The 57,671-nt window shown below is 75.4% G+C and carries 43 protein-coding genes (2 of these 43 cut by a window edge); 25 read left to right on the top strand and 18 right to left on the bottom strand.

The features are described 5' to 3' along the window. On the bottom strand, window positions 1–42 hold the start of the coding sequence (locus VKK44_RS15565) for a class I SAM-dependent methyltransferase (RefSeq protein ID WP_343441807.1). Its footprint begins 567 nt before the window's first position; only the first 42 of its 609 coding nucleotides appear in the window; the start codon lies at window positions 40–42; its stop codon lies beyond the left edge, outside the window. Next, window positions 1–880, bottom strand: the 5' portion of a protein-coding gene (locus VKK44_RS15560; protein ID WP_343441806.1) for a sulfite exporter TauE/SafE family protein. Its footprint begins 20 nt before the window's first position; 880 of the gene's 900 nt are visible here — the first part of the coding sequence; its start codon is at window positions 878–880; its stop codon lies off the left edge, out of view. The genes VKK44_RS15565 and VKK44_RS15560 overlap by 62 nt, the downstream gene beginning before the upstream one ends. Next, window positions 877–1,464, bottom strand: coding sequence for a rhodanese-like domain-containing protein (locus VKK44_RS15555; RefSeq protein WP_343441805.1), 588 nt, complete (start codon window positions 1,462–1,464; stop codon window positions 877–879). The genes VKK44_RS15560 and VKK44_RS15555 overlap by 4 nt, the downstream gene beginning before the upstream one ends. A gap of 106 nt (window positions 1,465–1,570) precedes the next feature. Then, window positions 1,571–2,971 (bottom strand): MBL fold metallo-hydrolase, encoded by a 1,401-nt coding sequence (locus VKK44_RS15550; RefSeq protein ID WP_343441804.1) that lies wholly within the window; start codon window positions 2,969–2,971, stop codon window positions 1,571–1,573. A gap of 127 nt (window positions 2,972–3,098) precedes the next feature. Beyond that, complete coding sequence (locus tag VKK44_RS15545; RefSeq protein ID WP_091064957.1) at window positions 3,099–3,368, bottom strand: metal-sensitive transcriptional regulator; 270 nt, start codon at window positions 3,366–3,368, stop codon at window positions 3,099–3,101. Between the two features lie 232 nt (window positions 3,369–3,600). On the opposite strand from VKK44_RS15545, the gene eccB reads away from it, so the two are divergent. Further along, window positions 3,601–4,983 (top strand): type VII secretion protein EccB, encoded by a 1,383-nt coding sequence (eccB, locus tag VKK44_RS15540; protein WP_343441803.1) that lies wholly within the window; start codon window positions 3,601–3,603, stop codon window positions 4,981–4,983. Window positions 4,984–5,063: 80 nt separating this feature from the next. Here the strand turns inward: eccB and VKK44_RS15535 are convergent, their stop codons facing one another. Genes VKK44_RS15535 through VKK44_RS15515 form a run of 5 tightly spaced genes read right to left on the bottom strand, consistent with a single transcriptional unit; the run spans window position 5,064 to window position 9,536 of the window. Further along, window positions 5,064–5,666, bottom strand: coding sequence for a class I SAM-dependent methyltransferase (locus VKK44_RS15535; RefSeq protein WP_343441802.1), 603 nt, complete (start codon window positions 5,664–5,666; stop codon window positions 5,064–5,066). 23 nt (window positions 5,667–5,689) lie between these two features. Then, the gene (locus VKK44_RS15530) at window positions 5,690–6,292 is read right to left on the bottom strand and encodes a phosphoesterase PA-phosphatase (RefSeq protein WP_343441801.1); all 603 of its coding nucleotides are present in this window, start codon (window positions 6,290–6,292) and stop codon (window positions 5,690–5,692) included. 30 nt (window positions 6,293–6,322) lie between these two features. Further along, on the bottom strand, window positions 6,323–7,189 hold the full coding sequence (locus VKK44_RS15525) for a carbohydrate ABC transporter permease (protein ID WP_107162409.1): 867 nt from the start codon (window positions 7,187–7,189) through the stop codon (window positions 6,323–6,325). Next, window positions 7,189–8,148: a carbohydrate ABC transporter permease gene (locus tag VKK44_RS15520; protein ID WP_343441800.1), complete on the bottom strand. Its 960-nt coding sequence runs from the start codon at window positions 8,146–8,148 to the stop codon at window positions 7,189–7,191. Before VKK44_RS15520 ends, VKK44_RS15525 begins: the two co-directional genes overlap by 1 nt. Next, window positions 8,145–9,536: an ABC transporter substrate-binding protein gene (locus tag VKK44_RS15515; RefSeq protein WP_343441799.1), complete on the bottom strand. Its 1,392-nt coding sequence runs from the start codon at window positions 9,534–9,536 to the stop codon at window positions 8,145–8,147. Before VKK44_RS15515 ends, VKK44_RS15520 begins: the two co-directional genes overlap by 4 nt. Window positions 9,537–9,659: 123 nt before the next feature. Here VKK44_RS15515 and VKK44_RS15510 point away from each other — a divergent pair, with 123 nt between their 5' ends. From VKK44_RS15510 to VKK44_RS15500, 3 genes are read left to right on the top strand one after another with little or no spacing between them, the layout of a single operon-like run. Continuing rightward, the gene (locus VKK44_RS15510) at window positions 9,660–10,697 is read left to right on the top strand and encodes a zinc-dependent alcohol dehydrogenase (RefSeq protein ID WP_343441798.1); all 1,038 of its coding nucleotides are present in this window, start codon (window positions 9,660–9,662) and stop codon (window positions 10,695–10,697) included. Between the two features lies 1 nt (window position 10,698). Then, window positions 10,699–11,517, top strand: a complete 819-nt coding sequence (locus tag VKK44_RS15505; protein ID WP_343441797.1) for a sugar phosphate isomerase/epimerase family protein — start codon at window positions 10,699–10,701, stop codon at window positions 11,515–11,517. Next, window positions 11,514–12,857, top strand: a complete 1,344-nt coding sequence (locus tag VKK44_RS15500; protein WP_343441796.1) for an MGH1-like glycoside hydrolase domain-containing protein — start codon at window positions 11,514–11,516, stop codon at window positions 12,855–12,857. Before VKK44_RS15505 ends, VKK44_RS15500 begins: the two co-directional genes overlap by 4 nt. Before the next feature lie 150 nt (window positions 12,858–13,007). Here VKK44_RS15500 and VKK44_RS15495 read toward each other — a convergent pair whose 3' ends face one another. After that, window positions 13,008–15,152: a molybdopterin-containing oxidoreductase family protein gene (locus tag VKK44_RS15495; protein WP_343441795.1), complete on the bottom strand. Its 2,145-nt coding sequence runs from the start codon at window positions 15,150–15,152 to the stop codon at window positions 13,008–13,010. Between the two features lie 341 nt (window positions 15,153–15,493). Here VKK44_RS15495 and VKK44_RS15490 point away from each other — a divergent pair, with 341 nt between their 5' ends. From VKK44_RS15490 to VKK44_RS15440, 11 genes are all read left to right on the top strand, one after another. Further along, window positions 15,494–15,889, top strand: a complete 396-nt coding sequence (locus VKK44_RS15490) for a DUF2267 domain-containing protein (protein ID WP_343441794.1) — start codon at window positions 15,494–15,496, stop codon at window positions 15,887–15,889. Window positions 15,890–16,216: 327 nt separating this feature from the next. Next, complete coding sequence (locus tag VKK44_RS15485; RefSeq protein WP_343441793.1) at window positions 16,217–19,684, top strand: AMP-binding protein; 3,468 nt, start codon at window positions 16,217–16,219, stop codon at window positions 19,682–19,684. Further along, the gene (locus VKK44_RS15480) at window positions 19,681–22,944 is read left to right on the top strand and encodes a thioesterase domain-containing protein (protein ID WP_343441792.1); all 3,264 of its coding nucleotides are present in this window, start codon (window positions 19,681–19,683) and stop codon (window positions 22,942–22,944) included. Before VKK44_RS15485 ends, VKK44_RS15480 begins: the two co-directional genes overlap by 4 nt. Continuing rightward, window positions 22,941–25,247: a lantibiotic dehydratase gene (locus VKK44_RS15475; RefSeq protein ID WP_343441791.1), complete on the top strand. Its 2,307-nt coding sequence runs from the start codon at window positions 22,941–22,943 to the stop codon at window positions 25,245–25,247. Before VKK44_RS15480 ends, VKK44_RS15475 begins: the two co-directional genes overlap by 4 nt. Continuing rightward, entirely contained in the window at window positions 25,244–28,744 is a 3,501-nt protein-coding gene (locus VKK44_RS15470) for an amino acid adenylation domain-containing protein (protein ID WP_343441790.1), read from the top strand. The genes VKK44_RS15475 and VKK44_RS15470 overlap by 4 nt, the downstream gene beginning before the upstream one ends. A 32-nt stretch (window positions 28,745–28,776) precedes the next feature. Continuing rightward, the gene (locus tag VKK44_RS15465) at window positions 28,777–34,239 is read left to right on the top strand and encodes a type I polyketide synthase (RefSeq protein WP_343441789.1); all 5,463 of its coding nucleotides are present in this window, start codon (window positions 28,777–28,779) and stop codon (window positions 34,237–34,239) included. Window positions 34,240–34,274: 35 nt separating this feature from the next. Beyond that, window positions 34,275–35,228 (top strand): TauD/TfdA family dioxygenase, encoded by a 954-nt coding sequence (locus VKK44_RS15460; protein WP_343441788.1) that lies wholly within the window; start codon window positions 34,275–34,277, stop codon window positions 35,226–35,228. 1 nt (window position 35,229) lies between these two features. Beyond that, window positions 35,230–35,418: an MbtH family protein gene (locus tag VKK44_RS15455; protein WP_343441787.1), complete on the top strand. Its 189-nt coding sequence runs from the start codon at window positions 35,230–35,232 to the stop codon at window positions 35,416–35,418. Then, window positions 35,415–38,537: a non-ribosomal peptide synthetase gene (locus VKK44_RS15450; RefSeq protein WP_343441786.1), complete on the top strand. Its 3,123-nt coding sequence runs from the start codon at window positions 35,415–35,417 to the stop codon at window positions 38,535–38,537. The genes VKK44_RS15455 and VKK44_RS15450 overlap by 4 nt, the downstream gene beginning before the upstream one ends. Then, entirely contained in the window at window positions 38,537–44,023 is a 5,487-nt protein-coding gene (locus VKK44_RS15445; protein ID WP_343441785.1) for a non-ribosomal peptide synthetase/MFS transporter, read from the top strand. The genes VKK44_RS15450 and VKK44_RS15445 overlap by 1 nt, the downstream gene beginning before the upstream one ends. 187 nt (window positions 44,024–44,210) lie before the next feature. Beyond that, a complete protein-coding gene (locus VKK44_RS15440; protein ID WP_343441784.1) occupies window positions 44,211–44,498 on the top strand; it encodes a DUF2277 domain-containing protein in 288 nt (95 codons plus the stop codon). Between the two features lie 41 nt (window positions 44,499–44,539). Here the strand turns inward: VKK44_RS15440 and VKK44_RS15435 are convergent, their stop codons facing one another. From VKK44_RS15435 to VKK44_RS15420, 4 genes are read right to left on the bottom strand one after another with little or no spacing between them, the layout of a single operon-like run. Further along, the gene (locus VKK44_RS15435; protein ID WP_343441783.1) at window positions 44,540–45,757 is read right to left on the bottom strand and encodes a hypothetical protein; all 1,218 of its coding nucleotides are present in this window, start codon (window positions 45,755–45,757) and stop codon (window positions 44,540–44,542) included. Between the two features lie 42 nt (window positions 45,758–45,799). Beyond that, window positions 45,800–46,312 (bottom strand): NUDIX hydrolase, encoded by a 513-nt coding sequence (locus VKK44_RS15430; RefSeq protein WP_343441782.1) that lies wholly within the window; start codon window positions 46,310–46,312, stop codon window positions 45,800–45,802. Window positions 46,313–46,338: 26 nt separating this feature from the next. Continuing rightward, entirely contained in the window at window positions 46,339–46,584 is a 246-nt protein-coding gene (locus VKK44_RS15425; protein WP_343441781.1) for a hypothetical protein, read from the bottom strand. Between the two features lie 15 nt (window positions 46,585–46,599). Then, window positions 46,600–46,806, bottom strand: a complete 207-nt coding sequence (locus tag VKK44_RS15420) for a hypothetical protein (RefSeq protein WP_343441780.1) — start codon at window positions 46,804–46,806, stop codon at window positions 46,600–46,602. A gap of 96 nt (window positions 46,807–46,902) precedes the next feature. Here VKK44_RS15420 and VKK44_RS15415 point away from each other — a divergent pair, with 96 nt between their 5' ends. Continuing rightward, window positions 46,903–47,640: a class I SAM-dependent methyltransferase gene (locus VKK44_RS15415; protein WP_343441779.1), complete on the top strand. Its 738-nt coding sequence runs from the start codon at window positions 46,903–46,905 to the stop codon at window positions 47,638–47,640. 85 nt (window positions 47,641–47,725) lie between these two features. Here the strand turns inward: VKK44_RS15415 and VKK44_RS15410 are convergent, their stop codons facing one another. Further along, window positions 47,726–48,322 carry a DUF4291 domain-containing protein gene (locus VKK44_RS15410; protein WP_343441778.1) on the bottom strand — a complete coding sequence of 199 codons (597 nt, stop codon included), beginning with the start codon at window positions 48,320–48,322 and terminating at the stop codon, window positions 47,726–47,728. Window positions 48,323–48,396: 74 nt separating this feature from the next. On the opposite strand from VKK44_RS15410, the gene VKK44_RS15405 reads away from it, so the two are divergent. Then, the gene (locus VKK44_RS15405) at window positions 48,397–48,891 is read left to right on the top strand and encodes a type II toxin-antitoxin system PemK/MazF family toxin (protein WP_343441777.1); all 495 of its coding nucleotides are present in this window, start codon (window positions 48,397–48,399) and stop codon (window positions 48,889–48,891) included. 58 nt (window positions 48,892–48,949) lie between these two features. Here the strand turns inward: VKK44_RS15405 and VKK44_RS15400 are convergent, their stop codons facing one another. Beyond that, complete coding sequence (locus VKK44_RS15400; protein WP_343441776.1) at window positions 48,950–49,585, bottom strand: GGDEF domain-containing protein; 636 nt, start codon at window positions 49,583–49,585, stop codon at window positions 48,950–48,952. Between the two features lie 221 nt (window positions 49,586–49,806). On the opposite strand from VKK44_RS15400, the gene VKK44_RS15395 reads away from it, so the two are divergent. The 7 genes from VKK44_RS15395 to VKK44_RS15365 all read left to right on the top strand — a co-directional run bounded on the left by VKK44_RS15395 (window position 49,807) and on the right by VKK44_RS15365 (window position 56,299). Further along, entirely contained in the window at window positions 49,807–50,064 is a 258-nt protein-coding gene (locus VKK44_RS15395) for a DUF397 domain-containing protein (RefSeq protein ID WP_343441775.1), read from the top strand. Window positions 50,065–50,222: 158 nt separating this feature from the next. Next, window positions 50,223–51,056, top strand: coding sequence for a helix-turn-helix domain-containing protein (locus VKK44_RS15390; RefSeq protein WP_458351539.1), 834 nt, complete (start codon window positions 50,223–50,225; stop codon window positions 51,054–51,056). A gap of 94 nt (window positions 51,057–51,150) precedes the next feature. Then, window positions 51,151–51,996, top strand: coding sequence for an SAM-dependent methyltransferase (locus tag VKK44_RS15385; protein ID WP_343441773.1), 846 nt, complete (start codon window positions 51,151–51,153; stop codon window positions 51,994–51,996). A gap of 72 nt (window positions 51,997–52,068) precedes the next feature. Then, a complete protein-coding gene (locus tag VKK44_RS15380; RefSeq protein ID WP_343441772.1) occupies window positions 52,069–53,493 on the top strand; it encodes a serine/threonine-protein kinase in 1,425 nt (474 codons plus the stop codon). 105 nt (window positions 53,494–53,598) lie between these two features. Continuing rightward, a complete protein-coding gene (locus tag VKK44_RS15375) occupies window positions 53,599–54,351 on the top strand; it encodes a DedA family protein (RefSeq protein WP_343441771.1) in 753 nt (250 codons plus the stop codon). A gap of 126 nt (window positions 54,352–54,477) precedes the next feature. Beyond that, window positions 54,478–55,311 (top strand): hypothetical protein, encoded by an 834-nt coding sequence (locus VKK44_RS15370; RefSeq protein WP_343441770.1) that lies wholly within the window; start codon window positions 54,478–54,480, stop codon window positions 55,309–55,311. A 16-nt stretch (window positions 55,312–55,327) separates the two neighbouring features. After that, a complete protein-coding gene (locus tag VKK44_RS15365) occupies window positions 55,328–56,299 on the top strand; it encodes a pirin family protein (RefSeq protein WP_343441769.1) in 972 nt (323 codons plus the stop codon). Between the two features lie 281 nt (window positions 56,300–56,580). On the opposite strand, the gene VKK44_RS15360 is transcribed toward VKK44_RS15365, so the two are convergent. After that, a complete protein-coding gene (locus tag VKK44_RS15360) occupies window positions 56,581–56,850 on the bottom strand; it encodes a DUF2795 domain-containing protein (RefSeq protein ID WP_343441767.1) in 270 nt (89 codons plus the stop codon). 143 nt (window positions 56,851–56,993) lie between these two features. On the opposite strand from VKK44_RS15360, the gene VKK44_RS15355 reads away from it, so the two are divergent. Next, window positions 56,994–57,401 carry a DUF2267 domain-containing protein gene (locus VKK44_RS15355; RefSeq protein WP_343441766.1) on the top strand — a complete coding sequence of 136 codons (408 nt, stop codon included), beginning with the start codon at window positions 56,994–56,996 and terminating at the stop codon, window positions 57,399–57,401. The last annotated feature ends 270 nt before the right edge of the window (window positions 57,402–57,671 follow it).

Here is a 57,671-nt window from a genome sequence, read left to right as displayed (position 1 = left end):
CGACGCGTTGGCGTACCGCTCGTCCCAGGCGCTGCTGTCCACTGTGTCCCCTCCTCCGGCGGCCCCACACCGCCACCGTGACCGTACCGGCTGCGGCAAGGACGACCAGCCCGAGTGCCGCGACCGGCGGCAACTGCCGGGCCAGCACGAACCCGCCCATCACCACGACGAACCAGCCGAACGACCGACGGAGCACGTGCTCCGGGATCCGGCCGGCGAGCCGGCCACCGAGCAGGCTGCCGACGACGGCGGCGACGGTGACGGCCGCGGCCAGCCCCCAGTCGATCCGCACGCTCGACAGGTAGCCCGCCAGGCCGGCGAACGACTTCATCGCGATCACCACCAGCGACGTGCCCACCGCCACCGGCATCGGCAACCCGCCGAGCAGCGCCAGCGCGGGCACGACCAGGAAGCCGCCGCCGGCGCCGACCAGGCCGGTGACCAGCCCGACAACCACGCCGTCGAGGACCACCCGGGGCGTCGGCAGCTCGCGCGGCGCGGGCCGCCCCTCGACGGGACGCCGGCCCCGGATCATCGCCGCCGCGGTGGCGAGCATCATCAGCGCGAACGCGGTGAGCAGGACGCCCGGCGGGACGAACGCGGCCAGCCGGCCACCGGCGTACGCGCCGGTCATGCCGGCCACGCCGAAGACCAGCCCGGTGCGCCAGCGCACCCGGTGGGCGCGGGCGTGCGGCAGCACGCCGACCGCGCTGGTGGCACCGACGACGAGCAGCGAGGTGGCGATGGCCTCCTTGGCCGGCAGGTCGGCGACGTAGACCAGCAGCGGCACGGCGAGGATCGACCCGCCGCCGCCGAGCAGGCCCAGGCTCACGCCGATCAGCACCGCGCCGGCCAGGGTGAGCACCAGGGCGGCGCTCACGACCGCGGCCCGGCGTCGCGCAACTGGCCGACGACGGTGTCCAGGTCGCAACCGGCGCCCCGGTTGTAGGGCAGCCGGCTCAGCAGCATGCCCATCGCGCAGGTGTTCGAGAGGGCCGCGACGGTGAGGCCGGCGCCGACGGCGCCCGCGACCCACCTCAGGCCCGGCACGAACACCGAGCCGACGACGGCGGCCAGCACGATCGAACCGGCGACCAGGCGGACCTGGCGCTCCAGCTCCCAGCGGCCCCGGCCCCGGTTGACCGGGGCGTTCGTGGCCTGCCAGGCCAGCATGCCGCCGTCGAGGACCCTGAGGTTGGGCAGGCCGACGCCGGCGAGCGCCTGTTCCGCCTGGCTCGCCCGGGCACCGGAGCGACAGATCAGCACCACGTCCTCGTCGAGGTGGGCGCGCAGCTCCGCGCGGTGCTCCCGGAGCAGGTCCAGCGGCACGTTGTAGGCGCCGGCGATGTGCGCGGCCTCGAACTCGCCGGGTGTGCGCACGTCCAGCAGCCGGGGGGCGCGGCCGGCGGCGATCAGCTCGCGCAGCGTGGCCGCGTCGACGGTCGACGGGTCGGTCATGGTCATGTCTCTTCTCCTTCGGTGGTTCCGGGCAGGGGGCATCGCCGGCCGGCGCGTCGCGCGCCGGCCGGCGCGTCGCGCGCCGGCCGGGCGTCGGGCTGGGCAGGTCAGGTCAGGCGGCGGGGGCCATCCGGACGCCGGACGCCTCGGCGCGGGCGAACGCGTCGTCGATCAGCACCACGTCGCGGCCGGCGTTGGCGAGCAGGGACGCGGCGGCGGTGGCCCGGTAGCCGGAGCCGCAGTGCACCCAGACCGTCCCGGTGGGCACGTCGGCGAGCCGTCCGGGCAGGTCGGGCAGCGGGACGTGCACCGCCCCGTCGACGTGCCCGGCCCGCCACTCGTTGGTCATCCGGACGTCGAGCACGACCTGCGGGGCCGGCAGTCCGGCCGGGGTGTCGCCGGCCTGCGCGGCGGCCAGCGCCGGGAAGTCGGCCACGGTCAGCTCGCGCAGCTCCGACCGGTCGCCGGCCCACTGCCCGGGGTCGCCGGTGGCCTGCGCGGCCGGCCGGTCGATGCCGATCCGGACCAGCTCCCGCTGGGCGTCGGCGACCTGGTCCGGCGTCTGCGCCAGGAGCGTGATCGGCACGCCCCACTCGATCAGCCAGCCGAGCCACGTCGACATCGGCCCGTCCAGGCCCAGGCTGACGGTGCCGGCCAGGTGCGAGGCCGCGTACGCCCTGCGGTGTCGCAGGTCGACCACCCACTCGCCGGCGGCGATCCGGCGGCGCAGCTCACCGGCGTCGGCGCGGGCCGCCGGCGTGAGGTCGACCGGGGCGGGGCCGGCGGCGTTCGCCACGCCCATGTGCGCGTAGTAGGCCGGGTAGGCGTCCAGGCCGGCGAGCGTCTCGGTGACGAACCGGTCGGCGGCCAGCCGCAGCACCGGGTTGGCTGCCTTCTCCCGGCCGATGGTGGATTCCGGGGCGTCGGCCTGGCTGGCCGAGCAGAAGCTGCCGAAGCCGTGCGTCGGCCACACCTGCGCGCCGTCGGGCAGCAGGTCGACCAGCTTGCGGGCGGAGGCGTGCTGGTGATGGGCCAGTTCGTGGGCGTGCCGCTGGCCGAGCAGGTCGGTACGCCCGGTGGTGCCGAACAGCAGCGAGCCACCGGTGAACACGCCGACCGGACTCCAGCCGCCGTCGCCCGCCTCGTCCAGCACGTACGACAGGTGGTGGAAGGTGTGGCCGGGCGTGCCGACCACCCGCAGCCGCAGGCCGTCCGACACCGGCACCACGTCGCCGTCGGTCACCGGCATCCGGTCGAAGCCGACCTCGTCGGCGGCGGCCACCAGGTAGTGGGCGCCGGTGATCCGGGCCAGCTCCCGCCCGCCGGAGACGTAGTCGTTGTGCAGGTGCGTCTCCACCACGTGGGTGATCCGCACCCCCTGCGCGCCGGCCAGGTGCAGGACGCGGTCGATGTCGCGCTGCGGGTCGACCACGAGCGCCACCCGGCCGTCGGACGCCAGATAGCTGCGGTCGCCGAGCGAGGACGTCGCGATGGCGGTCACTTCGGTGGTCACGTGCCGTTCTCCTCTCCTTGTCCCCACATACCCCCGGGGGTATGTGGGGCGCAGACTCCGGCCCGGGTCCGGGCGCGGATTACCCGCCCCCGTCGCGATCAGGCGACGAGGGCGGAACTCGGTGGGGTCAGGCCAGGGAGAGGAAGAGCTTCTCCAGCTCCTCCTCGGTCATCTCCGGCTCCTCGCCCGCCTGGCGGGCGGTGCCGCAGTGGCGCATCCCGGAAGCGATGATCTTGAAACCGGCCCGGTCGATGGCCTTGGAGACCGCGGCGAGCTGGGTCAGCGCGGCCCGGCAGTCCTCGCCGTTCTCCATCATCTCGATCACGGCGTTGAGCTGCCCCCGGGCCCGCTTGAGTCGGGTCAGCGCGTCGCCGGTCATCTCGGGTCGAAGCTTCACGTCCCACCTCCTGCCCGAACCATACCCCCGGGGGTACCCCACCCGCCACGGCCCCACCCGCCCGGGCTCCGACCACCCCCTTCCCGGTGATCAAGGGATCTGCGTCACCGCGGGCGGCCGTCCCGGACGCGAACTCCTTGGTCAACTTCGTGGGGCGGGGGCAACGCAGGGTCGCCGGAGGGTCGACGCAGCGCTTATCCTGTGCGGCGACTAGCCCGGTGGAGGGGACCTGATGGCGTCGCGGCAGGACCAGCTGCACTCGTACCAGTTCACCGTGCAGCGGGCGGTCGCCGCGCTGGTCATGCGGGAGACCGATCCGGCGCAGTCGCCGTTCCGCCGGTTGGCCGGCGCCGGCCTGGCCAGCGTGCTGGTCGCGGTGATCGCGCTCGGCGGGGTGGCGCTGTACGGCCTGTTCACCGGTGGCGGCAGCTCCTGGCGCGACACCGGCGCGGTGATCGTGGAGAAGGAGTCCGGCGCCCGGTTCGTCTACCGCGACGAGAAGCTGCACCCGGTGCTCAACTACGCCTCGGCTCTGCTGATCATCGGGGCGGAACGGCCGAAGACGGTGCTGGTCACCCGCCGGGCCATCGACGGGGTGCCCCGTGGGCTGCCGCTCGGCATCGCCGACGCCCCGGACTCGCTGCCCGCGCCGAACCGGCTGGTCGGCGACGGCTGGACGCTCTGCTCGTCGGTGACCGTGGAGGCGGGCCGGGCCGAGGCCCGCTCGGCGCTGCTGATCGGGCGGGCCGCGGCCGGCGGGCGGGCGCTCGGCGACCAGGGCCTGCTGGTCCGCCACCCGGACGGCGGCCTGCACCTGCTCTGGCGCGACCGGCGCTACCTGCTGCGCGACACCGACCGGGTGCTCGCCGCGCTGGCCGCCACCCGGGAACGGGCCGTCCCGGTGGCGGCGGCGCTGCTCAACACCGTGCCGGCCGGCGCCGACCTGGTCCCGCCGCCGGTCGGCGAGGTCGGCGCTCCCTCGGCACGGGTCCCCGACGCCACCGTCGGCGACGTCTATCTGGTGCGCAACTCCGGCGGCGGCCGGCAGTACGCGGTGGCCGAGCGCGACGGCCTGGCCGGCATCACCGAGTTGCAGGCCGCGCTGCTGCTGGCCCGCACCGGCCAGGGCGAGCCGCAGCCGATCACGCTCGGCCAATTCGCGGCCCTGCCGAAGCTGCCCGACCTGGTGCCGGCCGGGCCGGGCGCGCCGCCCGCCGTGCCGCCCCGGCTCGCCACCGCCGATCCGGGCGCGCTCTGCGCGCGGGCCGGTGACGACACCGGCGTACGCGAGATCCGGCTCGGCGTCACCGCACCGGACCCGGCCGCCGCCGCGCGTAGCCCGGGGGGTCGGGGTGGGCTCGCCGACCAGGTCGTGGTGGAGCCGGGGCGCGGGGCGCTGGTGGAAGCGGTGGCTGCCCCGGGCGCGACCGGCGGCACGCTGTGCGTGGTCACCGACCTGGGCCGGCGGTACGCGCTGGCCGGCGCGGACGTGCCCGGCATGCTCGGCTACGCCGGAGTGCGGCCGGTGCGGTTGCCGGCGAGCCTGGTGGACCTGCTGCCGGCCGGCAGTCCGCTCGACCCGGCAGCCGCCCGCGCGGTGGCCGCCCCGGCCTGACCGGACGCGACCCGGGCCGGCCGCCGCGCAAGCCGGGCCGGCTGCCGCTCAGGCCGGCTGCCGCTCAGGCCGGCTGCCGCTCAGGCCGGGCGGCGCAGCACGGTCACCGCGAACCCGGCGTCGTCGTGCCAGGGGCGCAGGTCCCAGGTGGCGAAGCGGTGCTCCAGGCGCAGGCCGGCGGCGACCGCGTCGGCGTCCAGTTCGGCGACCGGGTAGCCCCGGTCGGTGCCGAAGCCGACCACCACCGCGCCGTCCGGGCGCACGTGCGCGGCGATCCGGGCCAGCACGGCGGGCTCGGTGCCGGGGGCGACGAACGTCATCACGTTGCCGGCCACCACCGCCGCGTCGAACGGCTCGGGCTCGCCCTGCCCCGACAGGTCCAGCTCGGCCAGGTCGGCGACCAGGAACCGGGGGCCGGGGTGGTCGGCGCGGGCGGCCTCCACCAGCGTCGGGGCGGCGTCGACGCCGACGACGGTGTGGCCGCGGTCGGCCAGCGCGGCGGCGACCCGGCCGGTGCCGCAGCCGGCGTCGAGGATCCGTGACCCCGGCGGCACGAGCGCGTCCAGCAGGCGGGCCTCGCCGGCCAGGTCCGCCCCCTCGGCGGCGAGGCGGCGGAACCGGTCGACGTACCACTGCGAGTGGCCGGGTTCGGTGTCGGTCACCCAGCGGGTCGGCTTGCCCATGGCACCACCGTAACTGATCTTGTTCAGGTCAGCGCGAGGAACGTGGCGGCGGCCAGCGGCGCGCCGAGCGCAGCGCCGGCCAGCACCTGCGGCCCGGTGTGGTCGCGCAGCCGCACCCGCGACCAGCCGACCGCCGCCACCAGCGGCCAGCCCAGGTGCGCCACCGGCCCGAACAGCAGCACCAGCACGCTCACCGTGGCGGCGGCCACCGCCACGTGGATGCTCAGCTTCCACCAGTGGTTGACCAGCGTGCAGGCGGCCCCGACCACGAAGATGACCACGATCACCGCGAACAGTTCGGCCGGCGCGCGCAGCGCCGCCAGCAGCAGCAACCCGACCGCCACCGAGGCCAAGCCGACCGACAGCGGGCGGGCCCGCTGCCGGTGGTCGCCGACGTGCCGGTCGGTGAGCCGGCCCCGGCGTACGCCGTGGACGATCACCCCGACCGGGATCACGGCGCAGAACAGCAGCGCGGTGCCGCCCCAGAGCAGCAGGTGGGCCGGGGAGCGGCTGACCCGGGCGGCGGCGACCAGCGGCAGCGCGGTCACCAGGACGCCCGGGGCGAACACCTCGGTGAGCAGGCGGGCCAGCCGCGCGCCGGCCGGGCGCTCCCGTAGTGATCGCACCGGGTCATCCTGGCATGCCGCCGCGCCTGCTCAACCCTTCTCGGCCCCGCTGGTGAGTCCCTCGGTCAGCAGCCGTTCGCCGGCGAAGAACAACACCACGATCGGCAGGGTGAGGATGACCGAGCCGGCCATCAGCACCGTCTTGGGCACCTCGACGCCGTCGGCGAGCAGCGACAGCCCCAACGAGACGGTCCACCGGTCCGGCCGGTCGACCAGGAACAGCAGCGCGAACAGGAACTCGTTCCAGGCGATCATGAAGTCGTACAGCGCGACCGCCATCACCGACGGCGCGGCCAGCGGCAGGCTCACCCGGCGGATGATCCCGAGCCGGCCGGCACCGTCGATCGCCGCGGACTCCTCCAGACTGACCGGGATGGTCTCGAAGTAGTTCTTGAGCATGTAGACCGAGACCGGCAGCGTCTGCGAGATGTAGACCAGCACCAGCCCGAACAGCGACCCGCGCAGCCCGGCGCGGCTGAAGACCACGAACAGCGGGATCGCGATGACGATCGACGGGAACAGGTAGACCGCCAGGAACAGCGCGCTGACCTGCCGGCGGCCGAAGAACCGCAGCCGGGAGACCGCGTACGCGCCGGGGATGGCGACCACCAGCGTGAGCACGGTCGCGGCCAGCGCCACCAGGCCGCTGTTGCGGATGAACGTGAGGAAGCCCTGACCGCCGCTCTCGACGGACTTCAACACCTCGGCGTACGTGGCGACGGTCAGCTCGCCGAACGGCACCCAGAGCGAGCCGGGGTCGAGCAGCAGGCGTTCGATCGGGCGTACCGACAGCACCAGCATGTACCAGAACGGCAGCAGCGTGACCAGCAGGAAGCCGGCGATCACCAGCCGGCGCAGCCAGCGCAGGCTGACCGTCTCGATCCGGTCGCGGTCCATCACGCCTCCCGTTTGGCGCCGAAGAAGCGCAGGTAGATGGCCACGAACACGAGCAGCACCACGGCCAGCACGACCGCCTGGGCGGCGGCGGCGCCGATGTCGGTGCGGGCGGTGAGGAACTGGTAGACCCGGACGCTGACCACCTCGGTGCCGGCCGAGCCGCCGGTGAGCAGGTAGACGTCGTCGAACTTGTTGAACGTCATGATGAACCGGAGCACGCCGAGCAGCGCGATCACGGGCATGAGCTGCGGCAGCAGGATGTGCCGGAAGCGTTGGGTCGGTGTCGCGCCGTCGACCCGGGCGGCCTCCTCCAGCTCCGCCGGCACGGCCTGGAGCCGGGCCAGCAGGAACAGGAACGCGAACGGGAAGTAGCGCCACGCTTCGAACGCGATCACGGTCCACAGCGCGGTGGACTCCTGGGACAGGAACGCCACCGGAGCGTCCCAGCCGAGGAAGCGCCGTCCCCAGTCGTTGACGATGCCGAGCTGCGGGTCGAGCATCACCTGCCAGACGAACGTCATGGCGACCACCGGCGCCACGTACGGCAGCAGCATCGACGCGCGCACCAGCGTACGGCCCCGGAACGGCCCCCGGACGGCGAGCGCCGCCACCAGGCCGACCACTATCGAGCCGGCGGTGCCGCCGACGCTGTAGACCACGGTGGTCCAGAGCGTGTCGGCGAACCCTGGGGTGTGCAGCACCCGGTCGACGTTGTCCAGCGTCAGTTCGCCGAACAGGCCGGTCTTGCGCAGCGTCGCGAGGCGTACCCGCTGGAAGGCCAGCACCACGGTCCACACGATGGGTATGCCGATCACCGCGAGCACGACGAGCAGGGTCGGCGCGACCAGCGCGAGCCCGGCGCGGGACTCGCGGCGGCGCAGCGTCAGCGGGCGGCGGCCGGGCCGGCGGGGCCGCTCCGGGGTGGGGGAGCGGCCGGCCTCCGGCGCGACGGTGGTCAATTGACGCCCTTGGCGATGGCCTCGACGTCCTTCTTGGCGCGCTCGGCGGCGGCCCGGGCGTCGGACTTGCCGCCGACCACGTCCGCGAGCGCCTTCGGCACCGGCAGCTCGCCGAGGATGGCGCCGACCAGCTTGCCCTGGCCCTGGGTCAGCCCCCAGCGCTGGAACGTGTCGGGGCTCTTGCGCAGCGTGGCGAGCACGTCGTCGCCGTAGACGGCGGAGAGCGGCTTCTTGGTGTCCACGCCGGCCGGGCTGGTGTTCCACAGCGTGCGGAACTTCTGCTTGTCCTCGGGCGTGCCGGTGCGCACCGGGAAGCGCCCCTCGGGGGACATGCCGAACCAGCGCGGGTAGCCGTCGGAGAGCATGTACTCCACGAAGGACGTCGCCGGGTCGGCCGCGCCGTCGAGCACCGCCCAGGAGCTGACCTCGCCGTACTGCGCCGGCTCGGTGCCGTTCGGGCCCTTGATCGCGGTGACGAAGCCGCTGTTCTTCGCCAGCCACGTCGGGTCGGCCTGGCACTGCGGGCAGGTGGGCCGCGCGTCGTTGCGCAGGCCGGCCAGCTCGTCGAGGACGAACGGCGACCAGATCAGCATGGCCGCCTTGCCGGCGAAGTAGGTGGCCCGGGTGGTGTCGACGTCCTGCGCGCCCTTGACCGAGTTGTTCCGCATCAGGTCGCCGTAGAAGCGGAATGCCTCCACGCACTGCGGTGAGTCGAGCGTGACCTTGCCGGCGTCGTCGGTGAGCTGGCAGTTGTTGGCCAGCGCGAGGTGCTCGAAGGTCTGCTGGGTGAACACGTCGCCGGGGGCGGTCGCCGCGGTGATGCCGGCGACGCCGCCGGTGTTCAGCTTCGCCGCCGCGGCGGCGATCTTCTCGTACGTGTCGGGGGCGGGCAGGCCGGCGGCGTCGAACAGGTCCTTGCGGTAGACCAGCAGTTGGCCCCAGCCGTCGCTGGGCACGGCGAGCTGGGTGCCGCCGTCGCTGGTCAGCTCCAGCGCGCGGGGGGAGAACGTGTCCCGCCCGAGCTTGTCCACGACCGCCTTGTTCGCGTCCGGCTCCAGCAGCTCGTTGCCGGCGAGCGTGCGGATGCCGGCGAGCGACACCGAGCCGACCACGTCGGGCAGGTCGCCGGCGGCGGCGCTGGACGCGATCAGCGACGGGAACTGGTCCTCGTTGACGGTGACGAGGTTGACCTTCACGCCGGTCTTCGCGGTGTAGTCGGCGATGATCGCCTTGGTGGCGTTGACCCGGTCGGCCACGTCCTCCAGGCTCCAGACGGTGATCTGGGAACTGTCGGATTTCTGCCCGTCGTCGCTGCAGGCGGTCGCGCCGGCCCCGGCCAGTGCCAGGATCAGGCTCGACGCGAGCAGCCGTGTGGAGGGTGATGGCATCGGCGGCACTCCGTTCTCGAAAGTACACGGCACACCATCAATACCCACCGATTCATCAATCTAATCACATATGCCCATTTTTTGGGTTAGAATCGAGGCCGGTACTTTCTTCGGAGCGACGCCATGGCCAACTGGGTTGTCTCGCTCGCCGGGCCCCGCAGCGTCCGCCTGGAGCCCTGTCCCCCGGACCGGCTCGGCCCGGGTCAGGTCCGCGTCCGCACCTGCTACTCCGGCATCTCCGCCGGCACCGAGCTGACCCTCTACCGGGGCAGCAACCCCCGCCTCCGCAAGGACTGGGACGCCACCTCCCGGATGTTCGTCCCCCGGCAGGCCGCGCCCGCGTACCCCGTGGTGGGCTTCGGCTACGAGGAGGTCGGCGAGATCCTCGAGGTCGCCCCGGACGTCGCCGACCGCCGCGCCGGCCAGCTCGTCTGGGGGATCTGGGGGCACCGCGCGGAGGCCGTGCTCGCCGCCGCCGCGACGCATCCGCTCGCCCCCGGCCTCGACCCGCTCGCCGCCGTCTTCGCCCGTCCCGGCGCCATCGCGCTGACCGCGGTGCTCGCCGGTGACCTGCACCTCGGCGACTGGGTCGGCGTCTTCGGCCAGGGCGTGATCGGGCTGCTCGGCACCCGGCTCGCGGTGCTGTCCGGCAGCCGGGTGGTGGCCGTCGACCGGATGCCCGGACGGCTCGCGCACGCCACCCGCCTCGGCGCCCGCCGGGTGGTCGACGCCGCCGGCGACTCGGCCGCCAGCGCGCTGCGGGCAGCCACCGACGGTCGCGGCGCCGACGTCTGCCTGGAGCTGTCCGGCGCGTACCCGGCGCTGCACGAGGCGATCCGGGCCACCGCGCCCGCCGGCCGCGTCGTCGCCGCCGGCTTCTACCAGGGGTACGCCCACGGGCTGGAACTCGGCGAGGAGTTCCACCACAACCGGATCCAGCTGGTGGCCGCCCAGGTCTCCGGCCCCGACCCGGCCCCCGGCACGGCCGGCCGGTGGTCCGGGACACGGATCGCACACACCTTCATGGACCTGGTGGCGGAGGGCAGCGTCGACCCGCTGCCGCTGGTGAGCCACGTCGTCGACGCGGGCGCGGTGGCCGACGCGCTGGCGTTGCTCGACCGCGGTGACGGTGACGTCCTCCAAGTGGTACTGAGGTTCTGACATGGACATCCCCCTGGCCTGCCAGGAGCAGTTGCTCCCCGGCGCCGACCTGACCGACAAGTACGCCCTCGCCGTCTCCCTCGGCTACCGGGGCATCGAGCTGCGCGGGCGGGGGGACCTGGCGTTCGCCCGGCGGCTGCCGGAGCTGCGCCGGGCCCACGCCGCCGGGGTGGTGACGCCGACCGTCTGCGTCGAGATGGACCACTTCGTCGGCGACTTCGACCCGGCCCGCTCCCGGGACGCGGTGCGCAACCTGCGGTCCCAGCTCTCCGTGATCGCCGAGCTGGGCGGCATCGGCGCCATGACGCCGGCCGCCTGGGGCATGTTCTCCCGCCGGCTGCCGCCGTTCGAACCGCCCCGGTCGCCCGAGGCCGACCGGCGGGTGCTCGTCGACGCCCTGGGCGAGCTGGGCGAGCACGCCCGGTCCGAGGGGGTCACCCTGTTCCTGGAACCGCTCAACCGGTACGAGGACCACATGGTCAACCGGCTCGACCAGGCGGTCGAGCTGTGCCGTGCGGTCGGGTCGCCCGCGGTCCGGGTGGTCGCCGACACCTACCACATGAACATCGAGGAGGACGACCCGTGCGCCGCGCTGCGCGCCGCCGCGCCGTACCTCGGGCACGTGCAGGTCAGCGACTCCAACCGGTACCAGCCCGGTGCCGGGCACCTGGACTGGACGGCGCTGCTGGACACGCTCGCCGGACTCGGCTACCCCGGCTGGCTGGCGCTGGAGTGCCGGCTGCGCGGCGAGCCGGTCGCCGCGCTGCGCCAGGCCGCCACCGTGCTGACCCCGGCCCGGCCGTGGCGGGCCGCCGCGTGACCGGCAGCCTGGCGGCCGGGGTGCGGGCCGGCGCCGAACGCGACGCCCGGCTGCGCCGGCTCGCGCTGGCCACCCTGGACGCCAACTGGGAACACGACCACACCGTGCCGTCGCGCACGCTCTACCCGCACCAGTGGAGCTGGGACTCGGCGTTCATCGCGGTCGGGCTGGCGCACGTGCGACCGGACCGGGCCTGGCGCGAGCTGCGCACGCTGTTCGCCGCCCAGTGGGTCGACGGGCGGGTGCCGCACATCGTGTTCAACCCGGCGCCGCACCTCGGCCCGTACTTCCCCGGGCCGGCGTTCTGGGACTCGGCGTGCGCCGAGGGCGCGCCGCCGGTGGCCACCTCCGGCATCGTCCAGCCGCCGGTGCACGCGCCGGCCGCCTGGCTGGTGCACCGCCGGGCCCCCTCCGAGGCGTCGGTGGCCGCGCTGCGCCGGCTCTACCCCCGGCTGGTCGCCCAGCAGCGCTACCTGACCGGGCGGCGGGACGTCGGCGGCGGCGGGCTGGCCGCCATCGTGCACCCGTGGGAGTCCGGCCTGGACAACAGCCCCGCCTGGGACGCCCCGCTGGCCGCGGTGCCGGCCGACGAGGCGGTGATGCGCGCGTACCGCCGGCACGACACCACCCACGCCGACGCCACGCACCGGCCCACCGACCTGGACTACGCGCGGTACCTCGCGCTGGTGGACAGCTACCGGGCCGGCCGCTACCGGGACGAGGGACTGCTCGGACGGCACCCGTTCCTGGTGGAGTGCCCGCTGGTCAACGCCGCGCTCGGGGTCGCCGAGTACGCGCTGGCCCGGATCGCCACGGTCATCGGCGCCGACCCGTGCCCGCACCGGGACCGGGCCGCCCGCCTCACCGAGGCGCTCGTCACCCGCCTGTGGGATCCGGTCACCGGCACGTTCCAGCCGCGTGACGTCCGCACCGGGCGGCTCGTCCGGGCGCGTACCGTGCTCGGGTTGCTGCCGCTGGCCCTGCCCGACCTGCCGGAGCCGCAGGTGCGGGCCGTACTGGCCGAGGCGTGCTCGCCCCGCTTCGGCCTGGCCGCCCGGATGGACCGGCCGCTGCCCACGTACGACCGCACCGCGCCGGATTTCGAACCGCTGCGCTACTGGCGCGGGCCGAGCTGGGTGAACACCGGGTGGCTGCTCTGGCAGGGCCTGCGGACCCACCGCCGGGCCGACCTGGCGGCCGGGCTGCGGGACTCCCTGCTCGACCTGGTCGACGGCGCCGGCTGCCACGAGTACTTCCACCCGGACACCGGCGCCGGTCTCGGCTCACCGGCGTTCAGCTGGACCGCCGCGCTGGTGCTGGACGCGCTCGCCGAGGGCTGACCGCCGCGGTCCGGCCGCCGGCCCGGCGGCGTCACCTCCGGGCCGCTGCCGTCGGCCGGCGGGTCAGGCGATGCCGGCCGGCACGCCGCCGCCGAGCCGCAGCGCCGACCCGGGGCGCACGGACCCGCCGACCGGGCCGAAGGTCCCGGCTCAGCCGAGGGGCGCGGCGGCGCCGGCGTCGACGGCCGGCCCGGTGACCCGGTCGACGCCCGGCTCGGTGGGCGGGTCGACGGTCAGCAGCTCGGCCGGCACCGGCTCCACCTCGACCCGGCAGTCGTGGAACGTGGGCGCCCCACCCAGGTCGGCGTCGCGGACCGCGGTCACCGCGTTCACCGTGGACCGGCCGGGGCTCAGCCGCGCCCAGTACGCCTTGTAGGTGAACGCCACCCCGGGCCGGGTCCCCTCGTCCACCGCGACCGCGGCCAGGAACGCGCCCCGGTCGTTGTGGACCCGCACCGCGTCGCCGTCGGCCAGGCCGCGCGCCGCCGCGTCGGCTGGGTGCAGGTGCACCCGGGGCGGCCCGGCCCGGCGGGCGTGCCAGGGCAGCGAGGCGAACGTGGAGTTCATCAGGTAGCGGCCGGCCGGGGCGAGCAGCACCAGCGGGAAGCGCCGGGCCAGCGCCGGGTCGGCGGCCTCGACCGGTGGGGTGTAGCCGGGCAGCGGATCCACCCCGAGCCGGGCCAGCGCCGGGTCGTGCAGCCGGGCCCGCCCGTCCGGGGTGGGGAAGCCACCGTCGGCGAACGGCGCGGAGCCGACCGGCACGCCGGTGAGCCGGGCGTACGTGCGCTCGCGCAGCTCCTCGAACGTGACCGACGTGCCGGCCAGCAACTGCCGGGCCAGGTCCTCGTCGCTGTCCCGGAACGCGGGGTGGTCGACGCCGAGCGCCACCGCGATGCGCCGGAAGATCTCGGTGTTCGGCAGCGCCTCGCCGGGCGCCCGGGTGGCCGGCAGGTTCAGCGTCGTGTAGTGGTGCCCGTAGGAGGTCTGGAGGTCGAGGTGCTCGGGCTGCATGGTGGCCGGGAGCACCACGTCGGCGTGGTCGCAGGTGTCGGTCCAGCGCTGCTCCAGCACCACGGTGAACAGGTCGGCGCGGCGCAGGCCGGTGAGCAGCCGGGTCTGGTCCGGCGCGGTGGCCGCCGGGTTGGCGTTGAACACCACCAACGAGGTCACCGGCGGGTCGGCCGCCCCGGTGAGCACGGCGGCGAGCCGGCTCATGTTCACCGACCGGGCCGGCGGTGCCGGCATGCCGGCCGGCCGGATCACCGGCCCGTTGTCGACCGGGTGGTGCCCGCTGGTGGTCACCAGCGCACCGCCGCCGGCGTACCGGAAATCGCCGGTGACCAGCGGCAGCGCGCAGATCGCCCGGATCGCCTGCCCGGCGCCGGCGTGCCGTTGCAGGCCGAGGCCGACGCGCACGGCGGTGGGCCGGGTGGTGGCGATCCGCTCGCCGAGCCGGCGCACGGTCTCCGCGGGCAGCCCGCACTCGGCGGCGGCGCGTTCCACCGGCCACTCGTCGAGCCGGGCGGACAGTTCGGGCCAGCCGACGGTGTGCCCGGCCAGCCACCGCTCGTCGGCCGCCCCGGCGTCGCGGACGTGCCGCATCAGCCCGAGCGCGAGCGCCGCGTCGGTGCCGGGCAGCGGTGCGACGTGCTCGTCGCTGCGGGCGGCGGTCTCGGTGCGCAGCGGGTCGATCGTCACCAGGTACGCGCCGCGCTCGCGCGCCTGCTGCACGAACGGCCACAGGTGCAGGTTGGTGGCGAGCGGGTTGGCGCCCCAGAGCACGACCAGCCGGGCGTCGACGATCGACTCCGGCTCGAAGCCCACCGGGCGGCCGAAGACGGACCGGGTGGCGGCGTTCGCCGCCGCCGTGCAGATGGTGGTGTCCAACCGGGACGCCCCCAGGTACGCGAACAGCCGCGGCCCCATCGTCCAGCCCTGGACCAGCCCCATCGTGCCGGCGAAGTAGTAGGGCAGCACCGACTCCGGCCCGTCGCGTTCGATGCTGGCCCGCAGCCCGGCCGCCACCCGGCCCAGCGCCTCCGCCCAGCTCGCCGGCCGGTAGGACACCGGACCGACGCCCTTGGGGCCGGTGCGGATCCAGGGGGTGGTGAGCCGGTCCGGGCCGTTGACCGCGTCGAGGTAGCGGTTGACCTTGCCGCAGAGCGCGCCCCGGGTGAACGGGTGGTCGCGGTCGCCGCGCAGCGCGACGGCCCGGCCGTCCGCCACGGTGAGCTGCCAGACGCAGGTGTCGGGACAGTCCAGGGGGCAGGCGCCGGGATGGGTGACGGTGGCCATGCGCGGATGCTACCCACGCCGCCGAACCACCGAGTGCCACGGAACGGCCCACCCAGGAAGAACGACCCGCCCCCGCCTCCCCGCCGATCTTGCAGTTGCTGCCCGCGAGACGTCGGATCGGTCGCTTTTGTCGGGGCGGCAAGTGCAAGATCGCGGGCGCGGGCGCGGGCGCGGGCGCGGGCGCGGGCGCGGGCGCGGGCGCGGGCGCGGGGGCGGGGGCGGGCGGGGCGAGGGCGGTGGAGGGTGGGGTTGTTTGGTGGGGGTGGGGTGGGGTACTCGCCGGGGCCGGCGGGGCGGGGGTTCCCGGATCGTCGGCGACCGGCTGCCAGGGGAGGGGCGGGATGCGGTTTCCGCTGTTCGTCGACGCGGTGGCGCGTCGCGCCGAGCTGCCCACCGACGACGCGGCGACGATCTCCCGCGCGGTGTTGCAGACCCTCGCCGAGCGGATCACCGCCGACGAGTCGGCCGACCTGGCCGCCCAGCTCCCCGACGACGTCGGCGGCTACCTCGCGGCGGCGGACGGTCCGCCGGCGACCGGGGCCGCGGTGGACTTCCTCTACCGGGTGGCGGAGCGGGCCGCGGTGGATCCGGCGGTCGCCGAGGTGGGCACGCGGGCGGTGCTCGCCACGCTGCGCGAGACGGTCACGGTCGGCGAGTTCCAGGATCTGGTGGCGCAGCTCCCCCGGGGATTCGACGCGATGGTGGACCCTCTTCCCCGTCCGCCGTACGATGTCTGAGCACGCTCCCCGGGATTCGGGTCGAGCTGCCGCGCGGGGTCCACGAGGCGAAGATTTCCCCGCCCAGAAGTACTTTCACCGTAAAATAACTCGTCGGTAACTATCTACGCTGAAAATCGTCTACGCGCTAGAGGGATGATCGGACGAATTCCTCCGTCCGAGGTACCAGGGGTCGTCCCCCCTTCGGCTCGACCCGGATCGATCCTCTTCCGATCGAGAGATTGAGCTTTATTCTGCTTCCAATGTGAAGTCCTGGGGGGGATCAATGGTCACATTCGTCGATTGCTGCTGCGCGCCCGCCATCAGTGGAGCACATCCCGTTTCCTGATGGCAGAGACGATGATCATCAATCGTTTCGGCGCGGTCGCAGCGGTCCACGGTGGCCGTCCGGCACTTCTCGGCGAGACCCACGAGGTCGGTTACGCCGAGCTGGCCGAGACGGCCGGGGGGTACGCGGCCGTGCTCGTCGCCGCCGGTTTCCGGCCCGGCGACCGCATCGCGCTGCTCACCGCACACGGCGCGCCGACCGTCGCCGCCATGCTCGGCACGCTGGCCGCCGGCTGCGCGTACGTGCCGCTGGACCCGGGTTTCCCGGTCGCCCGGCTGCGACACATGGTCGCCGCCGCCGGCGTCACCGCCCTGGCCTGCGCCGCCGAGCACCGTGAGCTGGCCCTGACGTTGGCCGACGGACGCGTCGTGGTGCCCCTGGACGAGGTGCCGCCGGCCCCGCTGCGCCCGGTGCCGGTCGACCCCGACGCGCTGGCGTACGTGCTGTTCACCTCCGGCTCCACCGGCGTGCCCAAGGCGGTCGGGCAGACCCACCGCAACCTGGCCCACGTCGTCGACAACCAGATCGACGCGCTCGCCGTCGGCCCGGCCGACCGGCTCAGCCTGCTCGCCTCGTTCAGCTTCGACGCCGCCATCCCGGACCTCTACCCGGCGCTGCTCACCGGTGCCGCGGTCGTCCCGGTCGACCTGCGCCGGCACGGCCTGGCGTACGCGGTGGAGCAGCTCGACCGGCACGGCGTCACCGTGCTGCACTGCACGCCGACCGTCTACCGCTTCCTGCTCGACACGCTCGACGACCGGCGGCTGACCACCGTGCGCGCGGTGCTGCTCGGCGGCGAGCAGGCCACCTGGACCGACGCGGCACGCGGTCGGGACCGCTTCGCCCCCGACTGCGTGCTGGTCAACGGCTACGGGGCCACCGAGATGACGTTCGCGGCCCGGCACGTGCTGCCGCTGTCCGAGGTGGACCCGGCCGCGGTCGGGCCGCTGCCGGTCGGCACCGCGTTCCCCGGCTACCGGCTCGACCTCGCCCCGGACACCGGCGAGATCGTGGTCCGCAGCCGGCACCTCGCCCCCGGCTACCTCAACCAGGACAGCGACCGGTTCGCCCTGGTCGCCGACGGCACGCGGTCGTACCGCACCGGCGACCTCGGCGCGCGGCTGCCCGGCGGGGAACTGGTCTGCCTGGGCCGGCTCGACCGGCAGGTGAAGGTGCGCGGGCACCGGGTGGAGCTGACCGAGATCGAGACCGTGCTCGCCGCCCAGCCCGGCGTGGCCGGCGTCCGCGCCATCGCCCGCGACGGCGAACTGCTGGCGTACGCCCGGCCGGCCGGCGCCCGTCCCGACCCGGCGGCGCTGCGCGCGGCACTCGCCGCCGCGTTGCCCGACTACGCCGTGCCGCGCGCGGTGGTCGTGGTCGACGAGTTCCCGCTCACCGTCAGCGGAAAGATCGACGAGCGGGCGCTGCCCGACCCGGTCGCCGAGGTGCCCGCCGGGGCGGCGCCGGCCACCGACACCGAACGCGCCGTGCACGACATCTGGTGCGCGGTGCTGGGCCGCCCGGCGGTCGGCCGCACCGACAGCTTCTTCGACGTGGGCGGGCAGTCGCTGCTGCTGGGCCGGGTGCAGCAGCGGATCGCCGAACGGTTCGGCGTCCGGCTGCCGATGCTGCGCCTGTTCGACCACCCGACCGTGGCCGCCCAGGCGGCGCTGCTCGACGCGCCGCCGGAGGCGGTCCGCGCCCCGGTGCTGCCCGCGCCCGCCGCGCCGGTCAGCGCGTCCCGCGAGTACACCGGCGACGAGATCGCGGTGGTCGGGATCGCCGGCCGCTTCCCCGGCGCGCCGGACGTGGCGACGTTCTGGTGGAACCTGTGCACCGGGGTCGACTCCGTGCACGACCACACCGACGAGGAGTTGGCCGCGCTCGGCGTCGGGCCCCGGCTGCGCGCCGACCCCCGGCACGTCCGCGCCGCCGGCCGGCTCGACGGGGTGGCCGACTTCGACGCCGAGTTCTTCTCCTTCGGCGCCGACGAGGCCGCCCGCACCGATCCGCAGCACCGGCTCTTCCTGGAGACCGCGTGGGAGGCGCTGGAGGACGCCGGGCACGACCCGCAGCGCTTCCCGGGGCTGGTCGGCGTCTACTCGTCCACCTCGGCCAACCGCTACTTCCTGTTCCACCTCATGGACAACCCGGCCGTGGTCGGCGACGTCGACCCGGACGACTGGGAGGCGCGACTGGTCGGCCGGCAGTTCACCGACCACCTGCCCGGACAGGTCGCCTACCGGCTCGGCCTGACCGGGCCGGCGCTGGCCGTGCAGAGCGCCTGCTCCAGCTCCCTGGTCGCGGTCTGCCTGGCCGCGCAGAGCCTCGCCGACTACCAGTGCGACCTGGCGCTGGCCGGCGGGTCCACGGTCATGTGGCCCCGGCACCGGGCCACGCCGGGCGGGCTCGCCTCGCCCGACGGACGGTGCCGCGCCTTCGACGAGGCCGCCGACGGCTCCGGGTTCGGCTCCGGCGCGGGCGTGGTCGCGTTGCGCCGGCTCGCCGACGCGCAGGCCGACGGCGACCGGATCTACGCGATCCTGCCCGGCTGGGCGGTCACCAACGACGGCCCGGACCGGGCCGGCTTCGCGGTGCCCGGCCCGGCCGGGCAGGCCGCCGCCGTGGCCAACGCGCTCGCCACCGCCGAGGTCGCCCCCGGCGAGGTCCGCCTCGTCGAGGGGCACGGCAGCGGCACGCCGCTCGGCGACGCCATCGAGGTGGCCGCGCTGCACGAGGTGTACGCCGGCGCCGCGCCGGCCGAGACGTGCGCGCTCGGCTCGGTGAAGACCAACATCGGCCACCTCGACGCCGCCGCCGGCGTCGCCGGGCTGATCAAGACCGTGCTCGCCGTCCGGCACGGCGTGATCCCGCCGAACCTGCACTTCACCCGTCCGCACCCGGAGATCGACCTGACCGCCGGCCCGTTCTACGTGCCCACCAAGGCCCGGGACTGGCCGGACGGCGGACGCCGGGTGGCCGGGGTGAGCGCGTTCGGCCTGGGTGGCACGAACGCGCACGTGGTGGTGGAACAGCCGCCGCCGGTCGAGCCGGCCGACCCGCCGGGGGAGGGGCCGTGGCTGCTGCCGGTCTCCGCGCGTACCCCGGCGGCGTTGCGGGCCGCGCTGGTCCGGCTGCGGACCCACCTGGCCGGCACCGCGCCGGCGCTGCCCGACGTGGCCGCCACGCTGGCGCTCGGCCGCCGCCCGTTCGCGCACCGGGCGGCGGTGGTCGCCGCCGACCTGCCCGCCGCGCTGACCGCGCTGGACGTGCTGCTCGACACCGACGCCCGGATCGCCGGTGACACCGGCCCGCTGCGCGAGACGGCCGCCGACTGGGTGGCCGGGCACGACATCGACTGGGACGCCCTGCACCCCGCGGGCACGGTCCGGCGTACCGGGCTGCCCACCTACCCGTTCCAGCGCCGCCGGCACTGGATCGACCCCGTGCAGAGAGGTCCGCGGTGAACTGGTTCGCCTCCACCGGAAGCCGCCCCGAGGCGCCGGTGCAGTTGTTCTGCCTGCCCTACGCCGGTGCCGGCGCCAGCGCGTTCCGGCACTGGCCGGCCGCGTTCGGCCCCGACGTCGAGGTGCTGCCGGTGCAGTTGCCCGGCCGGGAGAAGCGGATCAGCGAGGACCCGCACTTCACCGTCGCCGAGGTCACCGACGCCATCGCCGCCCGGGCCGACCGCCCGTACGCCATCTACGGCCACTCGATGGGCGGCCGGGTCGGCTTCGACGTGGTTCGCGAGCTGCGCCGTACCGGCCGTCCGCTGCCGCTGCGGCTCTACGTCGGCGGCGCCCGCGCGCCGCACATCACCGAGCCCGGCGGCTTCATCGGGCTGTCCCGGGTCAGTGACGACGAGCTGCTGCGCCGCCTCAGCGACGGCGGCGGCCTCCCCGCCGAGGCGTTCAACCACCCGGAGCTGCTGGAGCTGATGCTGCCGCTGCTGCGCGCCGACTTCGGCCGGGTGGACGACTACCGCCACGTCCCGGAGGATCCGTTGCCGGTGCCGATCGTCGCGTTCGGCGGCGACGCGGACGCGGCGGTCACCCGCGAGCACACCGCCGCCTGGGGCGAGCACACGGCGGCCGGGTTCACCATGCACGAGCTGTCCGGCGGGCACTTCTTCCTGCACGACCGGCTCGCCGAGATGGCCGCGTTGATCCGGGCCGACCTGGCCGCAGCGCCCGGCGCCACGACCGCAGCGCCCGGCGCCACGACCGCAGCGCCCGGCGCCACGACGGCAGCGCCCGGCGCCACGACGACAGCGCCCGGCGGCCTGACCACCGCTACCGGCACCTCGACCACCGCGCCCGGCGTCGCTGCCGCCGGGCCCGGCACCTCGACCGCCCGCGCCGGAACCCCGGACGCGGGTCCGGGCCCGGTGCGCGCCGTCGGCCGCGGGACCGCCGGCGGTGCGCACCGGGTGCCGCTCGGGGACACCGGGTGGTCCGTGTGGCGCGACGCGATGCTGCGGACCACCGGCTTCCCCGCCGACGGGCTGACGGCGCTGAGCGCGCCCCGGGCCGCCGCCGCCGCCGACGAGCTGCTGGCCACCGGCGCCGGCGAGGACCGGTTCGACGCGGAGTTCGACGAGGCGCTGCGCGTCGGCGCCGCGCGGCTCAGCGCGTTGGCCGCCGACCCGCTGCTGCGCGAGGCGGTCACCTGGCAGAACCGGGGCGCCCTGATCGCCCTGGACGGGCTGGTGCGCGGCGGCCCCGACGCGCCCCGCAACGTGCGGCGGCGGGACCGGGAGCGGGCGCTGCTGAAGTACTGGCAGCGCTACTGCGGCAAGAACGAGACGGTCGGGTTCTTCGGGCCGGCCTGCTGGGTCACCGTCGACCCCGATCAGCCGGAAGTTGCCCGGGTCAACGCCGGTGACCGGCTCACCCGGCGACGCTGGGTGTGGTTCGAGTCCTGGGCGCTGGCCGCGTACGCCGACCGGGTCGGCGCGGACCTGGCGGTCCGCCGCTGGTGGCCGCCGATGCTCCGGCCGCACCTGACGATCCGGGACCGGGTGGTGCTCCGGCCCGGCCGCCCGCCGTTGACGCTGACCCCGGTCGAGGCGGCGCTGCTGCGTGCCGCCGACGGCCGCCGCCACGCCGCCGCCCTGGTCGCCGACCCGGCGATCGGCCTGCGCCGGCCGGAGGACGGCTACGCGCTGCTCGACCGGCTGGTGGAACGGGAGCTGATCACCTGGGACGCGGCGCTGCCGGTGAGCCCGGACGCGGAGCGGGTGCTGGCCGAGCGGATCGCGGCGATCGGCGACGAGCCGGCCCGCGCCGCCGCCCGCGCCGGCTTCGACCGGCTGCGTACCGCCCGCGACGCGGTGGCCACGGCGGCCGGCGACCCGGAGTCGCTGCGGGCCGCGCTGGACGCCCTCGACGCCACGTTCACCGAGCTGACCGGCGTGCCGGCGGTACGCCGCGCCGGCCAGATGTACGCCGGCCGCACCATCTGCTACGAGGACACCGCCCGCGACCTGGACGTGGTCTTCGGCGCCCCGCTGCTGGCCGAGCTGGCCGCCCCGCTGGACGTGCTGCTGCGCGCCGCCCGCTGGCTGGCCAACGCGCTCGCCGACGCCTACCTGGTGGTGCTGCGCGGCCTGCACGACGAGCTGCGCGCCGAGTCCGGCGGCCCGGTGGCGCTGGCCGACCTGTGGTTCCTGGCCCAGGGCCTGTTCTGGGGCGGCGGCGAACGGCCGGTCGACGCGGTCGCCGCCGACTTCGCCGCCCGGTGGGCCGGCCTGTTCGGCCTGGACACGCTGCCCGCCGGCACCACCGACGTGCGGCTAGGCGCGGCCGACCTGGCCGAGAGGATCGACGCGGTCTTCCCCGGCACCCGGCCGAGCTGGTCGAACGCCGCCATGCACAGCCCCGACCTGCAGATCTGCGCCACGGACGAGGCGGCGCTGAGGCGCGGCGACTACACCGTGGTGCTCGGCGAGCTGCACGCCGCCTGGTCCTCGTTCGACTGCGCGGTCTTCACCCCGTCGCACCCGGACGTCGAGCGGCTGCGCGAGGCGCTCGCGGCGGACCTGGGCGAGCGGCGGGTCCGGTTGCTGTTCCCGGCCGACTGGCCGCGCCGCACCAGCCGTACCGCCGAGTCGCTGACCGGCCCGACCGACCGGCAGCTCGCCTTCCTCGACGCGCCCGGCGCGGAGCCGGCCCGGGTGCTGCCCACCGTGGACCTCACCGTCGACGAGGTGGCCGGCGAGCTGGTCTGCACCGCCTCGGACGGGCAGCGGTGGCCGCTCGCCGAGATCTTCGCCGAGGCGTTCAGCGCGCACGCCGTGGACGGCTTCAAACTGGTCGCCGCCGCGCCGTACACGCCGCGGATCACGGTGGACCGGCTGGTGGTGGCGCGGCAGACCTGGCGGACCACGGTCGGGGAGAGCGGCCTGGCCACCGCCACCGGTGAACGGCAGCGGTTCCTGGCCGTCCGCGCCTGGCGTCGCCGGCTCGGGCTGCCCGAGCAGGTCTACGTCAAGCTCGGCACCGAGACCAAGCCGTGCTTCGTGGACCTGGCCGCACCCGGGTTCGCCGCCATGCTCTGCGCGTTGGTGCGCGCCGCCCGGGTCGACGGCGGCGACGACGTCTCGCTCACGGTCAGCGAGATGCTGCCCGACCCGACGCAGGCCTGGGTGCCGGACGCGGCCGGCCGCCGCTACTTCAGCGAGCTGCGCCTGCACCTCACCGACACCGCAGTGGAGGACGCGCGATGAGCCACCTGCTGCCCCTGGGTACGACCGGCTGGTCGGTGTGGCGGGACGTGGTGCTGCGGACCGCCGGGTTCCCGGCCGCCGGCCTGGACCGGTTCGGCGCGTCCGGATGCGCGGTCGCCGCGGACGCGCTGTTGGCGGGCGCGAGCAGCGCCGAGGTGTTCGACAAGACGCTGGGTGAGGCGTTCGCCGAGTCCTCCGCGGTGGCCGGCGAACTCGCCGCCGACCCGCTGCTGCGCGAGGCGGTCACCTGGCAGAACCCGGACATGCTCATCGCGTTGGACGGCCTGCTGCGCACCGACCCGCAGGTGCGCAACGTGCGCCGCCGCAAGCGGGAGCTGAGCCTGTTGCGCTACTGGCAGCGCTACTGCGGCAAGGCGGAGACGATCGGCTTCTTCGGCCCGGTCTGCTGGGGCACGTTCGACCCGGCGGTGCCCGGCGTACGGACCGAGCCGGGCGCCGCGCTGGTGCGCCGCCGCCGGGTGTTCTTCGAGGCGTGGGCGCTCATCGCGTACGCCGACCGGCTCGCCGACGACCTGGCGGTGCGCCGCTGGTGGGCGCCGGCGCGGCAACCGCACCTGACCGTGGTCGGGCGGGAGCTGCGCTGGCCGCTGCACCCGCCGATCGCGTTGACGCCGGTGGAGGCCCGGCTGCTCGCCGACGCCGACGGGCGTACCCCGGCGGTGGAGCTGGCCGAGCGGCTGTGCGCCGAGGGCGTGGTGCACGGCGTCGACGACGTCTACCTGCTGCTGGACCGGTGGGTGGAGCGCGGCCAGCTGAGCTGGGGCGCGAACCTGCCGGTCGCCCCGGACGCGGAGGACGTGCTCGCCGCGCGGATCGCCGCCATCGGCGACGAGCCGGTGCGTGCCGCCACGGCGGCCGAGTTCGACCGGCTCCGCGCCGCCCGCGACGAGGTGGCCGCCGCGGCCGGCGACCCGGACCGGCTCGGCGCCGCGCTCGCCGCGCTCAACGCCGGGTTCACCGCCGTCACCGGCCGCCCGGCCACCCGCAACAGCGGGCAGATGTACGCCGGCCGCACGGTCTGCTACGAGGAGACCGCCCGTGACCTGGAGTTCCAGGTCGGCGCCGCGGTCGTCGACGCGCTCGCCGAGCCGCTCGCGGTGGTGCTGCGCACGGCCCGCTGGTTCACCGTGGAGGTCGCCGAGCGCTGCGCCGAGCTCTTCACCGAGCTGCACGACGAGTTGGCGACCGGCGACGAGCCGGTGCGGCTGGCCGACCTGTGGCTGCTGGCCCAGGGGACGCTGATCGCGTCGGACGGCCCGATCGCCCGGGCCGGCGCGGAACTCACCCGCCGGTGGGCCGAGCTGTTCGACCTGCGTGACCTGCCCGCCGGCCAGGCCGAGCTGCGGGTCCGTGCGGCGGACCTGGCCGGGCGGGTGGCGGAGCTGTTCCCGGCGTCGGGCCCCGGCTGGCCGTCGGCCCGGCTGCACAACCCGGACGTCCAGCTCAGCGCCGCGTCCCCGGAGGCGGTCGAGCGGGGCGACTTCCTGCTCGTGCTCGGCGAGCTGCACCCGGCCACGGTCGCGTTCGACAGCGCGGTGCTCAGCCCGTTCCACAGCGACCCGGCGGCGCTGCGCGCCGACCTCGACGCCGACCTGGGCCCGGTGCGGCTGCGGGTGCTCTGGCCGGAGAGTTTCCCCCGGCGCACCACCCGCACCACGTACGCGCTGACCGGCCCGGCGGACCGCCAGCTCGGCATCGACACCGCGCACGGCGCGGACGCCGACCGGCTGTTCCCGGCCACCGCGGTGCTGGTGCGGCGCGACGGCGACCGGCTCACCGCGGTCTTCCCCGACGGTGCCCGCTGGCCGCTGATGGAGGTCTTCGCCACGCTGCTCGGCTCGCTGCTGCTGGACGCGTTCAAACTGTTCGGCGCCGCGTCGCACACGCCCCGGATCACCATCGACCGGCTGGTGGTGGCGCGGCGTACCTGGCGCACCACGGCCGGCGCGTGCGGGCTGGGCGGCCATGCCGACGAAACCGCCCGCTACCTGGCGGTACGCCGCTGGCGGGCGGCCACCGGCCTGCCCGAGCGGGTGTTCGTCAAGGTCGGCACCGAGATCAAACCCTGCTACGTGGACCTGACCGGCCCGCTGTACGCGCAGTCGCTCTGCGCCATGGTGGACGCCGCGTTGCGCACCGGCCCGGACGTGCCGGTGGTGGTCTCCGAGCTGCTGCCGGCGCCCGACGAGGCGTGGGTGCCCGACGCCCGGGGCCGCGGCTACGTCAGCGAACTCCGCCTCCAGATCACCGATCCGGCCGAGCACCTGGGAGCACACCGGTGACCCACACCCTGACCGTCAGCGCCGCCTCCGGGATGGACCTGCCCTGGCCGGACGCCACCCTCGCCGACCTGATCACCGACCGGGCCGCCCGCGTCCCGGACGCGGTGGCGGTGCGCCAGTGGGACACCCGGCTCACCTACCGGCAGCTCGTCGACCGGGCCGCCGGGGTGGCCGCCGCGCTGCGCGAGCGCGGCGTCGGCCGCGGTGACCGGGTCGGCGTCTGCGGCGCGCGTACCCCCGACCTGGTGGTCACCGTGGTCGGTGTGCTGCTGGCCGGCGCCGCGTACGTGCCGCTGGAGCCGGGCGGCCCGCGCGCCCGGCTGCGGGAGATCGTCCGCGACGCCGGCGTCCGGGTGGTGGTCGGCGACACGGCGTCGGCCGAGTTCGGCGACGAGCCCGGCGTCGAGGCGCTCGGCCTGCCCGGCCCGGCCCCGCTCGCGCCCTGCCCGGCCCGCCCCGGCGACCCGGCGTACGTGCTGTTCACCTCCGGCTCCACCGGCCGCCCCAAGGGCGTGCTCACCACGCACCGCAACGCGGTCCAGTTCGTCACCGGCGTGACGGCGCTGACCGGCGCGGACGCGTCCACGCGCAGCCTCGGCATCGCCTCGCTCGGCTTCGACGCCGCCACCATGGACCTGTTCGTGCCGCTGACCCTCGGCGGCGCGGTGCAACTGCTCGGCGCCGACGACCGGGCCGACCCGGTGCGGCTCGCCCGGTTCGTCGCCGCGCACGAGGTGAACTGGGGGTTCGTCACCCCCACCGTGCTCGCCCTGCTCGACCCGGCGGAGCTGCCGACCTGGCGGGTGCTGCTCTGCGGCGGCGAGGCGGTCCCGGCCGAGCTGGCCGCCCGCTGGGCGCCGGGCCGGCGGTTCCTCAACGGCTACGGCCCGACCGAGACCACCGTGCTGGCGGTCATCGGCGACCTCACGCCGGCCGACGCCGACCCGGTGCCGATCGGCCGGCCGCTGTCCAACCACCGCGCGTACGTGGTCGACGCCGACCTGCGGCCGGTGCCGCCGGGGGAGACCGGCGAGTTGCTGATCGGCGGGCCGGGCCTGGCCGACGGCTACCTCAACCGGCCCGGCCTGACCGCCGAGCGGTTCGTGCCCGACCCGTTCGGCGCGGTCCCCGGCCAGCGGCTCTACCGCACCGGCGACCTGGTCCGACAGGCGTCGGACGGCCGGATCGTCTACCTCGGCCGGGCCGACCGGCAGGTCAAGGTGCGCGGCCAGCGCATCGAGCTGGGCGAGATCGAGGCGGTGCTGGCCGCCCACCCCGGCGTCGAGCGGGCCGCCGTGGAGGCGCTGCCCGGCCCGGCCGGCACCGAGCTGGTCGCGTTCCTCACCCCGGCCGGCGCGCCGGACGACGACGTGCTGCGGGCGTACGCGGCACAGCGGCTGACCACCGCGATGCTGCCGGCCCGGACGGTGCGGCTGGCCGCGCTGCCGGTCAGCCCGATCACCGGCAAGCTGGACCGGTCCGCGCTGCGCGAGCTGGCCACGGTCGCCGCGCCCGCCGACGACGTGCCCGACGGCGGCGACCCGGTGGAGACCGCGGTCCGGCGGCTCTGGACGCGGCTGCTCGGCACCGCCCCCACCCCGGACGCCGACTTCCTCGCCGCCGGCGGCAACTCGATCGCCGCGATGCGGCTGGTCGCCGCGCTGCGTGCGGAGACGGGCCGGCAGGTCGACACCCGGGTGCTGTTCACCGACCGCACGTTCGCCGCGCTGGTGGACCGGGTCCGGGCCGCCGACCCGGCCGGCGCCGACGGGTTGACCACCGGCAACCCGCCCACGCTGTCGCCGCCGCAGCGGCGGCTGTGGTTCATGGACCAGCTCGCGCCGTCCAGCGCGCCCTACAACATCGCGGTCGCGCACCGGCTGCGCGGGCCGTTGGACACCGCCGCGCTCGGGGCCGCGCTGCGCGCCGTCGCCGAACGGCACGACGTGCTGCGCTGGCGCATCCCGCAGCAGGGCGGCGTGCCGTACGCGGTCCGCGAGGAACCGACCGACGTGGCCGTGCCGGTGGTCGACCTGACCACCGCCGCCGACCCGGACACCGAGCTGGCCACCATGCTCACGGCCGGCGCCGGGCACGCGTTCGACCTGGCCACCGGCCCGCCCTGGCAGGTGACCGCCTACCGGCTCGCCGCCGAGGAGCACGTGCTCGCGGTGACCGTGCACCACGCGGTCTTCGACGGCTGGTCCGAGGCGCTGCTCTACGAGGAGCTGGCCGCCGCGTACGCCCGCGCGCTCGGCCGGCCGGTGCCGGGCCGCCCGCCGCTGCCCGCCACGTACGCCGACTACGCGGTGTGGCGGGAGGAGCGGGACCGTCGCCGGGGCGAGGCCGACCTGGCCTGGTGGACCGGGCACCTGGCCGGCGCGCCGACGGTGCTGGAGCTGCCCCGCGACCGGCCCCGCCCGGCCGTGCAGACGTACGCCGGCGCGGAGGCCGCGGTCCGGCTGGACGCCGCCGCCGACCGGGCGGTACGCGACCTGGCCGCCCGGCGCGGCACCACTGTCGCGGCCGTGCTGCTGGCCGGCTTCGGCGAGCTGCTGCGCCGGCTCACCGGCGGCGACGACCACGTGCTCGGCGCGATCGTCGCGGACCGGCGGCTGGCCGCGTTCGACGAGGTGATCGGCTTCTTCATCGACACCGTGCCGGTGCGGGTGCGCGCCGGCGGCAGCTTCGCCGCCCAGGTCGACCGGTGCGCCGCCGAGCTGCACGAGGTCACCGCGCATCCGGGCGCCCCGCTGGAACGCATCGTCGAGGCGCTCGGCGTCGGCCGGGACACCTCTCGTGCCCCGCTGGTGCAGGTGCTGTTCAACGTGCTCAACTTCGTCCCGCCCCGGCTGGCGTTGGCCGACCTGACCGTCGAGCCGGTGCCGGTGCCGAAGCCCGGGTCGCCGTTCGACCTGACCGTCTACGTGGTGGAGCGGGACGGACGGGCCGGCGTCGAGGTGGTGCACAACCCGGACCTGTTCGACGGCGACCGGATCGCCGCGCTCCTGGCCGACCTGGCCGCGCTGGTCGGCGCGCTCGCCGCCGACCCGGACGCGCCCGCCGGCGAGGTGGCCCCCGAGCTGCCCCGCCCGGCGGTCCGGGTGGCCGCGCTGGGCGCGATGACGGTGGCCGCCGCCGAGTCGGCCCGGGCGCCGCTGCCGGTCGGGTCGGACGCGCTCACCGGGACCGAGGAGCTGATCGCCGGCATCTGGCGGGACGTGCTCGACCGGGAGACGGTCGGCGTCACGGACAACTTCTTCGACATCGGCGGCCACTCGATGGCGCTCGCCGCGGTGCACGCCCGGCTCACCGAGGCCACCGGCCGCTCGATCACCATGCTCGACCTGTTCCGTCACCCGACCGTGCGGGCGCTCGCCGCCAGCCTCGACGGCGCCGCCGACCGGCCGGAGCTGGCCCGCGCCGCGATGCGCGCCGCCGCCCGGCGGGGCCGCGCCCGCCGTACCCCGCCACCCCGCAGACCTCACCAGCAGTGATGCCGCAACCTCTTGTGAATGAAGGACCTCCCATGCAGAACGACATTTCCGCCGCTGACGACGACGGCATCGAGCCCATCGCGATCGTCGGGCTGGCCGCCCGCCTGCCCGGCGCGGCCGACGTCGACGAGTTCTGGCGCAACCTGGTCGACGGCGTGGAGTCGACGACCGAGCTGACCCGCGAGGAGCAGCTCGCCCGGGGCGTCAGCGCCGACGAGGTCGACGACCCGAGCTGGGTGAACCGGGCCCCGCTCGTCGACGGCTACGACGAGTTCGACGCCGGCCTGTTCGGCATGACCGCCCGCGAGGCCGAGACCACCGACCCGCAGCACCGGCTGTTCCTGGAGACCTGCTACACCGCGTTGCAGGACGCCGGCTACGACCCGGGCCGCTACGACGGCGCGGTCGGCGTCTACGCCGGCAGCGGCGGCACCACCTACCTGAACCGCTACGTGCTGCGTAACAAGCGCGTCGGCGGCAACCCGCACGGCGCGGTCTCCATCGCCACCGGCAACTCGCCGAACTACGTCGCCACCAACGTCTCGTACCGGCTGGACCTGCGCGGCCCGAGCATGACCGTGCACACCGCCTGCTCCACCTCGCTCGTCGCGTTCCACCTGGCCTGCGAGGCGCTGCGCAACGGCGAGTGCGACATGGCGCTGGCCGGCGGCGTCAACATCGAGCTGCCGCACGCGGGTTACCTGGGCATGGACGGCTTCACCTCGCCGGACGGGCGGTGCCGGCCGTTCGACGCCGACGCCAACGGCACGGTGTGGGGCAGCGGCGTCGGCGTCACGCTGCTCAAGCGTCTCTCCGACGCGATCGCCGACGGCGACACGATCCGCGCGGTGGTGCTCGGCAACGCGATCAACAACGACGGCGCCGGGAAGGTCGGCTTCACCGCCCCCAGCATCGACGGGCAGATGGAGGCCGTCGCCCAGGCCGTCGGGCTGGCCGGGATCGACCCGCGCACCATCAGCTACGTCGAGGCGCACGGCACCGGCACCGCGCTCGGCGACCCGATCGAGGTCGCCGCGCTCTCCGCCGTCTACACCAAGGACACCGACGACCGGGGCTGGTGCGGCATCGGTTCGGTGAAGTCCAACATCGGCCACCTCAGCCAGCCCTCCGGCATCGTCAGCGTGATCAAGGCGGTGCTCGCCATGGAGCACGGGCTGATCCCGCCGACCATCAACTACGAGACGCCGAACCCGGCCATCGACTTCGCCGACACCCCGTTCTACGTGGCGAACACGCTGACCAAGTGGGACGCCGACGGCGGGCCGCGCCGGGCCGGGGTCAGCTCGTTCGGCATCGGCGGCACCAACGCGCACGTGGTGCTGGAGGAGGCGCCGGCCGCGTACCGGGCCGAGCGGCGGGTCCGCCCGGCGCACCTGCTCCAGGTGTCGGCGAAGACCCCGACCGCGCTGGACACCGCCGTGCGGAACCTCGCCGACCATCTGGAGCGCGCCACCGCCGGCAGCCCGGACCTGATCGCCGACGTCGCGCACACGCTGCGCGTCGGCCGGCAGCGGTACGCCCACCGCGCCGCCGTGGTCGCCGGCGACCCGCAGACCGCCGCCGCCGCGCTGCGGGACCGGCGCAAGGCGCACCGGGGCGTCGCCGACGGCCCCGCCCCCCGGGTGGCCTTCCTGTTCAGCGGGCAGGGCTCGCAGTACGCCGGCATGGGCGCCGAGCTGTACGCCGAGGACCCGGCGTTCGCCGCCGCCGTGGACGAGTGCGCCGAGCTGCTCCGCCCCGAGCTGGGCCTGGACATCCGGGACCTGATCCTGGGCCGGGACCCGGAGGCGGCGGCGAAGCTCACCGAGACCCGCTGGACCCAGCCCGCCCTGTTCACCGTCGAGTACGCGCTCGCCGCCGCCTGGCGGGCCGCCGGCGTCACCCCGGCCGCGATGGTCGGCCACTCGATCGGCGAGTACGTGGCCGCGACGCTCGCCGGCGTGCTCGACCTGGCCGACGCGCTGAAGGTGGTGGCCGCCCGGGGCCGGCTCATGCACGCGCTGCCGACCGGGTCCATGCTGGCCGTCACGCTGGACGAGTCGGCGGTGGCCGAGCGGCTGCCCGAGGGCCTGTCGGTGGCGACCGTGAACGGCCCCGGCACCTGCGTGGTGGCCGGCGAGACCGCGCTGGTGGAGGCGTTCGCGGAGAGCCTGGGCAGCAAGCAGAAGTCGAAGCTGCTGCGCACCTCGCACGCCTTCCACTCGCCGATGATGGACCCGATCCTGGACGAGTTCACCGCGTTGATGGCGAGCGTGCCGCTGCGCGCGCCGGCGGTGCCGTTCGTGTCCAACGTGACCGGCACCTGGATCACCGAGGCGGAGGCCACCGACCCGGCGTACTGGGCCGCGCACCTGCGCCGGCCGGTCCGCTTCGGCGCGTGCGTGGCCACGCTGCTCGCGGAGGGCACCTGGGCGCTGGTCGAGTGCGGCCCCGGCCGGCAACTGGCCAACCTGGCCCGGATGCAGGTCGCGAAGGCCGGTGAGGCGCAGCGCGCGCTCACCCCGCTGGGCAGCCTGCCCGGCCCGGGGGAGCCGGCCGGTGACCTGGCCACGCTGCTCGGCACCGCGGGCGCGCTGTGGTGCGCCGGGGTGCCGGTGACGCTCGCCGTCGACCCCGACGCGCGGCGGGTGCCGCTGCCCACGTACCCGTTCGAGCGTCGCCGCTACTGGGTCGAGCCGGACCCGGTGGAGCAGGCGGCGACGGCCCCGGTCGAGACCGGCCCCCGCCCGCTGCCGGAGTGGTTCGCCGTGCCGGTGTGGCGGCAGGCCGGGCCGGCCCGGACCGTCGAGCCGCTGGGCCGGTGCCTGGTGCTGGCCGACGGCCCGCGCGGCGAGGCGCTCGTCGCGGCGCTGCGGGCCGCCGGCGACGACCCGGTCGAGGTACGCGCCGGCGACGCGTTCGCCGCCACCGCCAACGGCTTCCGGCTGCGCCCCGGCGCGCGTTCCGACGCCGAGGCGCTGGTCGCCGCGCTCGGCGCGGACCTGCCCCGGCGGATCGTGCACGCGTTCGCGCTGGACGGCGAGCCGGCCGGCACCGACGTGGCCGCCGCCTGGGCCGCCCAGGAGCGTGGCTTCTTCGGCGCGCTGCACCTGGTGCAGGCGCTCGCCGGCGCCGGCCTGACCGCCGACGAGGCGGGCATCCGGCTCGACCTGGTCACCGCCGGGATCGGTGACGTGCGCGGCGACGACCTGGTCCGGCCGGAGCACGCCACGCTGGCCGGACTGGCCCGGGTGCTCCCGGCCGAGCTGCCCGGCCTGACCGTCCGGCTGCTCGACGCCGACCCGGCCGCGCGCGGCGTGGCCGCCCTGGCGGTGGAGCTGCGCAGCCCGGTCGACCCGGAGCACCCGGAGGTGGCGTTGCGCCGCGACCGGCGCTGGGTGGGCGGCTACGAGCAGGTGACCGTGGCCGCCGAGGACGAGCCGGGCGTGCTGCGCGAGGAGGGCCGCTACCTGATCACCGGCGGTCTCGGCGGCATCGGCGTCACGCTGGCCGAGGACTTCGCCCGCCGGGCCCGCGCCAAGCTGGTGCTGCTGGCCCGCTCCGGCCTGCCCGGCCGGGACGACTGGGACGCGCACCTGGCGGTGCACGGCGGCGCCGACCGGGCCGGCCGGGCCATCGCGGCGATCCGCCGGATGGAGGCGGCCGGCGCCGAGGTGCTGGTGCTCGCCGCCGACGTCACCGACGCCGACGACCTGCGCCGGGTCCGGGCCGAGGCGGAGCGCCGGTTCGGCGGGCTGGACGGCATCGTGCACGCCGCCGGCCTGCCCGGCGGTGGCATGGCCGAGGTGAAGGAGCGGGCCGAGGCGGAGCGGGTGCTCGCGCCGAAGCTGGCCGGCACGCTGGCCCTGGCCCAGGTCTTCGGTGACCTGCCGCTGGACTTCGTGGTGCTCTGCTCGTCGATCACGGCGGTGATCGGCGGCTTCGGTCAGGTCGACTACTGCGCCGCGAACAACGTGCTGGACGCGTTCGCGCGCTCCGGCGCCGGGTTCCGCGCGCCGGTGGTGTCGCAGAACTGGGGCGGCTGGGCCGAGGTCGGCATGGCGGTGGAGACCGCCGCGCCGGCCGCGTTCCGGGCCGCCGGGCGGGACACGCTGACCAGCCCGGTCACCCACCCGGTGCTGACCACCATGGTCACCGGCCCGGACGGCGCCGTGCTGCACGGCCTGGTCGCGGCCGACAGCCACTGGCTGCTCGACGAGCACCGGATCGGCGGGGTGCCGGTGGTGCCGGGCACCGCCCACCTGGAGTCGGTGCGCGCCGCAGTGGTCGCCGCGCTGCCCGCGCCGGCGCCGGACGCCGCGGTGGAGCTGCGCGACGTGGTCTTCCTGGAGCCGTTCTCGGTGCCCGACGGCACCGTCGCGCAGTACCGGGTGGAGCTGGCCCCGACCGAGGAGGGCATGGACTTCACCGTGGCCAGCCTCGCCGCCGGCCGGCTGCGCGCCCACGTGCGCGGCACGGCCGGCTGGACCACCGAGCCCGCGCCGCCGGCCGCCCCGGTCCAGGTGGCCGGCCGGCGGGTCGACGACGACGCGTCGTTCGGCCGGGGTCGCACCAGCATGCTCACGTTCGGGCCGCGCTGGGCCGCGCTGGCCGAGCACCACCTCGGCGACGGGGAGGAGCTGGCCCGGGTGGAGGCGCCCGCCGCGGCGCTGGCCGACCTGCCGTCCTGGGGGCTGCACCCGGCGTTGCTCGACGTGGCCACCGCGTTCGGCCGGGGCCAGGGCGACGGCACGTACCTGCCGCTGTCGTACGGCCGGATCACGGTGCGCGGGACGCTGCCGGCGACGTTCCACAGTCACCTGCGGCACCGGTCCGCCGCCACCGACGAGGTGGTCGCCGCCGACCTGTCGCTGCGCGACCCGGACGGCCGGGAACTGGTCGCGATCAGCGACTTCGTGCTGCGCCGGGTGGACCAGGGCGCGGTCACCGGCAACCTCGCCGAGGCGCCGGCGACGGCCGACGCGCCGGACGCGGTCACCGAGGACATCCGGCCGGTCGACGGCGCGGAGGCGTTCCGCCGCAGTCTCGGCGCGGGCCTCGGCGCGCAGGTGGTGATCGCCACCCGCACGGTGGCCGACATCCGACGCCGGGCATCCCGGGTCACCACGGACAGCCTGGCCGGGGAGACCGACGCCCCGGCCGGCCCGCCGGCCACCACCGGCGGCGGCTCGGCCGCCCCCCGCACCGAGCTGGAGAAGACCATCGCCCAGGTGTGGCGCGACGGCCTCGGCGTCACCGACGTCGGCGTGGACGACGACTTCTTCGCCCTCGGTGGCAACTCGCTGGTCGCCGTGCAGCTCATCGCCGCGATGCGCAAGGCGACCGGGGTGCGGTTGCCGATGCGCAGCCTCTTCGAGACCCCCACCGTGGCCGGCCTGGCGGCCCGGATCGAGGAACTGCGCGCCGAGGCGCCCGCCGACCAGCCGCCCGCCCCGGCGGCGATCCCGGCCATTCCGCGGCTGCCCCGCGGCTGACAACACCCCCCGACGGAACAAGGAGACACCGCACCATGAGCGAGACAACCGCCACACTCCCGGTGGTCGTCGAGAACGACGGCCGGGCGCTGACCGACCTCATCGCGGCCCGGCGCGCCGAGCTGCGGGACACGCTCGTCGCCAGCGGCGGGCTGCTGTTCCGCGGCTTCGACACCGGCGGCGTGGACGGCTTCGACGCCGCCGTCCGCGCGCTGGCCGGCGAGCCGCTGACCTACACCGAGCGGTCCTCGCCCCGGCACTCCATCAAGGGCCGGGTCTACACCTCGACCGACTACCCGCCGGACGAGGAGATCTTCCTGCACAACGAGAACTCGTACCAGGCGCGGTGGCCGCTGACGTTGTTCTTCTACTGCGTCACCCCGCCGGAGACCCGGGGCGCCACCCCGCTGGCCGACGTGCGCCGGGTGTACGAGCTGATCGACCCCGCGGTACGGGAGGAGTTCGTCCGGCGCCGCTGGATGCTGGTGCGCAACTTCCACGGCGACTTCGGCACCCGCTGGCAGGAGGTGTTCAACACGGAGCGCCGCGCCGAGGTCGAGGCGTACGCGGCGGCCAACGGCATCACCGTGGAGTGGGTCGGCGCGGACGGCCTGCGGACCCGCGCGGTACGCGACGCGGTGCACCGCCGGCCCGGCTCGGACACGCCGCGCTGGTTCAACCACGCCACCTTCTTCCACCTCAGCACGCTGCCGGCGGACTACCAGGAGGGGCTGCTGGCCATGTTCGGCGCCGACGGGCTGCCGTCGAACACCTACTACGGCGACGGCGGCGAGATCCCCGCCGACGTCATGGACCACCTGCGGGCCGCCTACCGGGCGGCCACGGTCCGCTTCGACTACCAGCGCGACGACGTGCTGGTGGTCGACAACATGACCGCCGCGCACGGCCGGGAGCCGTTCACCGGTCCCCGCAAGATCGCCGTGGCGATGGCCGAGGCGTACACCCCCGACACCGCTGGAGCGAACTGACATGGCCGAAGCCCGATTCCTGGTCGTCCGCAACGACGAGGAGCAGTACTCGATCTGGTCGGCCGACCGGGACCTGCCCGCCGGCTGGCACGACACCGGCTTCGCCGGCAGCCGCGAGGAGTGCCTGGCCCACGTGGACGAGGTCTGGACCGACATGCGCCCCCGCTCGGTGCGCGAGGCGCTCTCATGAGCCAGCGGGAGTGGACGTTCCCGGCCTCGTACGCCCAGGAGCGGGTGTGGATGGCCAACCAGCTCGACGCCGACTCGCCGGTGTTCAACGTCTCCATCCCGTGGGCCTTCCCGGCCGGCGTGGACGCCGAGGCGGCGAGCGACGTGCTCAACCGGGTGGTGGCCCGGCACGAGGCGCTCCGTACCCACCTGCGGGTCGACGACGGCGCGCTGGTGCAGGTGGTGCGCGCCCACGAGCCGGTGCCGCTGCCCACCACCGACCTGAGTCACCTGCCGGCCGGTGAGCGGCTGGCCGAGTTCGAGCGGCTCCGCTCCGAGCTGGGCCGCACCCCGATCCCGCTGGACGCGCCGCCGCCGTGGCGGGCCCGGCTGTTCCGCCTCGACGACGCCTGGGCGCTGGCGTTCGTGGCGCACCACGCCGTCTTCGACAGCCACTCGGCGGTGCTGTTCCACGCCGAACTGGCCGCGTTCTGCGAGGCCGCGCGCACCGGCGCCGAGCCCGCCGTGCCGGAGCTGCCCATCCAGTACGCCGACTTCGCGGTCTGGCAGCGCCAGCAGCTCACCGGCGACGAACTGGACCGGCAGCTCGCGTTCTGGACCGGCCACCTGGCCGGCGCCCCGGCGGTCACCGGCCTGCCGCTGGACCGGCCCCGCCCGGCCCAGCTCGGCTTCGCCGGCGACGAGGTGCGGTTCACGCTGCCCGACGGGCTGCTCGACCGGGTCGGCACGCTGGCGCTCGGCGCGCAGGCCACCCCGTACATGGTGCTGCTGGCCGGCTTCGCGGCGCTGCTGTCGCGGATCTCCGGTGACACCGACGTGGTGGTCGGCGTCTCCACCGCGGGCCGCGACAACCCGGAGCTGGCGTCGCTGATCGGGATGTTCGTCAACCCGGTGGCGTTGCGCTGCGACGTCTCCGGCGACCCGACCTTCACCGACCTGCTCGGCCGGGTGCGCAACGGCCTGATCGACGCCATGGAACACGGGCAGACCCCGTTCCAGAAGATCGTCGAGGCGGTGGACCCGCAGCGCGACCCGTCCGTGCAGCCGATCTTCCAGACCGCGCTGAACTGGATCCCGGACTCCGGCCTCGACCCGGTCGAGCTGGGCACCACCAAGGACGACCTGGCGTTCGACATCACCACCGGCGAGTGCCGCCTGGTCTACCGGACCGCGCTGTTCGACCGGGCGACCGCGGAGACGGTGACGCGGCGCTACGTGCGGCTGCTCGCCGCCGCCGTGGCCGAGCCGGAGCGTCCGGTCGGCGCGCTGCCGCTGCTCACCGATGACGAGCGGGACCTGGTGCTCCGCGCCGGGACCGGCGCCGTGCACGAGCTGCCGGCGACCACCGTGGCCGACGAGGTACGGCGGCAGGCCGCCGCCACCCCGGACACGCCGGCGTTGGTCTGCGACGGCGTGACGCTCAGCTACGCCGAGCTGAACACCGCCGCGAACCGGCTGGCCCGGCTGCTGGTGGCGCGCGGGGCCGGCCCGGAGACCCGGGTCGCGCTCGCCCTGCCCCGCTCCTGCGAGCTGGTGGTGGCGATGCTCGCGGTGCTCAAGTCCGGCGCCGCGTACGTGCCGGTGGACACCGCGTACCCGGCCGGGCGGATCGCGTACCTGCTGGCCGACGCCGCTCCGGCGTTGGTGGTGGCCACCGCGGACACCGCCGCGCTGGTGCCCGGCGACACGCTGGTGCTCGACGGGGAGGTCGGCGCGGACCAGGCCGGCGACGACCTGACCGACGCCGACCGGGTCGCCCCGCTGCGTCCCGACCACCCGGCGTACGTGCTCTACACCTCCGGCTCCACCGGCCGCCCGAAGGGCGTGGTGGTCGAGCACCGCGCGTTGACCGCCTACCTGGCCTGGGCCCGGGCCACCTACCCGGGGCTGGCCGGCACCGCGCTGCTGCACTCGCCGGTCTCGTTCGACCTCACCGTCACCGGCCTGCTCGGCACGCTCACCGCCGGCGGCACGGTACGGCTGGCCGCGATCGACTCGCCGGCCGCGCGGGCCGGTGGCCGGCCGTCCTTCCTCAAGGTCACCCCGAGTCACCTGCCGTTGCTCGACGGCGAGCTGTCGCCGACGGTCGACCTGGTGATCGGCGGGGAGGCGCTGAGCGGCGAGCAGCTCGCCGGCTGGCGGGCCGCGCACCCCGAGGTGGCGGTGGTCAACGAGTACGGCCCGACCGAGGCCACGGTCGGCTGCGTCGCGGCCCGGATCGCCCCCGGTGAGCCGGTCGTCCCCGGGCCGGTGCCGATCGGCACGCCCACCGCGAACACCGGGGCGCTGCTGCTCGACGCCGCGTTCCAGCCGGTGCCGCCGGGTGTGGTCGGCGAGCTGTACGTCACCGGCGCCCAGCTCGCCCGCGGCTACCACGACCGGCCCGGCCTCACCGCCGAGCGTTTCCTGCCCTGCCCGTACGGCCCGCCCGGCACGCGCATGTACGCCACCGGCGACCTGGCCCGCTGGCGTCCCGACGGCACGCTCGACTACCTGGGCCGTCGCGACGACCAGGTCAAGGTGCGGGGCATGCGGATCGAGCTGGGCGAGGTCGAGGCCGCGCTGCTCGCCCACCCGGACGTGCGGGCCGCCGCCGCGGCGGTGCGCACCGACGGCGGCGAGCCGATGCTGGTCGGCTACCTGGTCGGCCCGGCGCACTCCGACTCGGTCCGCGCCGAGCTGGCCCGCGAGCTGCCGGCACACCTGGTGCCGGCCGCCCTGGTCCGGCTGGACGCGCTGCCGTTGACGCCGAACGGCAAGCTGGACCGCGCCGCGCTGCCCGCCCCGGCGGCCACCGAACCGACCGAGGACAGCTACGTCGCCCCGCGCACCGAGGCGGAGGCGCTGGTCGCCGAGGTGTACGCCGACATCCTCCAGGTGGAGAAGGTCGGCGCGCTCGACGACTTCTTCGCCCTCGGCGGCAACTCGCTGCGCGGCATGCGGGCGATGGCCCGGATCCGCGCCGAGGTGGACGTCGACCTGCCCATGCGGGCGCTGTTCGGCAGCCCCGTGGTGGCCGACCTGGCCGCCCAGATCGAACAGCGGATCGCCGCCGAACTCGACGGGCTCTCCGACACCGAGGTCGCCGCGCTGCTCGCGGCGGAAGAGGACACCAACTGATGACCGACCTGAAGGATCCGGCCCGCGAGGCGGCCCGGCAGGCGCTGATCGCCAAGCGACTGCGCGCCCGCCAGACCGCCCCCGCGGCCCGGATCACCCCCCGGCCCGACGGCGCGCAGGTGCCGTTGTCCTACGCCCAGGAGCGGGTCTGGTTCATGGACCAGCTCGCCCCCGGCGAGGCCGCGTACCACATCGCGGTGCCCCTGCGGGTGCGCGGACCGCTCGACGTCGACGCGCTGCGCGCGGCCCTGGCCGCGCTCGCCGCCCGGCACGAGTCGCAGCGCACCCGCTTCCCGGCCGACGCCGACGGCCGCCCCACCGTGGTCATCGCCGACACCCCGGACGTGCCGCTGACCGTGGTGGAGGCACCCGACGAGGCCGCCGCGCAGGCGCTCGTCGACGCCGCGGCGGCCGAGCCGTTCGACCTGGCGCACGGCCCGCTGCTGCGCGCGCTGCTGATCCGGCTGGACGTCTCCGACCACGTGCTCTTCCTCGGCCAGCACCACATCGTCGGCGACGGCTGGTCGGTGGACGTGCTGCTGCGCGACCTGATCACGCTCTACCGGGGCGGCGAGCCGCCGGCCCTGCCGATCCAGTACGGCGACTTCGCCGTCTGGGAGGCCGGGGAGCTGGACGGCCCGCAGGCCCGGACGCACGTCGACTACTGGAAGCAGCGCCTCGCCGGCATCACCCCGCTGGAGCTGCCGCTGGACCGGCCCCGCCCGGCCACCCAGACCTACCGGGGCGACTTCGTCGAGTTCCAGCTCGACCCGGCGGCCACCGAGGCGCTCAACGCGCTCACCCGGGACAGCGGCGGCACGCTGTTCATGACGCTGCTGTCGGCGTACCAGGTGCTGCTGGCCCGGCACGCCGGGCAGGACGACTTCGCGGTCGGCGCGTCGGTGGCCGGCCGGTCCGCGCCGGAGCTGGAGAACGTCGTCGGCATGTTCATCAACATGCTGCCGCTGCGGGCCGAGCTGGCCGGGGACCCGAGCTTCACCGAGCTGCTCGCCCGCACCCGACGCAGCGTGCTCGACGGCTTCGAGCACGCCGACGTGCCGTTCGCCAAGGTGGTGCACGAGCTGGGCCTGCCCCGCGACGTCAGCCGCTCCCCGGTGTTCCAGACCATGTTCGTGCTCCAGAACTACGAGATGGGCCGGTTCCGCGGCGTGTCCCGCAGCGACGAGGTCACGTTCGAGTGGACCCCGATGGAGCTCCAGGCCACCCGGTTCGACTTCGAGCTGCACGCGGTGGAGACCGTGGACGGGCTCTGGGGCAAGCTGGTCTTCAACACCGACCTGTTCGACCGGGCCACGGTCGAGCGGATGGCCCGGCGGTGGACCGCGCTGCTGGACGCGATCGTCGCCGCGCCGGACACTCCGGTGTCCCGGCTGCCGCTGCTGCCCGACGTCGAGCGGGAGCTGCTCGCCGGCTGGAACGACACCGCGGCGGACTTCCCGCGCGACGAGACGCTGCACGGCCCGATCGAGGAGCGCGCCGCCGCCACCCCGGACGCGGTCGCGGTCACCATCGACGGGCACAGCCGCACGTACGCGGAGCTGAACGCCGACGCCAACCGGATCGCGCACCGGCTGCGCGCGGCCGGCGTGGGCCCGGAGACACTGGTCGGGGTGTGCGCGGAACGCTCGGTCGAGCTGGTCGCCGGCCTGCTCGGCGTGCTCAAGGCCGGCGGCGCCTACCTGCCGCTGGACCCGGAGTACCCGGCGGACCGGCTCGCCTTCATGGTCACCGACGCGGACGCGCCGGTGGTGCTGGTCCAGTCGCACCTGCGCGACGTGCTGCCGGCCACCGCCGCCACCGTGCTCGACCTCGACGACGCGACGGTCTGGGCCGACCAGCCCGGCACCGACCCGGCGCCGGTCGCCGGGCCGGAACACCTGGCGTACGTCATCTACACCTCCGGTTCGACCGGCCGCCCGAAGGGGGTGCCGAACACCCACCGGGGCATCGTCAACCGGCTCGACTGGATGCAGAAGACGTACCGGCTGGGCGCCGACGACGCGGTGCTCCAGAAGACGCCGGCCAGCTTCGACGTGTCGGTCTGGGAGTTCTTCTGGCCGCTGCGCACCGGCGCCCGCCTGGTGCTGGCGAAGCCGGGCGGGCACAAGGACGCCGGCTACCTGCGTGACCTGCTGGTGTCCGAGCGGATCACCACCGCCCACTTCGTACCGTCGATGCTGACCGTGTTCCTGGCCGAGGAGGGCGTCGAGGCGGCCACCGCGCTGCGTCGGGTGATCTGCTCCGGCGAGGAGCTGCCGCTGACCTCGGCGGTCGACTTCACCACCCGGCTGCCCTGGTGCGGCCTGCACAACCTGTACGGCCCGACCGAGGCGGCGATCGACGTCACCGCGTGGCCGTGCGAGCCGGCCCGGCTGGCCGGGCTGACCGGGGTGCCGATCGGCGCGCCGATCGCGAACCTGCGGCTGCACGTGCTCGACGCGTCCGGGGCGCAGTGCCCGGTCGGTGTGGCCGGTGAGCTGCACATCGGCGGCGTCGGCCTGGCCCGCGGCTACCACCGGCGGCCGGCGCTGACCGCGGAGAAGTTCGTCCCCGACCCGTTCGCGGACGAGCCGGGGGCCCGGCTCTACCGCACCGGCGACCTGGCCCGCTGGGTCGTCGGGCCGGACGGCGCCGGGGTGATCGAGTTCCTCGGCCGGATCGACCACCAGGTCAAGCTGCGCGGCCTGCGCATCGAGCTGGGCGAGATCGAGAGCGCGTTGCGCGAGCAGCCGGACGTCACCGAGGCCACGGTGATCGTCCGCGAGGACAGCCCCGGCGACAAGCGGCTCACCGCGTACCTGGTCGGGCCCGCCGAGCACGCCGCGCTGAAGGCGGCGCTCAAGGACACGCTGCCGGAGTACATGGTGCCGGCCGCGTTCGTCACGCTCGACGCGCTGCCGCTGACCCCGAACGGCAAGCTGGACCGCAAGGCGCTGCCCGCGCCGGTGGTCACCCGTGAGGCGTCGGTGGCGCTGGTCGAGCCGCGTGACGACACCGAGCGGGCCCTCGCGGCGATCTGGTCCGAGGTGCTGGGCGTGGAGACGCTCGGCATCGACGACGACTTCTTCGACCTGGGCGGGCACTCCATGCTCGCCACCCAGGTGGTCGCCAAGATCCGCAAGGCGGAGCTGGGCGGCCGGGCGGTCGGCGTGATGGACCTGTTCCAGCAGCGCACCATCCGGGACCTGGCCGCGTTCATCTCCGGTGACGCCACCCAGGAGGGGCCCCGCCGGCTGCTCTACGAGCTGACCAAGCCGATCCCGGCGGCCAAGCGGGTGCTGACCTACGTCTGCGTCCCGTACGGCGGCGGCAGCGCCATCGTCTACCAGCCGCTCGCGGACGCGCTGCCGGCCGGGTACGGGCTGTGGTCGCTCGCCATCCCCGGCCACGACGTCGGCCTCAGCGAGGACGCGCTGCCGTTCGACGAGCTGACCACCCGGGTCGCGGACGAGATCGTGGAGCGGGTCGAGGGCCCGATCGCGCTCTACGGCCACTGCGGCGTGGGCAGCGCGATCGTCGCCGAGGTGGCCCGCAAGGTGGAGGCGGCCGGCCGGGACCTGACCGCCGTCTACATCGGCGCGATGTTCCCGTTCGCCCGCCCGAAGGGCCCGTTCGCCGCGGCGCGCAACCGGCTGGAGCAGCTCCGCAGCAACAAGCACTACGCGAGCTGGCTCAAGTCGATGGGCGTGGACACCGACGAGCTGGACCCGGAGCAGGCCGACCGGATCATCAGCAACATGCGGGCCGACTCCCGCGCCTCGGAGGAGTACTTCACCCGGCTGCTGGACCGGCAGGCGACGAAGCTGCGCGCGCCGATCATCTCGGTGGTCGGCTCCGAGGACCCGGTCACCGACTACTACCGCGAGCGGTACGCCGAGTGGCAGTTCCTCAGCGACACGCTCGGGTTGGTGGTGCTCGACCAGGCCGGGCACTTCTTCCTGAAGTACCGCGCCGAGGAGCTGGCCGAGATCGTCACCCGCACCCACCCCGCGGTGGTGGCCGGTGACCTCACCGGCCTGGAGCCGGAGGCCCGGGGCGAGGACGCCGGCTGGGCGGTGCACGACATGCTCCGGGTCGGTGACACCGGCAAGCCGGCCACCACGGTCAAGCCGAGCATGGGCCGGTTCCTGGCGGTCACGATCGGGCAGCTCGTCTCCAGCACCGGTTCGGCGCTGACCGCGTTCGCGTTGCCGATCTGGCTGTTCAACCGCACCGGCTCGGTGGCCGACCTGGGCCTGCTCTGGGCGCTGGCGCTGATCTGCGGCGTGCTCATGCTGCCGGTGGCCGGCGCGCTGGTCGACCGGGTCAGCCGCCGCCGGATCATGATGCTGGCCAGTTCCGTGGCCGGCTCGGTCCAACTGGTGCTGGCCGCCCTGCTGTGGACCGACAACCTGGTGCTCTGGCACATCTACCTGCTGGTGGCGTTCAGTTCGGTGGCCGGGTCGTTCCAACGGATCGCGTTCCAGTCGGCGGTGCCGCAGCTCGTGCCGAAGCGCTACCTCGGGCACGCGATGGGCATCACCCAGCTCTCCACCGGTGTGGCCACGCTGCTCATGCCGGCGTTCGCCGCCGGCCTGCTCGCCGCCATCGAACTCAAGGGCATCCTGATCGTCGACGTGGCCAGCTACGTGGTCGCGGTGCTCACGCTGGCCGTGGTCCGCTTCCCGGACCTGCTCGGCTGGCGGCCCCGGGAACGGCTGCTGGTGGCCATCGCCAACGGCATGCGCTACTCGTGGCAGCACCGCGGGTTCCGGCTGATGCTCGGCTACTTCGCGCTGGGCAACATCTTCCTGGCCCCGGCGCTGGTGCTCACCACCCCGCTGGTGCTGTCGTTCGGCAGCCCGACGCAGGTGGCGCAGGTGGCGCTCGCCGAGGCGGTGGGCGCGGTGCTCGGCGGCGTGCTGATGTCGCTCTGGGGCGGGCCGCGCAAGCGTCGGATGATCGGCGTGCTGATCGGCAACCTGGGCACCGCGATCGGCTGCGTGCTGATCGGGCTCGACGCCTCGATCGTGATGATCTGTGTGGGCTTCTGCTGGCTGGCCATGGCGATGACCACCGCGCAGTCGATCTACGCGACCATCGTCCAGGTGAAGGTGCCGCAGCGTTTCCACGGTCGGGTGTTCAGCCTGAACCAGACCATCTCGTGGTCCACGCTGCCGATCGGGTTCGCGTTGCTGGCGCCGGCCGCCACCGCGCTGTTCGAGCCGATGCTCGCCCCGGGCGGGTCGCTGGCCGACAGCGTGGGCGCGGTGATCGGCACCGGTCCGGGCCGGGGCATCGGCTTCGCGTACGTCTGCTTCGGGGTGATCCTGATCCTGATCACCCTGGGCGGCTTCGGGATCCGGTTGCTGCGTCGCTTCGACCTGGAGGTCGAGGACTCCCTGCCGGACGACCTGATCGGCGCCCAGGAGCGGGAGAAGCGTCTGGCCGCCAAGGCGGAGACCCGGGAGGCCGTCCCGGCCTGACCGGCCCTGTTCCCGCCCTGTTGATCAAGGAGTTCGCGTCGGTTTCGGGCCCCGGGCCGGCGCGAACTCCTTGATCGTCGGGTGGTGCGGCACGGAACCGCGTGGTCGGGGCGGCACCGTTGCCGCGGCGGCGGCCTGTCACGTCTCGGTCGGTGCGGATGTCGGTGGGGGCTGGCATGGTGGAGGCATGTGCCGGAACATTCGCGTGCTCCACAACTTCGAGCCGCCCGCGACCGATGACGAGATCGAAGCCGCCGCCCTTCAGTACGTGCGCAAGGTCAGCGGCGCCACCCGGCCGTCCGCAGCCAACCAGGCGGCGTTCGACGAGGCGGTCCGTGCCGTCACGGCGGCCACCCGGACCCTGCTGGACAGCCTCGTGACGGCGGCGCCGTCCCGGGACCGCGAGGTGGAGGCCGCCAAGGCCAGGGCGCGTGCCGCCGAGCGGTACGGGCCCCGGGCCACCACCTCGGACTGACGGCGACCTCCCGGACCGTGTCCCGCGACTGACCGCCGGCGTCACCCGGCCTCGTCGGCGGGGACCTCCGCCGGGTCGGTGACCCAGGCGGAGTAGACGGGAAGGGCGTGCCACGGGCCGCCCGCGGTGTCCGTGGCCACCGCCACCACCGCGTACGGGTGACCGAAGCGCAGGTCGGCGACGCGGGCGACGCCCTCCGGGGGCAGCCCGGCCACCATCCCGAACGCGGTCACCGCGGCGGCCTCGAAGCCGTAGCGACCGAACCGGGCCACCGCCGACTGCGCCGCCTCGAACGGCGGCTCGGCCAACCCGAGCAGCCCGCCCAGCGCCCGCGCCGCCGCGTCGAAGCCGAGCCCGGCCGGCGTCAGGTCGTGCCGGCTCTCCGCCGCCCAGCACGGCAGCACGGCGGTGGCGTGCTCTTCCCGGCCGTCCCGGGCGAACGTGCGGGTCGGCTCCTCGCGCACCGTCCAGAGCGGGCTCCCGCCCAGCGGCAGGTCGAACAGGGACCGCTGCCCGGGCACCGGCCCGTTCGGCACGTCGGCGGCGGTCACGGCCACCTGCTGCGCGGCGGCCAGCACCGCGCCGGGCGGCACGTGCGGCGCGGCGGCCACGGACACCACCAGCATCCCGGTGCCGTCGTCGCCCGCGCGCGCCGGTGCCACGTGCACCGCCACGTCGCCGGCCCGCTCGGTGGCCACCACCGCGCAGCGGTGCCCGACCGGGGGCGTCCGCAGCACCTGCCGCAACCGGCCGGCCCACGCGTTGCCCGCGCCCAGCTCCGCGGCCGGCGCCACCTCGAACGGGTCGGCCCAGGACACCCGGGTGGCCAGCGCGTTCGCCAGGATGAGCAGGGTGTCCGGCGCGACGTCGACCGGGAACCGCTCGACCAGGCCGCCGGTGCGTTCCCGGGCCCACGCGTCCAGCGCCGCCTGGTCGGGCAGCGGGCCGCGCTCGGTGTGCCCGGGCAGCCCGGCCCGCCACCCGGTCAACTCCTCGAACGGCGTCCGCTCCCACAGCGCGGTGGCCGCGGCGACCATCGGGTGCGGCGCGGCCAGCAACGCCCGGGCCGACGCGGCGGCGTCGTCCGGGTCGACACCGAGCGCCTCGCCGAGCGTCGCCCGGGCCTGCCCGGTGGCGGCCGGACCGGTGAGTGCCAGCAGCAGCCAGGCGCCCAGCGGCGACGCGACGTGGTGGGTGTCACCGGCGGCGCCGTGCAGCCGCTCGGCGTAGTGGGCCAGGGGTGCGTGGAGTGGATTCACCCGTCCCACTCTGCCGGTTGACGCGCCCGCCGGCACGCCGGCTCAGGACCACAGTTCGAACGGCTCGTCGATCTCCTCGCCGGCCAGGAACGCCGGCAGCAGCTCCGGCAACCGGCCGGGATAGCAGCGCGGGCGCTCCGCGAGCACCTCGGCCACCGGCCACCAGCGGAATCCGAAGTAGTCCTCCACCTCGTAGTCCATCCGCTGTGCGCCGTCCACGTCCGGCCCCGGCCCGGCCAGCCGCACCGGCACCACCACCTCGTCCTGGAGGTGTCGGCGCTGCCGGTGCCGGAAGCTGGCCCGCCGTCGCCAGGTGGGCGCGCCGATCTCACCCGGCGCGACCACGATGCCCGTCTCCTCGCGTAGCTCGCGCACCGCCGCCTCGCGGTACGTCTCGCCCGGGTCCAGGCCGCCACCCGGCAGTTCCCACCACACGCCCAGGTCGGGATGGTCCGGATCGCGGGTGTGGAACAGCAGCACCCGATCGGCGGTGTCGAGCACCACCAGCCGGACGGCGCTGCGCTCGAACAGGGGCAGATCGTGTGGCAGGCCCATGCCCGGCAGCGTAGCCAGGGCCCCGCTCAGCGCTTCCGGGAGCGCACGGAGACCCGTGTGACAGGTGCCTGCACGGTCGGCGCGGCCTGTCCGGCGCCGCACCGGGGGCACTGGTACCAGGCCAGCGCGGCGGCGCCCGCGAGCATCACCGCCCCGGACACCGCCAGGCCCAGCGGCGTGGCCAGGGCCGGCAGCGCCGCCGCCAGGTCGCCCGCCCACGCGGTACGCGCCCCGACCCAGACGAGCAGCACGACCACGGGTACGCCGAGCACGGTCGCGGTGAACCCCTACCCGAACGCGATCAGGCCGAGCACGAACGCCGTGGTGGCCCGCCGCGGCGCCCACCGTGCCACGCCGTACCCACCGCAGCGCGGACAGTCCGGCGGGGCCGGGTGCGGCACGGACCGCAGCGCCCTCGGGGCGAGCCACCCGAGAAGCAGCCTCAGCAGCTCCTCGGCCAGCTTCGTGACCAGCGCCTGAAGGAATCCACCCACGGTCGTCCTCCTCACCCCCTGCCATCGTGGCGAGCGGAGGGGAGCGTGGCGCGTGACGGGCATCCGACACCGTCCGGATCTGGGAGGATGGCGGCCATGTCGCAACTGTTCGGAGAGACGGCCGACATCTACCACGAGGCGCGACCGGGCTACCCGACCGAGCTCGCGGACGCGATCCGGGGCTATCACGGCGGCCCGCTCGGCACCCTGGTCGAGGTGGGCGCCGGCACCGGGCTGGCCACCACCGCGCTGCTCGCCCTCGACGCGGCCGTCACCTGCGTCGAGCCGGACGCGCGGATGGCCGGCGTGCTCGCCGAGCGGTTCCCGGGCGTTCGCGTGGTGACCGCGAGCTTCGAGCAGTGGCGCCCGCCGGCCGGTGGCGTCGACGTGCTGGCCTGCGCGATGGCCTGGCACTGGCTCGACCCGGCCACCCGCAACCGGCGCGCGCACGACGCGTTGCGCCCCGGTGGCACGCTCGCCGTCCTCAGCCACCGCTACGCCTACGTCGAGGCGGCGCAGGCCGAGGCGATCCGGGCCGCGTTCGCCGCCGCCGACCCGGGCGACCGGGGCGACCGGGCCGACGGCTGGTTCCACGACGACATCGCCGACAGTGGCTGCTTCACCGGCCTGCGGCAGTCCCGGTTCCGCCGGTCGGTGCCGCTGGACACCGCCGCCTACCTGCGACTGGTCGACACGTTCTCGCCGCAGCTACGCCGTCCGCCGGAGCTGCGCGAGCGGGTCCGCGCCGCGGTCGGCGCCGCGGTCGACGGCTTCGGTGGCACGGTCGTGCTGGACCTGCGTACCACGCTCGTCCTGGCCCGCCGCCCGGACTGACCGGCCGCCGGGCCACCCGCCCGGACCGCCGTCGGTGCCGCTCGTCGCGGCTCCCGGCCGGACGGGCACGCCGGTCCCGAGGGGTTCAGTCAGCGTCGATCACGCGGGCCACGTCCGCCGGCAGCGGGTAGGGCCGTTCCCGCGGGAGCAGCGCCGCCGCGCCGGCCTCGTCGCCGGCGGTGAGCCGGCCGTGCACGGACCGGGCCAGCGCGGTGACGTCGGTGAGCCCGACCAGCCACTCGTCGACGTACCGCCGGACCGCCTCGCCGGAGAGTCCCACCTGCACCGATCGGTAGGGCAGCGGGGCCGACCGCAGCGACCGTTCCGGGTCCCACTGCACGCGGACCGGGCTGGCCCGCAGCTCGCGTCGCCAGGCGTCCCGGTCCGGGTGCAGCCGTGGGTCGTGGCCGCTGAGGCAGGCGTGCCGCAGCGCCCACTCGAACCCGGCCCGGCTGATCTCGACCGCGAGCACCCGCTCCTGCCCGGGCTTGAGCGCCCAGCCGCAGCGGTACATCATCCACCGGAACGACGGCTTGATCCACGTCATCCGCTCCCGCTTGAACGGCGGCACGAACCGGCCGGCGGCCAGCGCCGCGTCGGCGATCTCCGCCGGGTACGCCTGGTAGACGGTGACGGTGCCGGCGGTGAAGGCGGCCCGGATCTGGTGGCGGGAAACGGTCACCGCTGCATGGTGGCGAACCGGGCGGCCGGGCCGCCACCGGATTCCCCGCGCACCGACCCGCTAGGCTGCCGACCGTGGCAGGTCTGTTGAGGAACGTGGCGTCCCGGCTCGGTCGGATCACCGGGGGCGCCGCCGCGCCCGCCCGCCCGAGCGGGCCGATCCCGGCCCAGGTCGCGCGCCGGCGCCAGGTCAGCGCGTTGCAGCGCCGCGAGCTGTCGTACGCGCCGGAGCCGGACGGGCAGGCCGACCCGGGGGAGATCGTCTGGACCTGGGTGCCCTACGAGGACGACCCCCGGCAGGGCAAGGACCGGCCGGTGCTGGTTGTGGGCCGGCAGAGCCGCACGTTGTTCGGGCTGATGCTGTCCAGCCAGAGCGAGCGGGACGGCCAGCGGCACTGGCTGTCGCTCGGCCCGGGGGAGTGGGACCGGGACCAGCGGCCGAGCTGGGTCCGCCTGGACCGGGTGCTCACCATGCGCGAGGACAGCATCCGCCGGGAGGGCGCGGTGCTGGACCGGCCCCGGTTCGACCGGGTCGGCCAGGCGCTGCGCGCCGGCTACGGCTGGCGCTGACCGACCGGGCCGGAGCCCACGCGCGCACGCCGGGCCGGCCGGCTGACCGCCGACGGGGTCAGTGCTCGGCGACGAGCTGGCGCGGTGGGCGGACGGCGCCGAGCGTCTTCGCCTCGTACATGGCGGCGTCGGCGCGGCACAGCGCGTCGGCGAGCTGGGCGGGGCCGTGCACCGGGGCGAGCCCGACCGAGGCGGTGACCCGGATGCTGCGCCCGCCGAGCGGGATCGGCGCGGCCAGCGCCTCGCAGAGCCGGCGGGTGGCGTGCTCGATCCAGCGCCGGTCGGGTGTGGGGCTGGCCAGCAGGCCGGCGAACTCGTCGCCGCCGAGCCGGGCCACCAGGTTGTTGCCGGCGAAGGCGGCCAGCCGTTGGGCCACGCTGACCAGCACCTGGTCCCCGGCGGCGTGCCCGTAGCGGTCGTTGACCTGTTTGAAGTCGTCCAGGTCGAGCACCACCGCCACCAGGGGCTGGCCGGCGGGGTCGGTGAGCAGGGCGGCGGCCAGTCGGAAGAAGGCGCGGCGGTTGGGCAGCCCGGTCAGCGGGTCGTGGCTGGCGGCGTGCCGCTCGGCGGCCAGTTCCGCCTGGAGCAGTTCGAGCTCGGCCTCGGCGCGCACGGCCCGGCGACGGAGCTGCCAGGCGGAGAGCAGTGCGCCGGCGGCGGAGATGCTGGAGGCGACGGTCATCGGATCCGGCACGCGCCCTCCTCACCAGTCCCCGGCCGCGCACAGCGGCTTCCGGGGGCCGGGTTCAGGTCACCGAACGTGAGCGACCCGGCACACCGTACGTTCGGCTATCATGCTCGCTGTCCATTGCAGATGCAATAGCAGATGCACGTGCATCTCACTCCTCAGTCGACAGACGTCGCCACCCACCGCCCCTCCCCGCGGCCTCGGCTGGCTCTTCCCGAAGGACGCCCATGCAACAGCCCCCGAACGGCGTACCCGTGACCGAGTTGCCCCCGATGCGGTGGTTGAAGAGTCGCCGCAGCAATCCCAGCGGCAACTGCGTCGAGCTGGCCGAACTGCCCGGCGGCAGCGGCATCGCGGTACGCAACTCCCGGCACCCCGACGGGCCGGCGCTGATCTACACCGTGGACGAGATCGCGGCGTTCGTGCTCGGTGCCCGGGACGGGGACTTCGACCACCTGATCCCACCGTCCCGTACACGGGACTGAATCCGCCGTCCGGAGGAGTTCACCTCACTGTCGGTTCATGGCATGCTTACTCGTCGGCCGGGAGGGCACCCGGTCGGGAGCAGCCGGGATGCGAGGGCGGTCAGGTGGTGGCGGTGCCCGTCGAGGGTGGACCGACAAGTGGTCCCACGGTCCTGCGCATGCTGCTCGGGGCGCAGCTCCGCCGTCTGCGGGAGGGCGCCGGGGTCAGCCGGGAGAGCGCCGGCTGGGAGATCCGCTCCTCCGAGTCCAAGATCAGCCGGATGGAGCTGGGCCGGGTCGGCTTCAAGGAACGCGACGTCGCCGACCTGCTCACGCTCTACGGCGTCACCGCGCCGGACGAGCGCGCCGCGCTGCTCAAGCTGGCCCGGGACGCGAACAGCCCGGGTTGGTGGCACCGCTACGGCGACGTGCTGCCCGCCTGGTTCCAGTCCTACCTGGGGCTGGAGGCCGCCGCCGCGCTGATCCGCACGTACGAGGTGCAGTTCGTGCCCGGCCTGCTACAGACCGCCGCGTACGCGCGGGAGGTGATCCTGCTCGGGCACCGCGGCGCGGCGCCGGCGGAGCTGGACCGCCGCGTCGACCTGCGGATGGAGCGCCAGGAGCTGCTGCGTCGCGCCAACCCGCCGCAACTGTGGGCGGTGCTGGACGAGGCGGTGCTGCGTCGGCCGATCGGTGGCGCCGCGGTGATGCGCGAACAGCTCGACGCGTTGATCGAGGCGACCGCCGCGCCGCACGTGCGACTCCAGATCGTCCCGTTCACCGCCGGCGGGCACGCCGCCGCCAGCGGCGCCTTCAGCATCCTGCGCTTCGGCGACGCGGACCTGCCGGACATCGTCTACATCGAGCAGCTGACCAGCGCCATCTACCTCGACAAGCGCGACGACCTCGACTACTACGCCGAGGCGATGGAGCGGTTGTGCGTCGAGGCCGCGCCGCCGGAGCGCACCCGGGAGCTGCTGGCCCGCGTCCGCGACGAGCTCTACCCGGCCTGACCGCCGCCGTGGCGGGCTATACCATGACCGGCGTACCGGAGACAGTGGACGCACGCCTCCCCGCAACGGCGGCGTGCGAGTCGTGGAGGCGGCCTTGACCAGCGAGACGAGCGGCACGGCGACCGAGCCGGGCCACCCGGCCGACCGGATCGACACCTCGGTCGCCCACCCGGCCCGGCGGTACAACTACTGGCTCGGCGGCAAGGACAACTTCCAGGCCGACCGGGAGTCCGGCGACGCGATGGCCGCCGCCTTCCCGACGATCCGGCTCAGCGCGCTGGAGAACCGGCGGTTCCTGCGGCGCGCGGTCCGGTACCTGGCCGCCGAGGCGGGCATCCGCCAGTTCCTCGACATCGGCACCGGCATCCCGACCGCGGACAACACGCACGAGGTGGCACAGGCCGTCGACCCGAGCGCCCGGGTGGTCTACGTCGACAACGACCCGATCGTGCTGGCCCACGCCCGGGCGCTGCTCACCAGCTCGCCCGAGGGCGCCACCGCCTACCTCGACGCGGACCTGCGCGACCCGGAGAAGATCCTCGCCCACCCCGAGCTGCGCCGCACCCTCGACCTGTCCGAGCCGGTCGCGTTGATGCTCGTCGCGGTGCTGCACTTCGTGCCGGACGCGGACGACCCCTACGCCACGGTCGCCCGGCTGCTGGACGCGCTGCCGGCCGGCAGCTACCTGGCCGCCTCACACGCCACCCACGACCACCTGCCGGCCCAGCTCGCCGACGAGGCGAAGGCGGCGGCCCGCGGCGGCCCGCACGGCACGATCAACCTGCGCGGTCGGGACGAGTTCGTGCGCTTCTTCGACGGCCTCGAACCGGTCGAGCCGGGCGTCTGCTCGGTCGCCGAGTGGCGCGCCGACGATGATCCCGAGCTGCGGCCCTCCGCGGCCGACGTCAGCATGTACGGCGGGGTGGCCCGCAAGCCCTGACCGACGCGTCGGCCGGCGCGAGCCGGATGCGGGTTGGTGCGGTCCGGGGGTGGGCAGGCAGACTGGGGCATCATGTCGTCGTTCACGCCCGATCTCCGGCTGCACGACCGGTACGTCCTGCGCGCGCGCATCGGGCTCGGCGGGATGTCCGAGGTGTGGCGCGCCGACGACGAGGTGCTGCACCGCCCGGTCGCGGTCAAGGCGCTCGCCGGCCGGCTCGCCGCGGACCCGAACCTGCGGGCCACCATCCAACGCGAGGCCCGCGCCGCCGCGCGACTCACCCACCCGCACGTGACCCAGGTGTACGACTACGGCGAGGCCACGCTGCCCGGCGGGGTGGTGACGCCGTACCTGGTCATGGAGCTGGTGGCGGGGCGGACGCTGGCCGACCGGTTGGCCGGCGGGCCGCTGGCCTGGCCGGACGCGCTCCGGACGGCCGGGCAGGTCGCCGCCGCGCTGGCCGCCGCGCACCGGATCGGCGTGGTGCACCGGGACGTGAAGCCGGCCAACGTGATGCTCACCGAGACCGGCGCGAAAGTGCTCGACTTCGGCATCGCCGCGCCGGCCGGCCCGCACCGGCCGGTCACCGGGCCGGTCGGTGAACCGCTGGCCGGCACCCCCGCCTACTTCGCCCCGGAACGACTCGATCCCGGGCCCACCCACCCGGCCGGCGACGTCTACGCGCTCGGCGCGCTGCTCTACCGCAGCCTCACCGGCCGGCCCCCGCTGCCGGTGCGGACCTGGGACGACGTGGTCGACCTGCGGGACCGGCGACCCCCGGTGCCGCCGCTGCGGGTGCCCGGGCTGCCCGCCGACGTCGCCGACCTGGTGCTGGCCTGCCTGGCTCTCGACCCGGCCCGGCGACCCACCGCCGCCCAGGTCGCCGACCGGCTCGGCGCCGGCCGCCCGGTCGACCCGCCGACCGCGCTCCTGCCCACGGTGCCCCCGGTGGCGCATCCCGCCACGCTGATCGAGCGGCCCGCCGTGGCGGCCCGTCCGGTCCCGCCGGCCCGCCCGGAGGTCCCATCGAACCGGCTCACCGGCGTGCTGGTCGCCGGCGCGGTGGTGCTGCTGCTCGCGCTGGTCGGCGCGCTGGTGTTCGACGGCCGCTCCGGGACGCCGCCGGCCGCCACGGCGCCCGCCGCCGCCCCACCGCCCGCGCCCGCGTCGAGCAGCGCCCGCCCGGCGCCGACCCGCGCCGCGCCGTCGTCGGCGGTGGCCGAGCCGGTCACCGCCCGGCAGCTCGCGGACCGCTTCACCGAGCTGCTGGACCGGGCCGAGGCGGCCCGGCTGATCGACCGCAAGACCGCCGACGACCTGCGGAAGAAGGCCGCCGAGCTGGACCGGGGGAAGCTCAAGGACCGCACCAAGCGGGTCGAGGAGCTGCACGAGCGGATCGAGGACGCGGCCGACGACGACAAGCTCGACGGTGCCACCGCCGCCGCGCTGCGCCGGCTGCTCGACGCCTACGACCGGCTGCGTGGCGACGGAGGCTGACCGTCCCGCACCGGTCGGCGACCGGCCCGGCCGGGGCGCGGGTCGGGCCCGGAACCGGCGCCGCTTTCCGTGGTCGCCGGCCGGAGTGCCCCGTACCGTGGTCGGATGATCGGAAACGCACAGCTGCTCGCCGGCCCCCGGGTGAGTGCCGCGCGGGCCGCGGAGCCGGCCGGCGAAGGACCCGTCGGCTGGGTCACCGGCCTGGTGGAACGTCTCGGCGGCCCCGGGGCCGGGCTCGCGGTGGCCCTGGAGAACCTGTTCCCGCCCATCCCCAGCGAGGTCATCCTGCCGCTGGCCGGGTTCACCGCCAGCCAGGGCCGGATGAGCCTGTTCGGCGCGATCGCCTGGACCACGCTCGGGTCGGTGCTGGGCGCGCTGGCGCTCTACTACGTCGGGGCGGCGCTCGGACGGGACCGGATGCGCCGCCTGGTCGGCCGGCTGCCGCTGGTCAAGCTGGCGGACGTGGACCGTACCGAGGCGTGGTTCCTCCGGCACGGCGTCAAGGCCGTGTTCTTCGGCCGGATGATCCCGATCTTCCGCAGCCTGATCTCGATCCCGGCCGGCGTGGAGCGGATGCCGGTGCCGGTGTTCCTGCTCTTCACCGCGCTGGGCAGTCTGATCTGGAACACCGCGTTCGTGCTCGCCGGCTATCTGCTGGGCGAGAACTGGCACGTGGTCGAGGCGTACGTCGGCACGCTCCAGAACGTGGTCATCCTGGCGGTCGTGGCCGGCGTCGGCTGGTTCGTGGTGAGCCGGGTCCGCCGGTCCCGCCGGTCCACCCCGGAGGCCCCGCCCCGGCCGGGCACGGTCTACCGGGGCGGCTGGTACGGAACCGACGACGACCAGCAGGCCGGGTAGAGGCGGCCGGTGCCGGTGCCGGCGGTCCAGACGGCCGGGTCGCGGTCAGCACGTCCCGCCGCCGGAATGAACCGTGGCGGAAACGGAGACGTATGACCCGGTGGGGACCGGCGAGAGGGGACGACCATGACGGCATCCGGGGACGACGCCGACCTGCCCGACACACGCTGGTCCGGGGCCGCCCGCTGGCTGTCCGCCGCCGCCGTGCTGGTGGTCGTGCTCGGCGCGGTGGCGGTCGCGGTGACGCTGTCCAACCCGGCCCGCCTCGGGGTGGTCTTCTCCGGCGGTCCGCCGCCCTCGCCGGCCACCGACGTGGGCTCCGGTGGCGTCGGTGGCGCCGAGGTGGCCGCCGCCGAGACGCTCACCGCGCCGCGCGGTGACCGGCGGCAGGCCGAGTTCGAGCTGGTCGACGGTCTGACCAGCTTCACGCTGCGGGCCGCCGACCTCGGTGACGACCTCTACCGGATCGGCGCGCCGGACGACGCCGGCGTGACGCCCCGCCCGCAGGTGGCCGGCGACCGGGTCCGGCTGCGGATCGCCGAGAACGGCCGTTCCGGGCCGGCCGCCGTCGAGGTGGTGCTCAACGCCCGCCTGACCTGGCGGGTACGGCTGGTCGGCGGCGTCCGTGAGCAGCGGCTCGACCTGGGCGCGGCCCGACTCGCCGGGATCGAGCTGGTCGGCGGCGCGTCGCGTACCCGGTTGCGGTTGCCCCCGCTCGACGGCACGCTCACCGTGCGGATGACCGGCGGGGTCAGCGACCTGAGCGTGGCCGTGCCGGGCCGGCCGCCGGTCCGGGTGCGGGTGGCGTCCGGCGCCGGCTCGCTGGCCGTGTACGACGAGCGCCGCGCCGGCATCGCCGCCGGGGATCTGGTCAGCTCACCGGGCTGGGACCGGGCGGCGGACCGGCTCTACCTCGACCTGGTGGCCGGTGCGAACGCGGTGAGCGTCACCGCGGACTGAGCGTACAGTTCGGGCGGTGGACCGTACCGAATCGTTGCCCGCGCAGACGCTCCCACCCGGCGTCGGCGCCACCGATCCGGGCAGTGTGCTGCTGCCCGGGCACGACGTCCCGCTCGGCCGCTACACCACGGTGCGCCGGCTGCTGCCGCAGCGGCAGCGGCGGATGGTCGGCGCGTGGTGCTTCGTCGACCACTTCGGCCCGGACGACGTGGCGCAGCGGCCCGGCATGGAGGTGCCACCGCACCCGCACACCGGGCTCCAGACCGTCACCTGGCTGCTCGACGGCGAGATCCTGCACCGGGACAGCCTCGGCAACGTGCAACCGATTCGTCCCGGCCAGCTCAACGTGATGACCTCCGGCCGGGGCATCGCCCACTCGGAGCGCTCACCGCTGGTCCATCCACCGCTGATGCACGGCGTGCAGCTCTGGGTGGCGCTGCCCGACCCGGCCCGGGCCGGCGACCCGGACTTCGCCCACCACGCCGAGTTGCCCCGGTGGCGCGACGGCGACCTGGACCTGACGCTGCTCGTCGGGGAGTTCGGCGGGGAGCGCTCGCCGGCCGTCGCGCACACCCCGCTGCTCGGCGCGCAGCTCGAGGCGCGCGGTCCGGCGTCGGCCACGCTGCGGTTGCGCCCCGACTTCGAGTACGGGCTGCTGGCGATGTCAGGATCGGCCGAGGTCGACGGGTTGGCGTTGGCCCCCGGCGCGTTGCTCTACCTGGGCGCCGGCCGGACGACGGTGACGCTGCGCGTCGCGCCGGGCAGCCGGCTGCTGCTGCTCGGCGGCGCACCGTTCGACGAGCCGCTGGTGATGTGGTGGAACTTCGTCGGCCGGTCGCACGAGGAGGTCGCCGCCGCGCGGGAGGACTGGATGGCCGGTCGCCGGTTCGGCACGGTCGCCGACGACGCCGCGCCGCCGCTGCCCGCGCCCGCGTTGCCCACCACCCGGCTCAAGGCCCGCGACCGCAGTGGCGGCCTCCGCGGCTGAGCGACGTGCCCCCGGACACACTTTCCCGGATCTCACCCGTTCGGCTGATGGCACGTCGTATGATGATCGTGGCAGTGATGCCCGCCCGGTTCGGGCGAACATCCACCGCCTGGTGATCGCGACCCGATTCGGGCGCGCACCGTCAGGGCCAGGTGTTGCGTGGCGCCCCAGGTCGCGGTTCGTGACCCGGGGCGCCCGCCTGTCGACGGACCCCCACCCACGGTGTGCCCGGGCACGGCGTCGCGCCCGGCCGCGACGCGACCGGGCGGCGCCGGACGGGCTCAGATCCGGCGTACGTGCTGCGAGACGCGTGGGTGGTCGTCCCGGGCCTGGGCCGCCCGCTGCGACCGGCTGACCTCGGGGGCCGCGTCGATGCCGGCCGACCGCGCCACCTCGGTGCCGTTGGCGTAGTCCACCGGCGGCAACGCGCGCAACGCCCGCAACACGTCCGGCGGCGCGCCCTCCCGCTCCGCCTCCCGGATGACGTCGTCCTTCTCCGCCGGGTAGTCCAGCGCGGACAGGTACTCAAGGACGTCCGAATAACTCGCCATGGGTCGGGCTCCTCGCGCCAGTTGTCGGGTCATGACCGCGCGGCGGTTACCCGTAGCGCGGCGGCTCACGCCCCGATCTCCCGCTGTTTCGGTCGCGCCGGGGCGGGTAGCCGCTCCGCGCGCACCGAAGGGGGGTACCACCCATGGACCACCACACGTTCGTGGCCCGGGTCGCCCGGCTCACCGGGACCGCCGAGGACCGGGCCGCGACGCTCACCGCCGCCACGCTGGAGACGCTGGCCGAGCGGCTGACCGGCGGCGAGGTGCTGGACCTCGCCGCGCAACTGCCGAAGCCGCTGTGGGGGATGCTCAACCCCCATCCGCACACCGAGGCGGCCGAACGGTTCGGGGCGGCCGAGTTCGTCGCCCGGGTCGCTCGGCGGGCCGACTGCGACGAGAACGTCGCCCGAGGCGCGGCGCGGGCGGTGTTCGCCACGCTGCGCGAGGCGATCAGCGGTGGCGAGTTCGCCGACGTGGTGGTGCAACTGCCCCGCGACTACCGGGACATGGTGGAGCCGGCCCTCGCGCCGGCCGCCACCCGCCGGCGCTGACGTCGGCCGGCGTGGACGTCGGCCGGCGGGGACGTTGGCCGGCGGGGACGTTGGCCGGCGGGGACGTTGGCCGGCGTGGGATCGGCCGCGTCGAAGGTGGATACCGTCCGTCACGACGGCCGGACCCGTCGCGGTCACCCGGAACCGCCTTTGCTCTGCAGCCACCGGCGCATCCCGCACGGGGAGTAACGGCGCCGGCTCGACCGTCGCCGCGCCTTCACGCCTGCAAGGCCAGGTCAAGGCCCCGCTGCGTCGGTGGCTGCAGAGCAA

Source organism: Micromonospora sp. DSM 45708, assembly GCF_039566955.1.
Lineage (GTDB): Bacteria > Actinomycetota > Actinomycetes > Mycobacteriales > Micromonosporaceae > Micromonospora.
The sequence above is the reverse complement of the archived record's forward strand: the minus strand, read 5'-3'. Positions and strand labels throughout refer to the sequence as shown.

Bases quoted from the DNA above. Each gene is read 5' to 3' on its own strand.
- VKK44_RS15485 (WP_343441793.1), top strand. From the start codon at position 16,217: ATGGCAGAGACGATGATCATCAATCGTTTCGGCGCGGTCGCAGCGGTC.
- VKK44_RS15440 (WP_343441784.1), top strand. From the start codon at position 44,211: ATGTGCCGGAACATTCGCGTGCTCCACAACTTCGAGCCGCCCGCGACC.
- VKK44_RS15455 (WP_343441787.1), top strand. From the start codon at position 35,230: ATGGCCGAAGCCCGATTCCTGGTCGTCCGCAACGACGAGGAGCAGTAC.
- VKK44_RS15505 (WP_343441797.1), top strand. From the start codon at position 10,699: ATGGACATCCCCCTGGCCTGCCAGGAGCAGTTGCTCCCCGGCGCCGAC.
- eccB (WP_343441803.1), top strand. From the start codon at position 3,601: ATGGCGTCGCGGCAGGACCAGCTGCACTCGTACCAGTTCACCGTGCAG.
- VKK44_RS15395 (WP_343441775.1), top strand. From the start codon at position 49,807: ATGCAACAGCCCCCGAACGGCGTACCCGTGACCGAGTTGCCCCCGATG.
- VKK44_RS15525 (WP_107162409.1), bottom strand. From the start codon at position 7,189: ATGGACCGCGACCGGATCGAGACGGTCAGCCTGCGCTGGCTGCGCCGG.
- VKK44_RS15380 (WP_343441772.1), top strand. From the start codon at position 52,069: ATGTCGTCGTTCACGCCCGATCTCCGGCTGCACGACCGGTACGTCCTG.
- VKK44_RS15460 (WP_343441788.1), top strand. From the start codon at position 34,275: ATGAGCGAGACAACCGCCACACTCCCGGTGGTCGTCGAGAACGACGGC.
- VKK44_RS15450 (WP_343441786.1), top strand. From the start codon at position 35,415: ATGAGCCAGCGGGAGTGGACGTTCCCGGCCTCGTACGCCCAGGAGCGG.
- VKK44_RS15375 (WP_343441771.1), top strand. From the start codon at position 53,599: ATGATCGGAAACGCACAGCTGCTCGCCGGCCCCCGGGTGAGTGCCGCG.
- VKK44_RS15390 (WP_458351539.1), top strand. From the start codon at position 50,223: ATGCTGCTCGGGGCGCAGCTCCGCCGTCTGCGGGAGGGCGCCGGGGTC.
- VKK44_RS15555 (WP_343441805.1), bottom strand. From the start codon at position 1,464: ATGACCATGACCGACCCGTCGACCGTCGACGCGGCCACGCTGCGCGAG.
- VKK44_RS15475 (WP_343441791.1), top strand. From the start codon at position 22,941: ATGAGCCACCTGCTGCCCCTGGGTACGACCGGCTGGTCGGTGTGGCGG.
- VKK44_RS15495 (WP_343441795.1), bottom strand. From the start codon at position 15,152: ATGGCCACCGTCACCCATCCCGGCGCCTGCCCCCTGGACTGTCCCGAC.
- VKK44_RS15465 (WP_343441789.1), top strand. From the start codon at position 28,777: ATGCAGAACGACATTTCCGCCGCTGACGACGACGGCATCGAGCCCATC.
- VKK44_RS15490 (WP_343441794.1), top strand. From the start codon at position 15,494: ATGCGGTTTCCGCTGTTCGTCGACGCGGTGGCGCGTCGCGCCGAGCTG.
- VKK44_RS15510 (WP_343441798.1), top strand. From the start codon at position 9,660: ATGGCCAACTGGGTTGTCTCGCTCGCCGGGCCCCGCAGCGTCCGCCTG.
- VKK44_RS15445 (WP_343441785.1), top strand. From the start codon at position 38,537: ATGACCGACCTGAAGGATCCGGCCCGCGAGGCGGCCCGGCAGGCGCTG.
- VKK44_RS15515 (WP_343441799.1), bottom strand. From the start codon at position 9,536: ATGCCATCACCCTCCACACGGCTGCTCGCGTCGAGCCTGATCCTGGCA.
- VKK44_RS15430 (WP_343441782.1), bottom strand. From the start codon at position 46,312: ATGGGCCTGCCACACGATCTGCCCCTGTTCGAGCGCAGCGCCGTCCGG.
- VKK44_RS15355 (WP_343441766.1), top strand. From the start codon at position 56,994: ATGGACCACCACACGTTCGTGGCCCGGGTCGCCCGGCTCACCGGGACC.
- VKK44_RS15370 (WP_343441770.1), top strand. From the start codon at position 54,478: ATGACGGCATCCGGGGACGACGCCGACCTGCCCGACACACGCTGGTCC.
- VKK44_RS15360 (WP_343441767.1), bottom strand. From the start codon at position 56,850: ATGGCGAGTTATTCGGACGTCCTTGAGTACCTGTCCGCGCTGGACTAC.
- VKK44_RS15415 (WP_343441779.1), top strand. From the start codon at position 46,903: ATGTCGCAACTGTTCGGAGAGACGGCCGACATCTACCACGAGGCGCGA.
- VKK44_RS15535 (WP_343441802.1), bottom strand. From the start codon at position 5,666: ATGGGCAAGCCGACCCGCTGGGTGACCGACACCGAACCCGGCCACTCG.